At 70.7% G+C, this 57,671-nt stretch carries 47 protein-coding genes and 1 riboswitch (2 of these 48 only partly in view); of the genes, 18 read left to right on the forward strand and 29 right to left on the reverse strand.

The features are described from left to right. Both GKS42_RS17650 and GKS42_RS17655 read right to left on the reverse strand, forming a co-directional pair. Positions 1-1,111 carry the beginning of a sulfatase-like hydrolase/transferase gene (locus tag GKS42_RS17650; protein ID WP_435529675.1) on the reverse strand. The gene continues 1,250 nt to the left of window position 1, outside the view, so 1,111 of the gene's 2,361 nt are visible here — the first part of the coding sequence; its start codon is at positions 1,109-1,111; its stop codon lies beyond the left edge, outside the window. Positions 1,112-1,198: 87 nt separating this feature from the next. Further along, positions 1,199-1,696 carry a DUF1269 domain-containing protein gene (locus GKS42_RS17655; protein WP_154795019.1) on the reverse strand — a complete coding sequence of 166 codons (498 nt, stop codon included), beginning with the start codon at positions 1,694-1,696 and terminating at the stop codon, positions 1,199-1,201. Positions 1,697-1,920: 224 nt separating this feature from the next. Between GKS42_RS17655 and GKS42_RS17660 the strand changes: the two genes are divergently transcribed. Continuing rightward, positions 1,921-2,124, forward strand: coding sequence for a hypothetical protein (locus GKS42_RS17660; protein WP_154795020.1), 204 nt, complete (start codon positions 1,921-1,923; stop codon positions 2,122-2,124). Positions 2,125-2,161: 37 nt separating this feature from the next. On the opposite strand, the gene GKS42_RS17665 is transcribed toward GKS42_RS17660, so the two are convergent. Then, entirely contained in the window at positions 2,162-3,457 is a 1,296-nt protein-coding gene (locus GKS42_RS17665; RefSeq protein ID WP_154795021.1) for a cation:proton antiporter, read from the reverse strand. Between the two features lie 235 nt (positions 3,458-3,692). On the opposite strand from GKS42_RS17665, the gene GKS42_RS17670 reads away from it, so the two are divergent. Further along, on the forward strand, positions 3,693-4,469 hold the full coding sequence (locus GKS42_RS17670; protein ID WP_154795022.1) for a CYTH domain-containing protein: 777 nt from the start codon (positions 3,693-3,695) through the stop codon (positions 4,467-4,469). Positions 4,470-4,528: 59 nt separating this feature from the next. Here GKS42_RS17670 and GKS42_RS26590 read toward each other — a convergent pair whose 3' ends face one another. After that, a complete protein-coding gene (locus GKS42_RS26590; protein WP_154795023.1) occupies positions 4,529-4,729 on the reverse strand; it encodes a hypothetical protein in 201 nt (66 codons plus the stop codon). 11 nt (positions 4,730-4,740) lie between these two features. Between GKS42_RS26590 and cas5 the strand changes: the two genes are divergently transcribed. Beyond that, positions 4,741-4,878, forward strand: a complete 138-nt coding sequence (gene cas5, locus GKS42_RS26955; RefSeq protein ID WP_354002720.1) for a CRISPR-associated protein Cas5 — start codon at positions 4,741-4,743, stop codon at positions 4,876-4,878. Positions 4,879-4,912: 34 nt separating this feature from the next. Then, positions 4,913-7,519, forward strand: coding sequence for a winged helix-turn-helix domain-containing protein (locus tag GKS42_RS26595; protein ID WP_154795024.1), 2,607 nt, complete (start codon positions 4,913-4,915; stop codon positions 7,517-7,519). Between the two features lie 92 nt (positions 7,520-7,611). Here the strand turns inward: GKS42_RS26595 and GKS42_RS17690 are convergent, their stop codons facing one another. The 3 genes from GKS42_RS17690 to GKS42_RS17700 form a co-directional block, all read right to left on the reverse strand. After that, the gene (locus GKS42_RS17690; RefSeq protein WP_154795025.1) at positions 7,612-15,069 is read right to left on the reverse strand and encodes a DUF5979 domain-containing protein; all 7,458 of its coding nucleotides are present in this window, start codon (positions 15,067-15,069) and stop codon (positions 7,612-7,614) included. Then, complete coding sequence (locus GKS42_RS17695; RefSeq protein WP_154795026.1) at positions 15,066-16,106, reverse strand: TIGR00341 family protein; 1,041 nt, start codon at positions 16,104-16,106, stop codon at positions 15,066-15,068. The genes GKS42_RS17690 and GKS42_RS17695 overlap by 4 nt, the downstream gene beginning before the upstream one ends. A gap of 117 nt (positions 16,107-16,223) precedes the next feature. Then, on the reverse strand, positions 16,224-18,548 hold the full coding sequence (locus GKS42_RS17700) for an arylsulfatase (protein WP_154795027.1): 2,325 nt from the start codon (positions 18,546-18,548) through the stop codon (positions 16,224-16,226). A 251-nt stretch (positions 18,549-18,799) separates the two neighbouring features. Between GKS42_RS17700 and GKS42_RS17705 the strand changes: the two genes are divergently transcribed. After that, on the forward strand, positions 18,800-21,517 hold the full coding sequence (locus GKS42_RS17705) for a winged helix-turn-helix domain-containing protein (protein WP_154795028.1): 2,718 nt from the start codon (positions 18,800-18,802) through the stop codon (positions 21,515-21,517). A 41-nt stretch (positions 21,518-21,558) separates the two neighbouring features. Here the strand turns inward: GKS42_RS17705 and GKS42_RS26060 are convergent, their stop codons facing one another. Then, the gene (locus GKS42_RS26060; RefSeq protein WP_168217883.1) at positions 21,559-22,110 is read right to left on the reverse strand and encodes a M15 family metallopeptidase; all 552 of its coding nucleotides are present in this window, start codon (positions 22,108-22,110) and stop codon (positions 21,559-21,561) included. 499 nt (positions 22,111-22,609) lie between these two features. On the opposite strand from GKS42_RS26060, the gene GKS42_RS17715 reads away from it, so the two are divergent. Next, a complete protein-coding gene (locus GKS42_RS17715) occupies positions 22,610-23,551 on the forward strand; it encodes a helix-turn-helix domain-containing protein (protein WP_154795030.1) in 942 nt (313 codons plus the stop codon). A 36-nt stretch (positions 23,552-23,587) separates the two neighbouring features. On the opposite strand, the gene GKS42_RS17720 is transcribed toward GKS42_RS17715, so the two are convergent. From GKS42_RS17720 to GKS42_RS17740, 5 genes are all read right to left on the reverse strand, one after another. Continuing rightward, on the reverse strand, positions 23,588-24,781 hold the full coding sequence (locus tag GKS42_RS17720) for an MFS transporter (RefSeq protein WP_154795031.1): 1,194 nt from the start codon (positions 24,779-24,781) through the stop codon (positions 23,588-23,590). 179 nt (positions 24,782-24,960) lie between these two features. After that, positions 24,961-25,809, reverse strand: coding sequence for an ECF transporter S component (locus GKS42_RS17725; RefSeq protein WP_154795032.1), 849 nt, complete (start codon positions 25,807-25,809; stop codon positions 24,961-24,963). After that, positions 25,806-27,464: an ABC transporter ATP-binding protein gene (locus GKS42_RS17730; protein ID WP_154795033.1), complete on the reverse strand. Its 1,659-nt coding sequence runs from the start codon at positions 27,462-27,464 to the stop codon at positions 25,806-25,808. Before GKS42_RS17730 ends, GKS42_RS17725 begins: the two co-directional genes overlap by 4 nt. Next, positions 27,461-28,582, reverse strand: coding sequence for a CbiQ family ECF transporter T component (locus GKS42_RS17735; RefSeq protein ID WP_154795034.1), 1,122 nt, complete (start codon positions 28,580-28,582; stop codon positions 27,461-27,463). The genes GKS42_RS17730 and GKS42_RS17735 overlap by 4 nt, the downstream gene beginning before the upstream one ends. Positions 28,583-28,595: 13 nt before the next feature. Beyond that, entirely contained in the window at positions 28,596-29,264 is a 669-nt protein-coding gene (locus GKS42_RS17740; RefSeq protein ID WP_154795035.1) for a hypothetical protein, read from the reverse strand. Positions 29,265-29,370: 106 nt separating this feature from the next. After that, positions 29,371-29,495, reverse strand: a riboswitch (cobalamin riboswitch). Between the two features lie 68 nt (positions 29,496-29,563). Between GKS42_RS17740 and GKS42_RS17745 the strand changes: the two genes are divergently transcribed. Next, the gene (locus GKS42_RS17745; RefSeq protein ID WP_154795036.1) at positions 29,564-30,112 is read left to right on the forward strand and encodes a cob(I)yrinic acid a,c-diamide adenosyltransferase; all 549 of its coding nucleotides are present in this window, start codon (positions 29,564-29,566) and stop codon (positions 30,110-30,112) included. Between the two features lie 75 nt (positions 30,113-30,187). Here the strand turns inward: GKS42_RS17745 and GKS42_RS17750 are convergent, their stop codons facing one another. From GKS42_RS17750 to GKS42_RS26260, 5 genes are all read right to left on the reverse strand, one after another. Beyond that, a complete protein-coding gene (locus GKS42_RS17750) occupies positions 30,188-31,192 on the reverse strand; it encodes a sugar phosphate isomerase/epimerase family protein (protein ID WP_154795037.1) in 1,005 nt (334 codons plus the stop codon). Between the two features lie 74 nt (positions 31,193-31,266). Then, positions 31,267-32,448: a Gfo/Idh/MocA family protein gene (locus tag GKS42_RS17755; protein WP_154795038.1), complete on the reverse strand. Its 1,182-nt coding sequence runs from the start codon at positions 32,446-32,448 to the stop codon at positions 31,267-31,269. A 106-nt stretch (positions 32,449-32,554) separates the two neighbouring features. Then, on the reverse strand, positions 32,555-33,619 hold the full coding sequence (locus GKS42_RS17760; protein WP_154795039.1) for a substrate-binding domain-containing protein: 1,065 nt from the start codon (positions 33,617-33,619) through the stop codon (positions 32,555-32,557). Positions 33,620-33,661: 42 nt separating this feature from the next. Further along, complete coding sequence (locus GKS42_RS17765) at positions 33,662-34,687, reverse strand: ABC transporter permease (RefSeq protein WP_154795040.1); 1,026 nt, start codon at positions 34,685-34,687, stop codon at positions 33,662-33,664. After that, entirely contained in the window at positions 34,684-36,195 is a 1,512-nt protein-coding gene (locus tag GKS42_RS26260) for a sugar ABC transporter ATP-binding protein (RefSeq protein ID WP_154795041.1), read from the reverse strand. Before GKS42_RS26260 ends, GKS42_RS17765 begins: the two co-directional genes overlap by 4 nt. A gap of 110 nt (positions 36,196-36,305) precedes the next feature. On the opposite strand from GKS42_RS26260, the gene GKS42_RS17775 reads away from it, so the two are divergent. Continuing rightward, the gene (locus tag GKS42_RS17775) at positions 36,306-37,487 is read left to right on the forward strand and encodes an ROK family protein (RefSeq protein ID WP_232847720.1); all 1,182 of its coding nucleotides are present in this window, start codon (positions 36,306-36,308) and stop codon (positions 37,485-37,487) included. Here the strand turns inward: GKS42_RS17775 and GKS42_RS17780 are convergent. Together GKS42_RS17780 and GKS42_RS17785 are read right to left on the reverse strand one after the other, a co-directional pair. Further along, positions 37,445-39,724 carry an ATP-binding protein gene (locus GKS42_RS17780; protein ID WP_154795042.1) on the reverse strand — a complete coding sequence of 760 codons (2,280 nt, stop codon included), beginning with the start codon at positions 39,722-39,724 and terminating at the stop codon, positions 37,445-37,447. The genes GKS42_RS17775 and GKS42_RS17780 overlap by 43 nt on opposite strands. Positions 39,725-39,783: 59 nt before the next feature. After that, positions 39,784-40,458, reverse strand: a complete 675-nt coding sequence (locus GKS42_RS17785) for a response regulator transcription factor (RefSeq protein ID WP_154795043.1) — start codon at positions 40,456-40,458, stop codon at positions 39,784-39,786. A gap of 349 nt (positions 40,459-40,807) precedes the next feature. On the opposite strand from GKS42_RS17785, the gene GKS42_RS17790 reads away from it, so the two are divergent. The 4 genes from GKS42_RS17790 (at position 40,808) to GKS42_RS17805 (ending at position 46,519) form a co-directional block, all read left to right on the forward strand. Next, complete coding sequence (locus tag GKS42_RS17790) at positions 40,808-42,469, forward strand: AbgT family transporter (RefSeq protein WP_232847721.1); 1,662 nt, start codon at positions 40,808-40,810, stop codon at positions 42,467-42,469. Positions 42,470-42,530: 61 nt separating this feature from the next. Continuing rightward, complete coding sequence (locus tag GKS42_RS17795) at positions 42,531-44,051, forward strand: leucyl aminopeptidase family protein (RefSeq protein WP_154795044.1); 1,521 nt, start codon at positions 42,531-42,533, stop codon at positions 44,049-44,051. Between the two features lie 127 nt (positions 44,052-44,178). Continuing rightward, the gene (locus tag GKS42_RS17800) at positions 44,179-44,664 is read left to right on the forward strand and encodes a DUF1269 domain-containing protein (RefSeq protein WP_154795045.1); all 486 of its coding nucleotides are present in this window, start codon (positions 44,179-44,181) and stop codon (positions 44,662-44,664) included. A 46-nt stretch (positions 44,665-44,710) separates the two neighbouring features. Further along, positions 44,711-46,519, forward strand: coding sequence for an SLC13 family permease (locus GKS42_RS17805; RefSeq protein ID WP_154795046.1), 1,809 nt, complete (start codon positions 44,711-44,713; stop codon positions 46,517-46,519). Between the two features lie 16 nt (positions 46,520-46,535). Here the strand turns inward: GKS42_RS17805 and GKS42_RS17810 are convergent, their stop codons facing one another. From GKS42_RS17810 to ligA, 4 genes are all read right to left on the reverse strand, one after another. Further along, a complete protein-coding gene (locus GKS42_RS17810) occupies positions 46,536-47,300 on the reverse strand; it encodes a metallophosphoesterase family protein (protein WP_154795047.1) in 765 nt (254 codons plus the stop codon). A 35-nt stretch (positions 47,301-47,335) separates the two neighbouring features. Continuing rightward, the gene (locus GKS42_RS17815; RefSeq protein WP_154795048.1) at positions 47,336-47,746 is read right to left on the reverse strand and encodes a pilus assembly protein CpaE; all 411 of its coding nucleotides are present in this window, start codon (positions 47,744-47,746) and stop codon (positions 47,336-47,338) included. Positions 47,747-47,860: 114 nt separating this feature from the next. Then, a complete protein-coding gene (locus GKS42_RS17820) occupies positions 47,861-48,394 on the reverse strand; it encodes a hypothetical protein (RefSeq protein WP_154795049.1) in 534 nt (177 codons plus the stop codon). Between the two features lie 181 nt (positions 48,395-48,575). Further along, a complete protein-coding gene (gene ligA, locus GKS42_RS17825) occupies positions 48,576-50,840 on the reverse strand; it encodes an NAD-dependent DNA ligase LigA (protein ID WP_154796804.1) in 2,265 nt (754 codons plus the stop codon). Between the two features lie 75 nt (positions 50,841-50,915). Between ligA and GKS42_RS17830 the strand changes: the two genes are divergently transcribed. From GKS42_RS17830 to GKS42_RS17840, 3 genes are read left to right on the forward strand one after another with little or no spacing between them, the layout of a single operon-like run. Further along, positions 50,916-51,233: a hypothetical protein gene (locus GKS42_RS17830; protein ID WP_154795050.1), complete on the forward strand. Its 318-nt coding sequence runs from the start codon at positions 50,916-50,918 to the stop codon at positions 51,231-51,233. A 48-nt stretch (positions 51,234-51,281) separates the two neighbouring features. Beyond that, on the forward strand, positions 51,282-52,007 hold the full coding sequence (locus GKS42_RS17835) for a hypothetical protein (protein ID WP_154795051.1): 726 nt from the start codon (positions 51,282-51,284) through the stop codon (positions 52,005-52,007). Continuing rightward, positions 52,004-52,462 carry a hypothetical protein gene (locus GKS42_RS17840; protein ID WP_154795052.1) on the forward strand — a complete coding sequence of 153 codons (459 nt, stop codon included), beginning with the start codon at positions 52,004-52,006 and terminating at the stop codon, positions 52,460-52,462. The genes GKS42_RS17835 and GKS42_RS17840 overlap by 4 nt, the downstream gene beginning before the upstream one ends. A gap of 312 nt (positions 52,463-52,774) precedes the next feature. Here GKS42_RS17840 and GKS42_RS17845 read toward each other — a convergent pair whose 3' ends face one another. Further along, positions 52,775-53,185, reverse strand: a complete 411-nt coding sequence (locus GKS42_RS17845) for an FHA domain-containing protein (protein WP_232847722.1) — start codon at positions 53,183-53,185, stop codon at positions 52,775-52,777. A 653-nt stretch (positions 53,186-53,838) separates the two neighbouring features. On the opposite strand from GKS42_RS17845, the gene GKS42_RS17850 reads away from it, so the two are divergent. From GKS42_RS17850 to GKS42_RS17860, 3 genes are all read left to right on the forward strand, one after another. Further along, the gene (locus tag GKS42_RS17850; protein WP_154795054.1) at positions 53,839-54,471 is read left to right on the forward strand and encodes a DUF2238 domain-containing protein; all 633 of its coding nucleotides are present in this window, start codon (positions 53,839-53,841) and stop codon (positions 54,469-54,471) included. Further along, positions 54,468-55,244 carry a glycosyltransferase family 2 protein gene (locus tag GKS42_RS17855; RefSeq protein WP_154795055.1) on the forward strand — a complete coding sequence of 259 codons (777 nt, stop codon included), beginning with the start codon at positions 54,468-54,470 and terminating at the stop codon, positions 55,242-55,244. Before GKS42_RS17850 ends, GKS42_RS17855 begins: the two co-directional genes overlap by 4 nt. Before the next feature lie 91 nt (positions 55,245-55,335). Then, complete coding sequence (locus GKS42_RS17860) at positions 55,336-55,779, forward strand: pyrimidine dimer DNA glycosylase/endonuclease V (RefSeq protein WP_154795056.1); 444 nt, start codon at positions 55,336-55,338, stop codon at positions 55,777-55,779. Positions 55,780-55,782: 3 nt separating this feature from the next. Here the strand turns inward: GKS42_RS17860 and GKS42_RS17865 are convergent, their stop codons facing one another. The 4 genes in view from GKS42_RS17865 to crtI are tightly spaced (at most 14 nt apart) and all read right to left on the reverse strand, a layout consistent with a single transcriptional unit that may run on beyond the window. Beyond that, complete coding sequence (locus GKS42_RS17865; protein ID WP_174791163.1) at positions 55,783-56,676, reverse strand: prenyltransferase; 894 nt, start codon at positions 56,674-56,676, stop codon at positions 55,783-55,785. 14 nt (positions 56,677-56,690) lie between these two features. After that, positions 56,691-57,029 (reverse strand): lycopene cyclase domain-containing protein, encoded by a 339-nt coding sequence (locus GKS42_RS17870; protein ID WP_154795057.1) that lies wholly within the window; start codon positions 57,027-57,029, stop codon positions 56,691-56,693. Continuing rightward, positions 57,026-57,352, reverse strand: coding sequence for a lycopene cyclase domain-containing protein (locus GKS42_RS17875; protein WP_154795058.1), 327 nt, complete (start codon positions 57,350-57,352; stop codon positions 57,026-57,028). Before GKS42_RS17875 ends, GKS42_RS17870 begins: the two co-directional genes overlap by 4 nt. After that, positions 57,349-57,671, reverse strand: the final stretch of a protein-coding gene (gene crtI / locus GKS42_RS17880; RefSeq protein WP_154795059.1) for a phytoene desaturase family protein. 1,291 nt of this gene lie beyond the right edge of the window; only the last 323 of its 1,614 coding nucleotides appear in the window; its start codon lies beyond the right edge, outside the window; it ends in the stop codon at positions 57,349-57,351. The genes GKS42_RS17875 and crtI overlap by 4 nt, the downstream gene beginning before the upstream one ends.

The following is a 57,671-nucleotide window of genomic DNA, read 5'->3' on the forward strand; positions in this document are numbered from 1 at the left end:
AGCCCTCGTTGGTGGTGCCATGCATCGAGCCCTCGGCCGAGGCGCCGTTGTCACCGATGATCACGTAGATGAGCGTGTCGTCGAGGATGCCGAGCTCGTCGTAGGCGTCGAGGAGTTTGCCCACGTAGTGGTCGGTGTAGGCGAGGAATCCCGCGTACACCTCCATCTGGCGCGCGAGGGCCGGCTTGATGACGTCGCTCATCTCATCCCACGAGGGGATACCGGGGCTGCGTTCGGTGAGGACCGCATCTGCCGGGATGACACCGAGTTCGATCTGGCGGGCGAACGTCTCCTTGCGGACCTCGTCCCAGCCCTGATCGAACTCGCCCTTGTACTGGTCGGCCCACTCAGTCGGAACGTGGTGCGGTGCGTGCGTGGCGCCGGGCGCGAAGTAGGTGAAGAAGGGCTTGTCCGGGGCGAGCGACTTCTGCTGGCGCGTCCAGTCGATGGCCTTGTCGGTCATGTCGGCCATGAAGTGGTATCCCTGGTCCGGCGTGCCCCACGCTTCGACGGGCGAGGTGTTCTCGTATATCGCGGGGTACCACTGGTTGGTCTCTCCGCCGAGGAATCCGTAGAAGTACTCGAAGCCACCACCCGGGTTGGGCCAGTGGTCGAACGGGCCGACTGCACTGGCCTCCCAGACGGGCACCTCGTGGCACTTGCCGAATTGCGCTGTGTTGTAGCCGTTGAGCTTGAGGGTCTCGGCCAGCGGCGCACAGTTGTTGGGGCGCACGCTGCTGTAGCCGGGTGCGCTGGTGGCGATCTCGGTGATCCCTCCCATGCCGACCGTGTGGTGGTTCCGGCCGGAGAGCAGCGCGGCACGCGTGGGCGAGCACAGCGCTGTCGTGTGGAACCGGGTGTATTTGAGCCCTTGGTCGGCGACACGTTCGAAGTTGGGCGTCCGGACCGGGCCGCCGAACGCGCTCGACGCCCCGAATCCGGTGTCGTCGATGAGCACGACGAGCACGTTCGGCGCACCCGCCGGCGGTCGGAGCGGCGTGATCGGCGGGAAGGACGTGTCCGGGTCGGTCGCGTCGTAGGTGACCGTGCCCGTGTAGGCGAGATCGGGGATCGGCAATGCCGTGCGCTGCACCTGTTGAGAGTCCACCATCATGTGCTCCTGGTCCGCCCCGACCCATTTCCGAGCCGCGGCACCGACGGATCCGGATCCGGATCCGGTCATCGTCGAGGCTGGGCCTCAGGCGTCCTCGCCGAATGCCTCGCGCAGTTGCGCCTCCTGCTCGTTCGAGAGGTTCGTCTGCACGAGCGTCCCGTGCAGGCCCTGGGCCTGCAGGCTCTCGTGGACCTTGTCCACGACGGCGTTCGCGGACATCAGGAACAGCGCGGACGTGCCCGGGCCCACCTGCTCCCGCACGGAGTTGATGAAGTCGTCATCGATGCCGACGTCCGTCAGCCACCCGGACAGCGCACCGATCCCGGCACCCACGGCCGCACCCAGGAACGGCACGAAGAAGATCAGTCCGAACAGCATGCCCCAGAACGCCCCGCCCATCGCGCCGATGCCGGTGGTGCTGGTGCCTTGCCTCGTCTTCGGCCTCTTCTTGCCTGCCTCCCAGGAGACAGTCGCCGTGTCAGCGATCGTGATCAGGCCCTGCTTGGACAATGCCTCGAGCGCGACAGCAGTGCGCTGGGCACCGTCGGCCGTGTCGAACTTCCACACACTCAGGGTCGCCATGGCGCCTCTCCTCGACTGCCGGTCCGCCGTCGGCACCGATCCGAGGCGGTACATCGAGCCCATCCTCGGTGGCACCTCGGGGACCGGCATCACCCACCGGGGATGAGTGGCCACCTCGCGTGCGGATGACGCAGCCGTTCCATTCGTCCGATTCGTATGAGGCGATCGTGTTTCGGACGGCGGATGCTGGCACCGGCAGCATCTTTCAGCGCCGAGGAGGAGGCATGCGCTACGACATCCGGGTGCGCGGGAGCGTCCAGGCCGACGTCGTGGCCGGATTGGGTGACGTGACCGCGGTCGAGTCGGGCCGGGACACGATCCTGCTGTGCCGTGTCCCCGACGTTGCCGCCCTTGCTGGGCTCCTTCGTACTCTGGCCCAGGCCGGTCTGGTGATCCGAGAACTGCGCAAGGCCGATCCCGGCTCGTGAGTCCTGTCGCCACACGCCGGCGTTCGGGACGGGCGCATCAGGTGTGCAGGTCCAGCCGCCGCTGCGGAGCCGGGGCCACCTCGACGAGTTCGGGCGAAGTGGCCGGCCGTCCCGAGGCCCAGCGTCCGTAGCGGACGGCGAGGGGTGCCGCACTGAACCCGTGCGCGAGGATCGACGCCAGTACGGTGACGGCTGCGATGTCGAGCAGGTGGTCCGAGAGCGCCGAGGCACCCAGCGACTCCAGGGCGATGAGGGCGAAGATGACGGTCGCGAGCCCGCGCGGACCGAACCAGCCGACGAACGCGATGGTCGGGAGCGACCATCCGCGGCCCACCATCGCGATCGCGACCGGGAGCATCCGGACCACGGTCAACGCCCCCACCGCGATGAGCACAGTGCCGATCGTCGCCCGGAACAGGGCAGGACCGACCAGGGCGGCACCGAACGCGAGCCAGACCAGGTAGGAGGCAAGCAGACCGGACGTCTCCGTGTACTCCAGGTCCGCCCCGGCCGCGTCCGTACCGAACACCGCGGCCAGCACCATCCCACCGACGAAGGCGGCGACGAAGCCGTTCGCGGCCACCGCCGTCGCCCCCAGATAGCTCAGTAGAGCCAGCGCGAGGGCCGCCACCCGCTCGGACAGTGGCGACGTCCACCCGCGGCGCCGGGACGAGCGCAGCACCACCCCTCCTCCGCCTCCGACCACCACGCCGACCAGCACGCCGATCGTCAGCGACCACAGCGCGCGCACCTCCCAGTTCTCGTCCCCGAGCAGTCCGGCCTGGGCGGCAACCATCGCGATCAGCACCGTGACGAGCGGCGTCGCCAGGCCGTCGTTGAGTCCGCTCTCGACGTTCAGCAGGCGCCGCACCCGGGCCGGCACCCGGGCGTCACTGACGACGGCGGCACCCAGTGCGGCATCGGTGGGCGCGAGCAGCGCCGCGATCAGCGCCGCGACGGCCCAGCCCTGTGACGGGAACACCGCGACCACCAGCAGCGTCCCGGTGACGATGGTGAGCGGCAGCCCGATGAACAGGAGCCGGCCCACCGGTCGCGGATCACCGCCGACCTCCCGAAGTCGCAGGCGGGCCGCATCCGAGAAGAGCAGCAGCGCCAGAGTGATCTCGGCGACGGAGAGCAGCCACGGTGCGTGCGGGTCCACGGGGACGATCCCGGTGCCGGACTCGCCGAGCGCCACACCGATCGCGACGAACACCATCGCCGCAGTCACGCCGAGACGCTCGAGCCGGCGCGCCAGGATCGCATAGACGAGCACCGACCCAACCAGCAGGAGCGGGATCGCGATGTCCGCGACGTCCTGGCTCCAGCCCATCGCTCCTCCATGCGCCAGACCCGGTGCCGGCCCTGGATCCTCGCACCGTAGGCCCGCTGCCGCCACAGGTCGTCACCCAGTCCGCGTGAGGCCGGCGCACCCGGAGCCGGATCACGCACCTTGGGTGACGCCCGGGTGCCACCGTGGGGCGTTGGATGGCCCTGTCACGTCACCCGCGCCTTGACGTGATGGGGCCAGGCCCGTCCGTCGGCGCGCCGAAGGTCAGGGCAGCAACATGGAAACCGAGAGCCCACGGCTCGTGAGCGAGGATCTGGTCAAGGTCCTCGACCTGGTGAAGGACGCGGACAGCATCGAGCTGAAGCTGACCGTGCCGGGATCGTCCTACCGGCAGTCGGCGGCCGCCCTCGGTGTGGATCCGCTCGACGCGCAGATCCGCCAGGTCTTCTTCTTCGACACGCCCGACCTCAGGCTCAACCAGGCGGGGGTGGTCGCACGAGCCCGACGGATCCAGGGGCGTGGCGACGACTCCGTGATCAAGCTCCGTCCGGTGGTGCCCTCGGAACTGCCCGACGACGTGCGGGCGTCCGAGAACCTCGGCGTCGAGGTCGACGTGATGCCCGGCGGCTACGTCTGCTCCGCGTCGATGAAGCAAGCACTCACTGCCCCGCGGGTACGGCTGGCCGTGGCGGGCGAGATGCCCCTGCACAAGCTGTTCTCGAAGGAGCAACGTGCCTTCCTCGCCGCGCATGCCCCGGATGGCCTGACGATCGACGACCTGTCCGTCCTCGGCCCGATCTTCGTGCTCAAGATCAAGGTGCGTCCGGATGCGTTCTCGCGCCGCCTGGTCGTCGAGGTCTGGCTGTATCCGGACGGCGCACGCGTCATCGAGCTCTCGACGAAGTGCCTGCCCGGCGAAGGTGTGATGGTCGGTCTGGAGGTCCGGCAGTTCCTGGAGGGCAAAGGGATCCCGCTCAGCGGCGCCCAGCAGACGAAGACGAAGACGGCGCTGGAGTTCTTCTCCGCGGAACTGCTCGGCGGCGACCCCGAATGAGTCCGCTCGCCCCTCCGGGCCCGACGATCCCATCGCGCATCCGAATGCGCCGCATGGACTCAGTCCGGTAGCCGCCGCATCTCCACCACGGGGATGCCGAGGTCGTCGAAACGCTCCAGCAACTCGCGGATGCGGGCGTCGTCGTCGACCGGGCCGTACAGCGAGGTGCCTCCTGCCGGCGACTTCGTCACCGTCAGCTCCGGGAAGGCGGCCTCGACCGTCTCGGAGACGCTGCCAGCGACCAGGAACTCGTACCTCACGTGCCACCTCCATCAGTGCCCGATTCCGTGACCCGTCCACCTCCCACGGTGCCGCGCCCACGCGTCCGTTCCCTCACCCCTCGGGGGTGAAAGACCGCCGGCGCCGCCGCGAACGCTGGCGACCCCGCCCCGCGCACCGTTTGATGTGAGGTGGGAAGGCAACGTCGCACGGAGGGGAACGCTGTGACCACGATCAACACGACATCGACGACCACCACTGCGATCACGGCGCCGGCTCGGGTCGAACGGACCCAGTTGCTCGCGAGGATCGCCACCGGCCTCGCGTGCGGATCGAACATCGTCGCGATCATCGCACCCGCGGGGTCGGGCAAGACGACGGTGCTCGACCAGTTGCTCGATGCCCGCCGCGCGCGGGGCGACATCGTGCTCAGCCTGCCCGCGCCCCACACGTGCGCGACCGGCGGCCTCTGGCCGACCCTCCTCGCCGCGATCCATGCGGCATCGCTCCCGCCCGGGATGTCGAGCGGACTGATGAGCGTGCTGCGAGACGCGGTGCAAGGGCCGGGCGGCCCCGGTCCGACCCGGCCGCTGGACCCGCCCGCGCCGGTCTGGGTGTGCGTCGACGACGCCCACGCGTGGTCCGGCGTGGGGGCCTGCCGCCACCTCGCCGGGCTGCTCTCGCTCGCCCAGCCGTTGCTGCGCGTCGCCATCGGCGCCCGACACACCCCCCACGGGCTCATCTCGACCTCGTTGCTGAACGGTTCTGCCCACGAATACCGATCCGCCGACCTCGCCTTCGATCGCGACGAGGCGCGCGCCCTCCTTGCTATCGAGAACATCGACCTTGTCGAGGCCGACCTCGGGACGCTGCTGGCGCGAACCGATGGCTGGGCCGCGGGCCTGCGGCTGGCGGCGCTCGCCATGGGCCACCGGAGCGATCGGTCGACCTTTGTGCGGAACTTCGCGGGGACGGACCGGACCGTGGCCGACTACCTGGTCACCGAGGTGCTCTCCAGCCTCCCCCAGGACGACATCGAACTCCTGCTCGACGTATCCTCGGCCGAGCGGATCAACCTCGACCTCGCCAGGGCCCTGACCGGCCGCAGCGACGTCGGCGAGAGACTCGAGGGACTGGTTGCGAGCAACGCGCTGGTCCGTCCGGTCCGCGACGAGCCGGCCTGGTACGAACTCCATCCGCTGCTGCGCAGTTATCTCCGAGCCGAGTCCCAGCGCCGCGACGAGAATCGGCACCGCCGTCATCAGGTGAACACGATCGACTGGTTCGAGACGATGGGTGACCTCCGCGGCGCCATCCGCCACGCTGTCGCGGCCGCCGACTGGTCCCGGGCCGAGTCACTGACAGCGGCGTCCTGCCTCCGTATCGCAGCAACCGACGGCCCGGAGGCCATGCGAGACCTCCTCCGCTCCCTGCCCGCCTGGCTGCAGGCGCGCCCGGCCATCGCCGGGGCGGCGGCCCTGACGGCCGTGCTCGACGAGAATCTCGCGGCAGCGGAACTGGACCTGGCCATCCTGGACGCGGCCACTGACGATCCCACCCGGCGAGCGGCCTACCAGGCCGTCGCCCTGCTCGCCTCAGCACGCACCCGACCGCTCGGACCGGACGAGGTGGCCGGCGCGCTCGCAGCCCTTGAGACGGAAGCCGGCCGGGACCCGGACCTGGTCCTGCTGGGCCGATCTCTGGCCAGCATGGCGCTGGCGATGCTCGGCGACCTGGACGCCGCGGCGACGACGGCGAGGTCGATCGCCCGGATCAGTCGCGCCCGTGGACTGGACTTCCTGCTGTTTCGAACGCTCGGCGCGAAGTGCGCCGTCGCCACGTTCCGCTCCGACGTGGGCGCCGTCCGGGCCCACGCGTCCGAAGCGATCGACCTCGCGGAACGTCGTGGTTGGTACCGCTCCTCTCGACTGGCGCAGTTCCACGGTGAACTGGCCCTCGCGGAATGGCAGAGCGGTGACGACGCGACCGCGGCGCACCACGCACGCGTCGCGCTCGAGATGGCCGACCCGGACGCGGACCCGCTCAGCGCGGCGGCGGCCAGGTGCATCTTCGACCTGACCGTCGGTGCGGCAGAGGGCGGCCTTGATCTGGGCACCGTGGCCGACGTCCAGGCGTTCAACGATCTCTGGCCCTCGCTCCCGCCCGCCGCCGTCGCGGCGTTCGCATGCTTCGAGCTGATGGTGACGTTGCGCTGCCACGAGGTGGATCTGGCCGGCTCGGTGGTGCGCCGCGCCGAAGAGGTGATCCCGGGCGCTCCGGACGTCGACGTGTTCAAGGCGATGCGGCACGTCTACCAGGGCCACGGAGCTGCGGCACAGGAGGACCTCGACCGGGTCCGGGGTGGGGCGTTCCTGACGTCCCGGTCGGCGGTCGTCGCCTCGGCGATCTCGGCACAGCTCGCCGACGAGACCGACCGGCCGGCGCGCAGCCACGAGACGCTCCTGGAGGCGGTCCGGCTCGCTGAACAGGACCACCTGATGCGGTGCCTGCTGGACGCCGCCCCGTCGGTCCGAAACCTCCTCCTGCGCGGTCGCGGACGGTTCGGACGCCACGAGGGCTTCGTCGCCGAGATCCTGACTTTCGCGAGCACTCGGCCCTACCCCGACGGTGGTACCGGACTGGTCCTGACGAGCAAGGAACTCGCCGTGCTGCGTGACCTGCCCTCGATGCTGTCACTGCGGGAGATCGCCGACGCGCACGTGGTGAGCGTCAACACGGTGAAGACCCACGTGCGGTCCGTGTACCGAAAGCTAGGCGTCGCGACCCGGCGCGAAGCCGTCGTCATGGCCCGTCAGACCGGCCTGCTCTGAACCGGAACTGCAGGCTGGTCGTGGGACGCACGGGACTTCGTTCGGTGATGTCCGGGTAGACCAGGGTCGGGCCGGGTACGGGGCCGCGTCCGTCAGACCGTCCTGCGGCGACGCCGCACCATCACCAGGAACACGCCCGCGCCGATCAGCAGGAGCGCTGCACCGGCCAGCCAGCCGGCGTCCGAGCCCGTTGCCGGGATCTGCGGGTCCGGAGGGCCGGGCACGGGCGGCGGGACCGGGTCGAACGCATTCGTCACCGTCACCTGGGCCTGCCCCGGCGCTGTCGTGTCGAACAACGGGACCAACACGGTGGCGCCGGTCGTGGTGACCGGCTCGGTCCCGTCGATCTCGACCGTGATCGACGTGTCGTCCGCGTCGCCCGTCACGGTCTCGGTGAGTTCACAGTCCGCACCAACCGGCAGATCCGCGTACGTCGCGACCAGGTCATCGGGGGCTTGCAGCACCCGTACGGGGCCGCCGGGAAGGTCGACGTCGGTGGCCACCCCGTCGACCATCCACGTGCATGCCAGGCTCACTTCGAACCGGCCGTCGGAGCCGCTCGCGGCCCAGTCTCCGTCGATCTCCTTGATGACCTCGAGCGAGGTGAGGTCGAAGACGTTGGTGACGGTGACGGTCACGACCGCAGGCGCCTCGTCGCCCTCCGCCGGTGCTGGGACCGTGACCGCGCCGTCCTCGGGTGCGATCACCGTGCTCGTCGCCCCCGCGGTTGCGGTCTCGGTGACGGCGCACTCGGCACCGACCGGGAGTTCCTCGTAGAGCACCGGCGTGCCCGGCGTGATCTCCCGCTCCGCGCCGCCCGGGATCTCGACGGGCTCGCCGTCGAAGATGCACTCGAGTGTGACCCCGAACGGACCCGCGCCATAGAGTTCGGCACCGTCCCCCTCGGTGAGCTTGTCGACCTGGATCGAACCCAGCTGGAACGTGTTCGTCGCGACGATGCCCACGGAAGTTGGCGCGCCACCGGATTCGGCCGCCGGCACGATGATCTCGGCCGTCGTGCCGTCGGTCTCAACCGGCTCCTCGCCGTCCACGATGACGGTCATCGAGGTGTCCGTAGCGTCGCCGTCGTCGGTCTCGGTGACCGTGCACTCGGCACCGACGGGCAGCCCGGCGACCGTGGTCGGCACGCCGGGGGTGATCTCGCGCTCCGCGCCGCCCGGGATCGCGACGGGCTCGGCCTCATAGGTGCACTCGAGCGTGACCGTGAACGGTCCGTCGCCGTAGACCTCGGCGCCGTCACCATCGACCACCTTGTCGAGCACGATCGACCCGACGTCGAACGTGTTCGTGACCGTCACGGTGACCGCATCGCCCGACCCGATGGTGACGCTCGCGGGCTCGACCGTGCTCGAGGTCGCCCCGCCGTCATCGGTCTCGGTCACCACGCACACGGCCCCGGTGGGCAGGTTCGCGATCTCCGCCTCGAGAGGCCCGGCCGCGCCCAGCACGACGACGTCGTCGTAGACCACCCGCGGCTCGCCCGGGCCGTCACCGTCGTCATCGAACGTGCACTGCACCTCGAGAGTGAACGGGCCGGCGCCATAGGCCTCGGCACCCTCGCCATCGACGACCTTGAGCAGGTCGAGCTGCCCGACGTCGTAGGTGTTGGTCAGCGTCACCGTGTTCCCGGCCGCACCGTCGTCCGCATCGGCCACGAGCGTCATGGCGGTCTCAGGTCCCGGAGTCGTCACCGGGTCGCCGTCGCCCTGCTGCACGGTGATGGTGACCGACGACGCGGTGCCCGTCCCGGTCTCGGACACCGTGCACTCCGACCCGACGGGCAGGCCATCGAACTCGACGGTCTCGTCGTCCTCGATGGTCACCACCATCGGATCGTCCGGGCCGTAGCCTTCCGCGTACACCGGCTCGCCGAGGAACGTGCACTCGACCGTGACCTCGAACGGCCCGAAGGGCACGGGCTGCCCGTCCTCGTCGACGGCGTCGCTGACGACGTCCTTCGAGATGTCGATGCCCGCGACGTCGTATCGGTTGACCGCGACGATCGTCGTCGGGTCCGCGGGGTCTTCGCTGTCGATCGTCACGGTGCCGACAATGAGCTCGGTCTCGCCGTTGCTGCCGTCCTCGGTGATCGTGCACTCGGCACCGTACGGGAGATCGGGCACGACCGTCGGGGTCCCCGGCACGACCGTGACCGGGATCGGATCGAGGACCGTCTCCACCGGGGTGCCGATCGCGGAGGTGCACTGGACGAACAGCAGGAACTCCTCGGGTGCGTTCTCCGCGCCCGCGCCGGTGACCAGCTTGTTCACCGAGAGCGGCCCGGCCGCGGTCGCGACGCCGACCTTCGTGCCCTCGGTGGGCAGGAGCGGGAACTCGCTGCCACCTGCGGTCACCACGGCGGAAGCGGCAGTGGAGTTCCAGGCGATCGAACGGTCGCCGGCCTCGGGGATCTCGGGTGGTGTCGTGGTCGCGAAGTCCAGCGCGATGAAGTCGCCAGGGCTGAACAGCTCGTCCGCGGGGAAGTCGATGACGATCTGCACGGCGGTGATCGAGTCCAGGAGGGCCTGGTCGAGTTCGTCGGGCACTGGCGCCCAGCCCGTCGTCGGGTCCGCCGGGCAGGGCCGGTTGATGGGGTCGTTGATGTCGTCCATGCAGTAGTCATCGACCGTCGTGTAGTACAACGTCAACTCTGCTCCCGCCGGCCCGACGGCGATCGCCGGCACCGACGCCTCGGACAGCAGTGGCTCCCACTGCGAGCCACGCGGCGAGTCCGCGAACGAGCCCGTGTCACCCGGCGTGGCGATCCGGTCGTAGAGAACCACCCTGTTCATCGGCAGGTTGCCGACGTTGTCGACCTCGATCCGCCAGGTCTCGTCGTGCCCGGGGATGATCACCGGGGTGCACGGATAGGCATAGAACCCATCTGCATCCGGCACGCACTCCACATCCGGGTCCGGTGCGGCCGGGTCCACCATGACGTCGAGTTCGTCACCGGCGGTGGCCCGGACGTACTTCGACTGGGCGAGGACCGCCGCCGGCAGGGTCAGGACGTCGGAGTCGGCCTCACAGGCGCCGGTCTCCGGGTTCAGCCGGCCCACGCACGCATCCCACGGACGGTCCCCGGTGACGCCGGCCGTGTTCTGGACCAGGGTGTTGGGCGGCACGTCGATGCGGAACTCCACCTGGACCGTGATGGTGTAGACCTGTCCAACCTCGAGCACGGTGCCCTCGGGGAAACTGAACGTGAGGGACTCGATGTCACCGACCTGTTCGACGGTCACCTCCGCGGGGTCGGTCGGCAGCGGGTCCCCGTTCGCCGGATCCGGTGCCGCACCGGTGAGCGTGTACGAGAACGGCTCGTCCACGTCCGCGAGCACCAGCTGCGCGCCTTCGGCATCCGTCGGCATCGGGTCGGTGACCACCAACTCCGAGATCGGCCGGTTGCCTGAGTTCGTCACGGTGATGTTCATCGGGAACGCGGTCGCAGGCGGCTGCGTGCTGCCGGTGACGACTCCGCCGAAGTCCTTGACGATCGTGACACCGTTGGTCGCGTGCACGTAGACGATCTGCGCCGCGGCGTCGGCGGAGTTCGAGACCGGGACCAGATCGCCCGTCTCGGGGTCGACGACCAGATCGGCGCCGGTGATCTCGCCCTGAACGGTGTTGCTGGCCACGCCGGGCGCGGTCTCACCCGGCGCGGGCGGATTGTCCGCGAGGTCAGGCAGCACCGGGCCGCCGGTGCGCATCTCCTCACGACGCTCCACCGAGATCGGGACCTCCTGGAGCGGGTTCGCCGGGTTCTCCCAGATCGAACCGTCCGTGCGGGTGAACGTGAACCGCAGACCTTGGACCTCCGGCGGGTCGACGCCGTCCGGCAGCGCGAAGGTCGCGGACGGCTCGCCGTCCGCACCCACCCATTCACCCCCGTCGACCTCGACGCCGTCCGCGCCCTCGCTGAAGGTCCCTCCGACATAGGCCTCCACCAGGACCTGCTGGATCGGCGCCGTCAGCGTCGCGCCGTCGAACCCGACGAAGTCGTACTGGTTCCAGAACTGCGGGTCGTCATCGGTGAGCACCATCTCGACGGCGCGCGAAGGGCCCACCGGCTGGCCCGTCAACGTCATGGTCACCGGCCCGGTGCTCGGCTCAACGATCTCGGCCGGATCGAATGACTTCCCGACGACGATGTCGATCCCGGCCACCTGCAGCGGCATCTCCGCGTCGTCGTAGGCGAAGCGGACGTCGGTGTCGGTGCCGCCCGGGTCGTCGATCGTTGCGACGGCCCCGTTCGGCACCGGGTTCTCGTCCACGACGATCGTTCCGCCGTCCCCGTAGATCGGCACGTCGGTGTACCGGTCCGCCACCCGGAGCTGGAGGGTCAGGTCCATGGCCCCGGTCGCGCCCGGCATCACGAGTCCGTCGTAGGCGACCTCGACGCCGACCACGTCGACCAGGTCGGCCGCGGTGAGCGCCTCGGCCTCCGCCTCGTCGAACTGTTCGGTCGAGCCGTCGACGGAGGTGAGGGTCACGGTCGTGGACGTGGCCCCCTCCGGGGGCGCCAGGCTGATCCCCGTCAGCGTGAACACGTCGAAGGGCGACGTGCCGTCGCCGGTCTGGACGTCACCGGAGTCTGGTGCCCCCGGCTCGACGAGGCGCAACTGGTCGACCTTGGCCGCAGACGCGTTCGTCCCGGCGATGGTCACGGTGGTCGACGGGTAGGCGTCCGCCGGCGTGTCCGGTGGCGGCACGGAGATGGGACCGCCCGTCCAGTCCTTGACGACCGTCACGTTCAGCGGCTGGTCCAGGATCAGCACGTCGTCATCGTCGACATCGGTGTAGTCGGTGCCGTCGAAGGTGCCGGTGCCGCGGGCGGTGTCGTTCACGAGTCCGGGGTCGGCGGTGTTGTAGATCGTGCCGTTCGTCGACCCGAGCACCGGGGCGGTCGGATCACCGCGCCGGTAGTCACGAACCTCGAACGTGAGGTTCAGGTGCCGTCCGTCGGCCTGCGTGGACCGGGCGACGCCGTCGCCGGGCTGTGGGGCCAGCGGGTCGGACGTACCGCGGTTGTCCGACTCCGTGTACGTGAGCCGCACAGACGTGGCGTTCGCTTGCTCGTCGGCGGTGAGGGTGTAGCCGGGGAAGGACCCATCGCACGGGCAGGGGTCACCCGACGCCGCGATCCAGGCGCCGTCGATGAACAACTCGACGCCCAGGACCTGGTCGTACTGCATGAGCGGATCGACCGAGCCGTCGATCGGCTCGACCCGGACGAGGTCGAACGCGTCGTAGAACGAGTCCGCGATCGCCGTCGACTCAGGGTCTGCGATGTCCGAGATGACCATCGGGTCCACCCCGGAGAATCCATTCGTGGACCACGTGATCTGCGCCGTCACCTGATCGTCGGAACGGGCCAGCACGGTGGCCGGGTCAGCGCCGAGGAACGTCTTCTCGATGAAGTCGAGGTCGCCCGTCCCATCGACCGGGAACGGATCGACGGTGGCGCAGCCCTCGGCCGGCGGGGTCGGATCGACCGTGTCCGAGGAGGCGCTGGACGCTCCACAGTTCGTGAGCAGATCGTCCTGCGTGGTCGGCCCGGTGAACTCGGCCACGAAGTTCGGCTGGAACTGGGTGCCGGGTGGGAAGCCGTCGCCTGTCGAGTCGTAGACGAACTGCACCCCCTGCGCATCGGCGGGCAGGTCACAACTGACGGTGGCCGGTCCCGTGAAGGGGCCGCACCCGGGGGCCGGGACCCACTCGGTACCGTTCCAGTAGTTGACGGTCAGCGTGGAGTCCGCCGGCACGTCGGTGCTGCGCACGGCGGTCGGGACGAAGTGGTCCCAGAAGTCGGTCGGGTTGTTCGGGTCGGTCGGGTCGGAGATGACGATCTGGTCGGCGTTGGTGGTCGATCCGTCCGGTCCGAACGGCAGCAGTTGCGTCGGCAGTTGCACGATGACGCTCTGGCCGGGTATGGCCGGAATGGTTGACGGCGAGATCGCCTTGGTGGTGTCGGTCGCCAGCCGGTCGACGAGGGTGACGAGGTCGGCGGACGCCGTGGCGTCGGCGTTCGGGACCTCGACCGCGATGGTGTTGGGGTGGGTGACGTCGTCGGGCACCTGGTCGGGGTCGGTGTCGGCGGTGAACGGGATCGTCGCGGACGCGCCATTGACGAGATCCCCGGTGAACTCGACCGAGAAGCCCACGACGACGCAGTCGGGCGGCGGGTTCGGCAGCGTGTTGATGGTGGTGGTCTGCTCGCTGGGCGTCGTTCCGTCCGCGCAGGTGAAGGTCACGGTCGCCGCCGTCGCGCCCGTCGGCCAGGTGACACCGGTGCCGTCCCCATCCGGCCCGAAGCCGGTGAACGTCAGCGGGTCGTCACCTTCGAACGGGCTCGCGGTGTCCGGTGCGGGCTCGGTGATCGTCATCGATGTGACTGCGGTGCCCGTGTTGGTCCCGCCGAGCGTCACCGTCGTCGGATCGCCGGCGCTCACCGTGGCCGGGTCGAAGCTCTTGCTCGCCTCGACCGAGTTGTTCGGTGGGGTGATGACGTAGGTGTCGGACGCCGTCGTCGGCGTGGACTCCTCGTCGCCGTGGGTCACCTGCGACGACGTGTCGTTCGTCACGGTCGTGGCCTCGGTGAGTTCGGTGACGGCGTCGCTCTGCTGGACCTGAACAGGGATCGTCGCGGTCGCGCCGGGCTGGATGTCACCGCTGAACGTGTACCGAACACCCTGGACGTCGCCCGGGTCGACGGTGTCGTCGAGCGGCAGCCACTGGGTTCCGTCCCAGTACTCCTGCGTGACGGTGTCCGCGTTCGGCGGAAGAACGATGTCACCGGTGCCGGTGTACTCGAGGTAGGTGAACGGGTTGGGCGTTGCCGTCGGGTCGACCGGGTCCTGGATGACGAGCGTGTCCACGGGGTCGTTGGAGGTGTTCGTGGCACCGAGAGTCATCGTCGCGGGCGTGCCGGGTTCGGCGAGGGCACCCTCGGGGTCGATTGACTTGGTCGTCTCGGAGTCGAGGACGAGCGGCACCACCGGCACGATCTCATCGGACGCCGAGGTCTCTGCCGCGTTGTCGGCGACGACCGTCGCGGTGTTCGTGATCGGCACGCCGTTCTCGCTGAACGGCAGGTTCGGGTCCACCTGTGCGGTGACGAGGATCTGGACCTGGCCGCCATTGTTGACGCTGTCCGCTGTGTAGGTGACCGTGTCCGAGTCCGTGTCGGCGATGAGCTCGCCACCCGTGGCGCCGGTCTGGCTCTGGATCGACGCGCTGACGAGTTCCAGCCCGTCGGGCAGCGGGTCGGTGAGCGTGGTCGGGACACAGGGGTCGGCGTTCGGGTCGGAACAGGAGACGGTCACGAACCATTGGACGTTCTCACCGGGCTGATAGGGGCCGGTACTGACCTCGGTCTTCTGGATGCCCCACGTGGCCGCGAACGCGGGCAATGCCGGAACGAGCGTGAACGGCACCACGAGCAGGGCCGCGACCAGCCCTGCCCAGGTGAGCCGGCGCCGGCTTCGGCGCCGGTCCGTCCTCGGTCGCAAGGCATGTGTCCGGTCGGTCATGGCTCGACCCTCTCCCCCACGGTATGGACGACGATGACCCGTGGCTCCCAAGGAACGAGACTATCCACCTGGTCAACCAACGGCGCGACGTCGGGCAACGCGCCGGGACTGCGTACCTCGACCACGAGGTCCTGTCCGAGCCAGGAGACGTCCTCGACGACGGCGTCGTCGATCCCCTCCACCCACTCCTGCGCGGCCGCACCGGCCTGCCGCAGCCAGAGGTCGGCGAGCAGCGCCTGCACCGAGTTCGCCACCATCGGGATCGCGACGACGAGGACCGCGACGAGAGCCACCAGTGTCGTCGAGCGACGCCGTCGGGCCCCTGCCGCGCCACGCGCGGCACGCGCCTGCGCACCGTACCCGACGGCGGAGAAGACCACCGTGGCGGCAACCACGAGCGCGACGGCGTTGGATCCGAAGAGCAGGAGCGCACCGGCGGCGAGCGCCGGCTGGCCGACCCCGAGGCAGACGCCCACCACACCGAGCGGCGGGACGAGCGAGATCGCGATCGCGATGCCCGGGAGGATGTCCCCGAGGTCGCGCCTGGTCAACGCGATGGCCCCCGCGAACCCGGTCGCGAACGCCGCGACGAGGTCACCGACGCCGGGCGCTGTCCGCCCGGTGACCTGCGAGTTGCCGGCAACCCCCGTCGTTGCGGGGAGAACCAGTGTCACCAGTAGGCCGAGCGCGACCACGACGACCATGCCGCCCAGGACGTAGCCCACCGACCGCAGGATCGCCGACCGGTCACCCACGACGATCCCGAACCCGATCCCGAGGATCGGCGTGGACAGCGGTGCGATGATCATCGCGCCGATCACCGTCGCGGTGGAGTCGGTCACCACGCCGCAGACCGCGATCACGCCGGCCAGGACCAGCATCACCCAGAATGCCGAGCGTTTCGCCCGGGTGTCACCGTTGTCCAGGTCGAGCCTGTCGCCAACCGTCGCCGGGTCGCGGCGTTGCGAGTGCGGCACCAGCGCGTCGACGAGTCGACGCGGGCGACGCTCACCCGTGTCGACGGCCGGTGCACTCATCGTCCATCCCTTCCAGAGTCGGTCCGCGCGTGGGCGCGCGGATTCTGTCGGCGAGTTTTCAACGTATGAGCCATGTCCTGGACCGACATCACCCGCCGCGGGTGAGCACGGGACGAGTCAGTCGCGAGCGAGCGCCGCCATGGCCTCGGTCTCGAGGTCGAGGTAGCTCTCGTCACTGACGTCGATCGCGACACCGAGGAGCTTGCCGCCCGTGAAGGCGAACGGGGCCTGGTACGAACGGCTGACCGAGTCCGCACTGTCGAACCCGACGCACAGGCCGTCGCCGCAGAGCGTGAACTTGCCGACCTGGGCCCGCATCGGTCCCTCGGAAACGACCCGGTCATCGACGTAGAGCCGCGTGGTCCCGACCGACTCCTTGTTCGGCCCTGCCCCCTCGCGGACGAACTCCATCCCGAGCGCGTGTGGGCCGGGTGTGAGCACGTCGGAGACGAAGGTCTGCTCCGGTGGGATCCCGAGGAAGTTGTAGACGTAGTGCAGCTTGTGATCGGAGATGAACAGAGCGTGCCCTCCGAATCGCGAGCCGTGGGCGAACAGCACGCCCGCGGCGTCGGCGCTCAGGTCGACGTCCGCGATGATCTTGAACGACCGTCCCCTGACATTCACGGCGACGCCCTCCGGTACTGCGCTGCTACCGGGGTAGTAGATGTAGCGGTTCCGGGGCGGCTCCGCCTGTGGTCGTTCGACCGTCAGCATCTCCATGACGGACCGGTCGTCCATCGGCAGGGCGTTGTACCTGTCCGCCTCGGTGAACCACGCTTGGATCAGCTCCTGCACCTTCTCGGGGTGCTGGTCCGCGACGTTGCGCGCCTCGGCTCGATCGGTGTCGACGTGGTAGAGCTCCCACGCGTCCTGGTCGAAGTGGCCCTTCCCGTTGAGGGGGGCGTGGGTCGCGGCCGCCTTCCAGCCGTCCTTCCAGACCCCTCGCGATCCACCGATCGTGTAGAACTGCACCTGCTTCGTGGTCGGGGCCTGAGCGTCGTCGAAGCTGTAGCGCATCGACTTGCCCGGCAACGGCTCCTGTGCGAAACCGCGGTAGACCTCGGGCATCTCCTGTCCGGTCACATCCAGGATCGTCGGCACGATGTCGGTGACGTGGTGGTACTGGTGCCGGATCTCACCCTTGGCCCTGATGCCCTTGGGCCAGTGGATGACCAACGGGTCGCACGTACCGCCCGCGTACTGGGCGTACCGCTTGAACATCTGGAACGGCGTGCTGAACGCCGCGGCCCAGCCGGTCGGGTAGTGGTTGTAGGTCTCCGCGCTGCCCAGGTCGTCCAGGCGGGACATGTTCTCGGTGATGTCGTCGGGGTAGTTGTTGAAGTACTTGTTCTCGTTGACCGAACCGGCCGCCGAGCCCTCACCCGAGGCGCCGTTGTCGGCGCAGTAGAAGACGATCGTGTTGTCCAGTTGGCCGGTCTCCTCCAGGTAGTCGATGACGCGGCCGACCTGGGCATCGGTGTACTCGCTGAAGCCGGCGAACACTTCCGCCATCCGTGAGAAGAGCTTCTTCTCGTCGTCGCTGAGCTCGTCCCACGGGCGGACGTAATCGGCCGCGTTGCGCTGTTCCTCGGGGATCGGGTTGAACTCCGTGAGCTCGGTGCCCTCGGGCAGGATGCCCTTCTCGATCATCTGACCCAGCACCCACCCGCGGTAGGCGTCGTAGCCGTCGTCGAACATGCCCTTGTACTTGTCTGCGTACTCCTTGGGACTGTGGTGCGGGGCGTGGTTGGCGCCCGGGCAGAACCACATGTACCAAGGCTTCGAGGGATTGGACGCCTGCTGATCGCGCAGCATCTTGATCGCCTGATCGGCGAGGTCCTTCGACAGGTGGTAGCCCTCCTCGGGCGTGTACGGCTGCTCGATGTAGTGGTTGTCCTCGCACAGGTCGGGGTACCAATTGTTCGTCTCCCCACCGAGGAAGCCGTAGAACCGGTCGAAGCCCATCTGGAGGGGCCACCGGGAGCGGTTGCCGCCCGCGGCGTTGTCCTCCTCGGGGACGTTGTGGTCCTTGCCGAGCCAGAAGGTGCTGTAGCCGTTGTCCTGCAGGATGTGCCCGACGGTCGCACACTCGTCCGGGATTCTGCCGGCGTTCCCAGGGAAGCCGTTGGTGGTCTCCATGATCGAGGCGACCCGGTTCGTGGTGTGATTCCGGCCCGTCAGCATGCACGAACGGGTCGGCGAACACAGCGCGGTGGTGTGCCACTGCGTGTACGTCAGCCCGTTGTCCGCCAACCGCTGCAGGGTGGGCATCGAGACCCGCCCGCCGTACGGCGACCACGACGCGAGCCCGGTGTCGTCATAGAGCACCACGAGCACATTCGGCGCCCCCTCGGGCGCCCGCGCCAGTTCGTACGGTGCCCAGTCCGGGACCGAGTCCCTGACGTCGAGGTTGATGACTCCGTTGAACTCCTTGGCTGCCATGTCCGATGACCTTCCTCTCCGCGACGAGCGTTTCGCCGAACCCTGGGCCGCCCAACTGCCGGTCTGCGCATCGATCGGACCGATCGGAGCCGAGCGACCGGACGGCGGCTGCCCTTCCCATCGTGCGCGGCGACGCGAATCGGATCGTCACCCGATCCGGATGAGCCGGTGCCAGCGGCCGCGATGACACGCGCGGCTCGGCAGCGCCAGCGATCGGCCCGTGAGTCGACCGCTGGCGCTAGGCTCCCAGCATGCAGGCTGGGCCCACCGACGCGCGCCGCCTGAGACGCGCGCGTGACCGGCGACGCGCCGCGACGCCTCCTCACGTGGCGCAGGTGGCGGCTGGTGCCAGGGCGTACGTGTCCAGGACCCGGGTCCGAGTACCGCGGGTCTCCGACGCGTTCGTGCCCCGGGAGCGTCTGGCAGCCATGGACCTCGGCCGACGCGCGGTCACCGTGATCTGCGCCCCCGCCGGATCTGGGAAGACCATGCTCGTGGTCGACTGGGCGCACCGTGCCATGGCCCGCGGCGAGGCGGTCGCCTGGCTCTCCCTCGACGAGAGCGACGACCGGCCCTACGAGTTCTGGTCGGCGCTCATCGATGCCCTGATCGGGGCCTCACCTCCCGACGCGGCCGAACAGCTGGACCGGCTCAGCCCGCCGCGCGAGCGCGTGGAGCCGCGCTTCGTCACGGCGCTGACCGAACTGCTCGACGCGACCCAGCCGGTGCGCTGGCTCGTCCTCGACGACGTGCACCGGATCCGGTCGGCAGACGTGCTCGCCGGGTTGGCGACATTCCTCGCCGGCGTGCCACCCGGCCTGGGCGTCGTCCTGATCAGCCGCCATGAGCCGGAGCTGGACCTCCATCGACTCCGGCTCTCCGACCTGACGCATGACGTCCGTGCGGAGGACCTCACCTTCACGGTGTCCGAGGCATCGGATCTGTTCGAACGCGTCGGCAGCCCGTTGTCCACCCTGGACGTCGCCCGTGTGGTCGCCCGCACCGAGGGCTGGGCCGCCGGCCTCCGTCTCGCCGCGGTCTCGATCGCCGGGGTCGCGGATCCGAGCGAGTTCCTCGCCCAGTTCGAGGGCGATCAGCGGGAGGTGGCCGACTATCTGTTCACGGAGGTCGTGCAGCACCTGCCCGCGGAGACCTACGCGTTCCTGCTCAAGACGTGCGCGCCGGAGCAGCTCCCGGTCGAGCTTGCCGCCGAGCTCTCCGGTCGTGCCGACGCCGGGCGGATGCTCGATCGGCTCTGCCGGCTGAACGCGTTGGTGGTCCAGTCGGGCGACTCGTCCTGGTACCGGTACCACAGCCTCATGCGCAGTTTCCTGGCCGCGGCCCTGGCCCGCGAAGATGTCGATGCGCCGCGACGCCAGCACGCCATCGCTGCACGATGGTTCGATCATCACGACCAACCTGTCGTCGCCCTCGAGCACGCGCTCCGCGCCCGGGACGCGGACTACCTCTCCGGCCTGATCCGCAGCCGTGGGGTGCGACTGATCCTCGCCGGACGCGCCCCCACGCTCAGGGACACGATCGCGCAGGCGGCGGCGGTCGTCCGACGCGATCCCGGGGTGGTCACCATCGCGGCCCTGGCCGCGCTCGAGATGTCCGACGCAGCGGCCGCAGACGAGCAACTGGCCGCGCTCACCGGACTCGGCCCACCGGACGACGCACGGCAGGCGGCGCTGCGAGCGGCCGCCGTCGTCAATCGTGCACTGCTGGGCGGCGACGTCCCTGGTGCGCTTCGCGCCACGGGCATCCTCGATCTCGCACTCTCCGGCGACGCCGACATCGACCTCACCGTCCTGGTGCAGCGCGGCCCAGCACTGATGCGCACCGGCGACTACACCGGCGCGATAGCCGACCTCGAACGTGCCCTTGAGCTCGCCCGCGCCGGTGGCTACGACCAGGTCGTCCTCACCACCCTCTCCCAGCTCGCCGGGATCACCGGGGCCGCGTGCGACTTCCCCGCCACGCAGTCGTGGACCGGCAAGGCGATCGAGTATGCCGCCCCTCGCGGCTGGGCCGACTCCCCCAGGCTCGCCTACGCCTACCTGCTCGCCGGATGGACGGCGTTCCAGGTCGGCGACGAGCGCGCCGGAGCGTACGCGGACAAGGCGATCCAGGCCCTCGAGGAGCACGGCAACGTGGAGGTGGAGGTCGGCGTCCGGAGCATGCATGCACTGGCCACGTTCGAGGCGACGACCGGCACCGAGCGCCACGACACCGTAGCGACGTTCCGGGAGATCTGGGAGAGCCCGCGCGCGGACCAGGTCTCCCCCGGTCTGATCGGCTACGCGACGCCGCAGGAGATTCGGCTCGCGCTCGCGGTGGGCGAACACGAGTGGGCGAACGACGCCGTGGAGCGGGTCGACCGGATCCTGCCGGACAGCCTGGAGGCGCTCACCATGAGGGCGCAGCTCTGGCACGCGCGCGGCCGGTCGACCGAGGCCCGGCGTCTGCTCGGCGCGGCGCTGCGGGGCGATCGCGTGGTCCACCAGGAGGCGACGAGGGTCTCGGTCAATGTGCTGGCCGCCGCAGTGGAGGCCGGGCAGGGGAACGAGACTCTCGCGTTCGAGGCACTGGGACGGGCCGTGACCCTCGCGGCACCGCGGAATTTCCGGCGCCCGTTCCTCGACCTCTGGGACGAGATGGAGCCGTTGCTGCGCAAGCATCGGGGCCGCTTCGCCCACAACGACGCCTTCATCTCCGCCCTGCTCGACGGCGCGCCGCGACCGCACGGCGCCGGTGCGGACGGCGCCAGGACGAGCAGCACCCTCAGCCCTCGGGAGCTCGAACTCCTACGCGATCTCCCCTCGCCGTTGTCGATCAAGGAGATCGCCACGGCCCGCGGAGTCAGCGTGAACACCACCAAGACCCAACTCAGCGCCGTGTACCGCAAGCTGGGAGTCTCGGGGCGGTTCGCCGCGATCCGGGAAGGGCGCGAACGCGGCCTGCTGTGACGCGACGCCCGTGGACCATATGACCGAGACCGGTGGCAGCCTCAGCCCGTGTAGGTCCAGTGCCACGGCTCCGCGGCCACCGTCTCGGCGAAGCCGAACCCCCCGGCGTTCGCGCGCATCCAGCCCAACTCCTCGAAGTCGAGGGTCAGGTCCACGCTGATGCCCCAACCGTGCTCGCTCAGCCCGGGTTCGGCTGCGGTGCCGCCCTCGTCCAGGGTGCCGAGCCGTTCGGCGAGCGCCACCTGCTCGTCGTAGGTGCGGTAGGCGGAGTTGATCTCGAACCCGACCCCGGCGGCGAGCGCGGCGGCCCGAAGCTGCTCGAACGCGGCAGCCGCCTCGGCCACCAGCAGGTGGGTGCCCTGGCCACCGTCGATCGGGACGAGGGTGTCCGGGTCCAGCCGGCCGTTCTCCGCTTCCGCGCCCGACGGCGGAGCCCCGCCCTGGGTCGTCGGCTGTCCGTTCTGCTCCTGGGTCGGTTCGCCGTGCACGAGGTGCTGCTCCTGGGCGGCGCCGTCCGCCCGGTCGCTCGGTGCCGGCGCGGGGCGCCCGACCAGGAGCGGGTACGCACCGGCCAGCAGCGCCGCGAGCACCACGAGTCCGCCCAGCAGTGCCAGGACGCGGCGACGCAGGCGCCGGCCCGAGCGTGACGACGTACGCCCCGAGGAGGTTCGGTGGCCGGATCGTGGTGCCGTGACCGGCCGTTGCTCCCGAGCGGCGCCCGGGCGGCTCGGCCGCGCACCGGGCCCGATGGCCGCTGCGCGTGAGGATGCCGCGGGCCGGGCCGGGGACTGGGTCCTGGCCGTGCTCGTGCGGCGGGCCGCGACCTGTTCGACCGTGCGGCTCGCGCGTGTGGACCCGCCCGTGCCGGCCCGTGGCAACGGCACCACGTGCGCCGAGTCGGAGCGAGATCGAGCCCTCGGGCGAACCGGCCGCGGCCCGGTCTGCGGGCCTGCGCCGTCCACCATGGCCACAGGCTACGCACGGCGAGGTCGGGCCGGCATCCGACCACGGGTTGATCGAGCAGTGACCCCGGGGTTTGACTCCGCGTGACCTCCTGGGAATGATCCGGCCGCCGACCGTCTTGTCAGATACATGCGCCTACCTGCGGCAGCTGCCGCGATCTCCACCGACGAGGCGGCCGCGATCGACGAGCTGCTCGGCCGGATGCGGTGGTCCGCCGGCGGGATCGAACGGCTGCAGCTGATGCCCGGGCACGCGCGCCGGGTCCGCGACGCCGGCGTCCGGTTCGTGTACGTGGTCACCGGCACCGCCGTGCTGCCCGGGCTGCCCGTCGAGGTCGCCGCCGGGTCCTCGACCACGACCACCGGGGAAGTCCGGGTGCAACCGGGTGACTTCGTGCTGCTGCCCCGGGGCGGCGCCTACGAGGTGCGCACCGACCCGGCCGCCTCCGGGGCGAGCCTGGTGACCGGAACACTGGCACTGGACGCGGCACCGTTCGAACGCATCACCGACCTGATGCCGGCGGTGCTGTTCAGCTGCGGGTTCCGGCTGGCCGAACCTGCCTACGGCGGCCTGCTGGGCATGATCGACGCCGAGCTCGCCCGGGCCCGCCCCGGTGGCCCGGCCGTGCTCGACCGGCTGATCGACCTGGTGGTGTCCGCGGCGCTCCGGGCCTGGCTGGAGCGTGGGTGTGCGAGCGCGCAGACCTGGCTCACCCAGTTGCGCGACCCGCAGTTGCGCCGCGCCCTCGAGGCCATCCACGCCGAGCCGGGCTCGCCCTGGACGGTGACCGCGCTCGCCAGGGTCGCGAACGCGTCCCGCTCCCAGTTCGCCGAACGCTTCCGGATCAGTGTGGGTGAGTCCCCGGCCCGGTACGTCACCGGTGTCCGGATGCGCCGGGCCGAGGAGTTGCTGCTGGCCGACCGGCCCGTCAGCGAGATCGCGTTCGGGCTCGGTTACGACTCGGACGAGGGCTTCAGTCGGGCGTTCCGCCGGCACAGCGGCAGCGCCCCCAGCGACTGGCGCCGCTCCCGACGGCGCGCCGCGACGGACGCGGTGCTCACCTCGGCCTGACCGCTCGAGGCACCCGCCGCCGTCGGGCGTTCGTGCTCAGCTGGTGCGCACCCGGGAGAAGATGATGGCGCCGAGGGCCGCCGCGATGGCCGCGGCCAGGAACACCGCGCGCACGTCGAGGGTGTCGAACAGCAGGCCACCGAACGCGGCACCGAGTGCGATCGAGGTCTGGAACGTGGTGACGGTGAGCGCTCCGCCGCTCTCCAGCCGGTCCGGCGCCACGTGGCCGAGCCAGGTCTGCACCATCGTGGGGACCGCACCGAAACCGATCCCCCAGGCCGCGATCGCGACGATCGTGACCGGCAGGCTGGTACCCGCGACGGCGAGCGCCGCGGTGCCGGCGGCCACCATGATCGGCACGACCACCAGCAGCGGTCGCAGGTGCCGGTCGGCGAGCAGCCCGGCGAGCAGGTTGCCGACGAAGCTTGCCACCCCGTAGCTCGCGAGCAGCACCGCGAGCAGGCCGGTGGTGATCCCGCCGACCTCGTCAAGCATCGGACGCACGTAGGTGAACGCCGCGAAGTGCCCGGTCACCAGCAGCGCGAGCGCGGCGAACCCGACGGCGATGATCGGGGTGGACAGCGTGGTGAGCAGCGGCCGGAGCCCGGAACGCTCGCCGGCCTCGATCCGCGGGAGCGCGGTGAGCTGCAGGACCAACGTCAGCACCCCGGCGAGCGCGGCACCGAGGAACACCGCCTGCCAGCCGAGCTGCGCGCCGAGGTAGGCACCGATCGGCACGGCCGCGACCGTGGCCAGCGAGACGCCGGTGTTCACGATCATCATCGCCCGGCCCAACCGCTGCGGCGGCACCAGCTGCGAGACGACGGCCAACGACAGCGCCCAGAACCCGGACAGGGAGATACCCAGCAGGGCACGCCCGAGGAGCATCAGGGCAAGGTTCGGCACCAGCGCGACGAGCACGTTCGAGGCGATCGACAGGCCGGTCAGGGCGATCATCACCCAGCGCCGGTCGATCGGGGGCAGGAGCGCCACGATCGCCGGTCCGGCGAGGATCCCGGCGACCGCGGTGGCGGTCACCAGCTGCCCCGCGACACCCTCGCTGACGCCGAGATCGGCGGCGATCGGGGTGAGCAGGCTGGCCGGGAGGAACTCGCTCGCGACGAGCGTGAAGATGCCGAGGCCGAGGGTGACGACGGCCCACCACGAGGCGGGACGGGTGCTGCTCGGTGTGGTGGCCGCGGCGGTGCCGAGGGTGGTGCCGGTGGACATGGGACTCCTTGGTGTCTGGGAGACCCCAGCCTCGCCGGTGGCCGCGGCGCGCACCCGACCGTTCCTCGCCGGCAGCCGACCGTTCGTCCGCCGGTTGTACACAGGCGGCGGCCAAGCGGTGTGGAGCGTGCCCCACGCAGACCGGCACCGCACGTCCCGCCGAGCGTGACCTCGGGACGTCAGCTACCGGCTTTCGCCGCAGGTCGAGGCCCCGGCCCCGACCGCGCCGCCGGACCGAACGCGGCCCGCCGGGCCGCCCGGCGCAGCGTGGCCAGCACCGGGTACCCGGCCACGGCGATCCCCACGGCCGTCGTGATCGCCCGCCCCAGGTCCCAGGGCAGCGAGGTGGCCACGCTGTACAGCAGGAACCGGCGCAGGTTCTCGCCCACCGGGGCGCCCGCCACGAAGGAGATCTCGGTGCCGCTGCCGATCAGGAACGGCCAGAACGAGAGGTTCAGCGCCGTCCCGAACAGCACGGCGGCCAGGGCTCCGTACCCGGCCAGGACCGCGATCTCCCACCAGCCCCGCAGCCGGCGGGGCAGCATCCCGGCACCCAGGCCCACCCACGAGGCCGCCAGCATCTGGAACGGCAGCCACGGTCCCACACCCCCGGTCAGCAGTGCCGAGGCGAAGATCGTCGTGGAGCCGAGCAGGAACCCGAAGCCGGGGCCGAAGACCCGCCCGCCGAGCACGACCAGGATGAACACGGTCTCCACCCCGCCGGTGCCCGCCGCGAGCGGACGCAGGATGGCCCCGACGGCGCTGAGCAGCCCGAGCACCGCGATCGCCTTCACGTCCAGACCGCCGTCGTTGACCCCCACCAACAGCACCGCGAGCCCGGCGGCCACCACCAGGGCGAGCACCACCGGGGCGGAGGTGGTGTCGTCGAGCGCGGCGCCGGCATCGACCAGCAGCGGCCACCCGAACGCCAGCACCCCGAGCGCGGAGGCGAGCACCAGGGTCAGGCCCAACCGGCGCCCGATCGGAACCGCGGTCACGTCGCTGCCGATGCCTGCGTCCCACCTCATGGCGGTCCCTCGGCGGCTGCGCCCGCGGCCAGCGCCTCGCGCACGTCCGCGACCGTGAGCACGCCGACCGGAGCGAGGATCTTCGCCACCTGCGGCGCGAACGTGGGCGAGTCCCGCAGGACCTCCTCGGCCGGGGCGTCGGCGACCACCTCCCCCTCGGCGAGCAGCACCACCCGACCGGCCACCCGCGCCACGAACTCGACGTCATGGCTGGCCACGAGGATCGTGTGCCCGCCGTCGCGCAGCTCTCCGAGCGCCGCGACCAGGTGTGCCTTCGCGGTGTAGTCCAGCCCACGGGTCGGTTCGTCCAGCAACAGCACCCGCGGCGTCGCCGCCAGCTGGACGGCCACCGCGAGGGCGAGCCGCTGCCCCTCGGAGAGGTCACGCGGGTGCCGTGCGGCGTCGATGCCGGGCGTCAGCGAGTCGAGGATCGCGGCGGTGGTCCCGGCCCCGGCCGCGGCCTGTTCATCGGCGGCTGCGCACTCGGCCGCCACGGTTGGCAGATAGAGCAGGTCCGACGGTGCTTGCGGCACCAGGGCGACCTCGCGCCGCGCCACCGCTGGGGTGAGCTCCGCCGGGTCGGTGCCGTCGGCCAGGGTCACGGTGCCCCCCGACCGGCGGCCGCGCCCGGAAAGCGCCCAGAGCAGGGAGGACTTCCCGGACCCGTTGCGCCCCATCAGGGCCACCACCTCGCCCGCGGGCAGGTCCAGGTCCACGCCCCGCACGGCGTGGGTCGCGCCGTACCGCACGTGCAGTCCGTCCGCCGCCAGCTTGGCCGCATCGCCCGACGGCGGCTGGTCGGCCCGGTCCTTCGGCGCGCCCGTGCGCGCGGTTCCCGCGGCCAGGCCCGTCCGGACCCGCTCCCGCAGCGGTCCGGCCACCCGACGTGCATCACGCACCGACAGCGGCAACGGATCCCAGGCCGCCAACCGGCCGAGCTCCACCACCGGTGGCGCCACCGACGAGTGCGCGAGAACCGCCGCCGGCGCCCCCGCCGTCGCCACGCCGTCGGGCGTCAACGAGATGACCGAGTCGGCGAACTGGACCACGCGTTCGAGCCGGTGCTCGGCGAGCAGCACGGTGATGCCGGAGTCGTGCACGAGCCGGGTGAGCGCGGCGAGCACGTCCTCCGCGGCGCCCGGATCGAGCGCGGACGTGGGTTCGTCCAGGACCAGGATCCGTGGCTGGGCGGTGAGCACCGCCCCGATCGCGACGCGTTGCTGCTCCCCGCCGGAGAGGTCCGCGAGGGCGCGGCCGCGCAGCGGCGCCAGGCCGAGCAGGTCGAGCACCTCCTCCACGCGCTTGCGCATCAGCGCCGGGGCCACCCCGAGCTGCTCCATCGCGAACGCGAGCTCCTCCTCGACCGAGTCGGTGACGAACGAGGCGAGCGGGTCCTGCCCCACCACCCCGACCACGTCCGCGAGGTCGCGGGGCAGATGGTCGCGGGTGTCCCTGCCGGCCACCAGCACGGTGCCGGAGAGCAGACCGCCGCTGAAGTGGGGCACACGGGCGCAGGCCGCCCCGAGCAGCGTCGACTTGCCCGATCCCGTGGGCCCCACGACCAAGCACAGCTCGCCCTCGCCGACGGTGAAGCTGGCCTCGCGCAACGCCGGCGTGCCGGTGTAGCTGACGGTGACGTCCTGGAACTCGATCATCGGGTGCTCCGCCCGGGCAGCACGGCGGGGAGCGCGGCGGCGCCGGCCGCGATCACGCCGCTCAGGGGCAGCGTTGGCCAGGTCAGCGGGCTCAGCGACGCCGAGACCGAGGCGGGTTCGAGCGCCGCTCCGAGACCGATCGCCACGGCCGCCACCACGCCACACACCGCAACGAGGCTCTCCGGCAGCCCCCACGGGTCGGGCCGGTAGCGCGTCCGGCGTACCTGTCGCCCGGCCAGCACCGAGGCCACCACGGCGATGGCCGCGCCGGCCGCCAGCAGCGGCGGGCCGAGCCACTCCGGCGCGGTGCCGTCCAGCAGGCCGTACGTGCCGATCAGGCCGGCCAGCAGGGCCACGACCAGCAGCGCGCCCACCCGGCGGTCACCGCCGGGCCGATGGCCGCGGGCATACCCACGGGAATCCATCGAGGCGGCGAGGGCGAGCGCCTGATCGAGGGCGTCCTGCAGCACCGGGATGAGCCGGCCGGCGAACGCCCGCGGCCCGCGCCCGTCCAGGCCGCGCAGCAGCTGCGCCCGGCGCACCCGAGCGACGGCGGAGAACAGCTGCGGGGTCACGCTCACCGCGATCACGACGGCGGTGCCGATGTGATGCAGGGAGGCTGGCAGGCTCCGCAGCGCCCGCTTCGGGTTCGCCAGCGCGTTCGCGGCGCCGAACGTGATGATCAGGGCGGCCAGGCGCAGGCCGGCGTAGATCGCACCGAGCAGCCCGGCGGCGTGCACCGGACCGAGCAGCTCGATGCTGTCCACCCAGCCGGGCAGCGGTATTCGGGGCAGGTCCACCAGCACACGGCTGCCGTCGGGCAGCCCGACGAGCAGGTAGAAGGCAACCCGCACGGCGATCACCGCCAGGCCGAGCCACAGGTAGGCGCCGAATGCGCGCGCCCACGGTGAGTCGTCCCGCCGGGTCACCACCACCAGGATCACGGCGGCGAGCAACAGCGCGATCACCAGCGGATTCAGGGTGCGGCTCAGCGCCACCGCGATACCCGCACCCCAGGCCCACCAGGCCAGTGGGTGCAGGGATACCGCGGTGTGCCGCTCGGTCGACGCCGGACCCGGGACCGGCGGCGGCCCGGCGCTGCGCTGCAGGGTGGTCATGGCCGGACGGTGCTCAGTCCCCCCGCTGGGCGGTGCGGCGGCGCGTCACCAGGACGGCCACCAGGCCGAGGACGATGACCGCGGCGATCCCGGCGACCACCCCGACCGGCACGCCGGAGCCCGCCTCCTCGGCCTCGGCATCCGTCGTGGACTCGGTCGGCTCGCCCGATCCGTCCGTGGTCTCGGCAGCAGCCTCGGCCGCGGCCGCAACGTCGGCGGAGGTCACGGTGGGACCGGCGCTGCCGTCGAAGTAGCGCCAGCCCTCGTAGCCGCCCACCGCGGGGTCGGCCTCGTCCGCACCCACGGTCGCGCTCACCCAGTCGGCGCCCGGTTCGGCGGTCCAGTAGGACCAGAAGTTCCCGTCGAACTCGGTGGGGCAGGGATCGGGCAGGCTGTCGATCGTGCAGATCAGACCCGGGGTGGAGTCCGCGGGCGTGAAGCCTGCGAGCTCCAGCGCCTCTCGGCCCGACGTCGGGTCACCCTCGGCGCAGCCCGCCTCCACCTCACCGCCGACGTCGGTGAAGTCGACCACGACGGTGACGCCCTGGTCCGCCGTCAGGCAGGCGCCCGCGGGGGCCGGTCCGGCCTCCGCGCCGGCGGCGGTCGGCAGGACGGTGAGCAGGCCGAGTCCGATCGCGGCCGCGGCCGCGATACGGGTCACGGGGCGCTTGGGGTGTTTCATGGTGGAGCCTTCCGGGAGGGGGTCCGCGGGGTGGGCCCGCTCCCCCGGATCCCGGGCATGAGCGCACGGGACGAGGACTCGGGCTCCTCCCGCAGTCCACGACGGGTCGAGCCTTCGATCCCGAGCAGGTGATCCGGCTCGTCGCCCGCACCGGTGCTGCGGGCGACCCACGGTTGCGGGACAGCGCCGGTTTCGGACCGGCTTCCCCTGACCTCGAGTCGACTGATTGTGTTGGCTGGAGTCTACGGCCGTGCGGCGGAGACCGTGCGCAGGTGTGGCGGCGGTGGCATGCTCCAGGGATGGCCAGCATCTCGACCGGCACCGGGGACGACGGCACCACCGGCCTGTTCCTCGGTGGCCGGGTCTCCAAACGGGACGCCCAGGTCGAGGCCGGCGGCGACCTCGACGAGACCGTCGCGGTGCTCGGGGTCGCGCGGGCCGCCTGCCAGGACAGCGAACTGGCCGCCCTCGTGCTGCGGCTGCAGCGCGAGCTCTTCGTCTGTGGCGCCGACCTGTCCACGAATCCGTTCCACCGGGACCGGCTCGAACCGGGGATCTCGCTGGTGACGTCGGAGATGGTGACGGCACTGGAGACCCTCATGGACGAGCTCCTGGAGCAGCGCCCGCTCCGGCCCGTGTTCATCGTGCCGGGCTCGAACCAGGTCAGCGCGGCCCTCGACCACGCCCGCACCGTGGTTCGCCGGGCGGAGCGCCACGTGGTCGCCGCGCGCGCCTCGGGCGTCGAGGTGAACCCGCAGCTGTCCACGTACGTGAACCGGTTCTCGGACCTGCTCTTCGTCCTGGCCAGGCACGCCGGCGGCGAGGACGAGCCGGCCAGCCACGACTGACCCGAGCGGCGCAGGTATCGGTCGGGACGACGAGGGGCGCCTCCGGCGGTGACCGGAAGGCGCCCCTGCTGGGTGTCAGCGGGTGCTGAACGCGGCGTCGAACGCGGCCTCGGGCGCGTCGAACGCGAACTTCTTGACGAACTCGAGGGCCTCCGGCGCGCCCACCAGGCGGTCCATCCCGGCGTCCTCCCACTCCACCGAGATCGGTCCGTCGTAACCGATGTGGTTGAGGGCGCGGAAGGCGTCCTCCCACGGCACGTCCCCGTGCCCGGTCGAGACGAAGTCCCAACCGCGGCGCGGGTCCGACCAGGGCAGGTGCGAGGACAGCCGTCCGTTTCGCCCGTTCGTCATGCGCAGCTTCGTGTCCTTGCAGTCCACATGGTAGATCCGGTCCGCGAAGTCGACGAGGAACGAGACCGGGTCGATCTGCTGCCAGACCATGTGGCTCGGGTCCCAGTTCAGGCCGAACGCCTCCCGGTGGCCGATCGCCTCGAGGGTGCGCACCGTGGACCAGTAGTCGTACGCGATCTCGCTGGGGTGCACCTCGTGGGCGAACCGGACGCCGACCTCGTCGAACACGTCAAGGATCGGGTTCCACCGGTCCGCGAAGTCCTGGTAGCCGGCCTCGATGATCTCGTCGCGCACGGGCGGGAACATCGCCACGTACTTCCAGATCGCCGAGCCGGTGAAGCCGACCACGGTCTTGACACCGAGCCGGGCGGCGGCGCGCGCGGTGTTCTTCATCTCCTCGGCGGCCCGTTGCCGGACGCCCTCGGCGTCGCCGTCGCCCCAGATGGAGTCGGGGAGCATCTCACGGTGCCGGATGTCGATGGGATCGTCGCAGACTGCCTGGCCCTTGAGGTGGTTGGAGATGGCCCACACCTTCAGGTCGTACCGGGCCAGCAGATCCAGCTTCTCCTGGACGTACTCGTCGTCGGTAGCGGCGCGGTTCGGGTCCAGGTGATCGCCCCAACAGGCGATCTCCAGTCCGTCGTAGCCCCACTCGCTGGCGAGCCGGGCCACCTCCTCGAAGGGGAGGTCCGCCCACTGTCCGGTGAACAGGGTGATCGGTCGTGCCATGGGAATACTGCTCCTCGTTGCGGGTTGTCTTCGGTCGGTTCGTGCTGGTCGGTGGTGTCGCTGGTCGGGCGTGGTCACCCGGCGGTCGGGATGTCCAGCCAGGTGCTCCCACCCTGGGCGCTCTCCTCGACGGCGGCAAGGACCCGCTGCACGGCGAGCCCGTCGGCGAAGGAGGGCTCGGGCTGCTCGCCGGCGGCGACCGCGGTGACCAGGTCGACGACCTGGTGCGTGAAGGCGTGCTCGTAGCCCAGCCCGTGCCCGGCGGGCCACCAGGCGGAGATGAACGGGTGCTCCGGTTCGGTGACGAGGATCCGGCGGTAGCCGGCGGTGCGCGCGTCCTCGCCGGCGTCGAAGTACTCGAGGACGTTCAGATCCTCGAGGTCGAACGCCAGGGATCCCGCCGACCCGTTGATCTCGAACCGCAGCCCGTTCTTGCGTCCCCAGGCGAACCGCGTGGCCTCGAACGTACCGATCGCGCCGCCGGCGAGCCGGGCCAGCCAGATGGACGCGTCATCGACCGTCACCGGTCCGAGCTCGGCTCCCCCGGTGCCGGACAGGCCGGCGAACTCGGTGGCGACCGGCCGCTCCTTCACGAACGTCTCGGTGAGGCCCACCACGCCGGTGATCGCCTGGCCGGTCACGAACTGGATCAGATCGGTGATGTGTGCGCCGATGTCCCCGAGCGCGCCCGACCCGGCCCTGGTCTTGTCCAGGCGCCAGGACAGCGGCGCACTGGCGTCCGCGATCCAGTCCTGGAGGTACTGGGCCCGTACCTGCCGGATGGTGCCGAGGCGACCTTCGGCGATGAGCTGGCGGGCGAACTGGACGGCGGGCACCCGGCGGTAGGTGAAGCCCACCATGGCGAGGACGCCGTTGGCCCGGGCAGCCTCCGCGGCGGCGGCCATCTGTTCGGCCTCGGCGACGGTGTTCGCCAGCGGCTTCTCGCAGAGCACGTGCTTGCCGGCCTCGAGGGCCGCGATCGCGATCTCGGCGTGGGTGTCACCCGGGGTGCACACGTCCACCAGGTCCACGTCGTCGCGGGTGATCGCGGCCTGCCAGTCCGTCTCGGTGTGCCGCCAGTCCAGCTTCGCCGCCGCCGCGGCCAACGCCTCCGGGTTCCGACCGCAGATCACCTGCTGGACCGGGGTGAGCGGCAGATCGAAGAAGCGGGGCGCATTGCGCCACGCCTGCGAGTGCGCGGCGCCCATGAAGGCGTACCCGATCATTGCGACGTTCAAGGGTGGACTGGCGGTCATCGAATTCTCTCTCCTCAGTGTTGTTCTCATGCGGGGGGCCGTGGCGACCGTTCTGGTCACCACGGCCCCGTTCCGGACGGCCGATCACGGCCGCCGGACGAACAGGTCAGGACTGGAAGGCCGTGGGTAGATACTGCTCCACGTTCTCCGAGGTCACGACCGGGGCGTACAACTGGACCAGTCGCGGCACCTCGACCTCGACGAGGTCGGCGAGGGCGCGCTGCTGCACGACGAGGCGGGCCAGGGCGATGCCGTCCGCCGCCTGGGTGGCCGGGTAGATGACGGTGGCCTGCACGACGGAGTCGCCCGAGGCGATCAGCTCCATCATGTTCGCCGAGCCGGCGCCGCCGACCATGACGAACTCGTCCCTTCCGGCGGCCTCGATGGCCGCGAGCACACCGACGCCCTGGTCGTCATCGTGGTTCCAGAGGGCGTCGATCTGCGGCGCCGCCTGGAGCAGGTTCGATGCCGCCGCCTCGCCGCCCTGGATCGTGAAGTCGGCGGCGACCCGGTTGTCGACGGTCTGGCCGCACTCCGCCAGCGCGTCGGAGAAGCCCTGGCTGCGATCCTGGGTGAGCGGCAGCGAGTCGATCCCGGCGATCTCGGCGACCACGGCGTCGGGGTTGTCGCCGACCTGCTCGCAGATGTACTGCCCGGCGCTGACCCCCATTCCGTAGTTGTCACCGAGCACCGTCACCCGGGCCGCGTTCGGGTCGGAGAACTCGCGGTCGACGTTCACCACGACGATGCCCGCCTCCATGGCGCGCAGCGCCACCTCGGTGAGCGCGGCGCCATCGAACGGCAGCAGCACGATCGCGTCGACGCCGTCGTTGATGAACGTCTCGACCTGGCTGATCTGCAGGTTCACGTCGTTGGTGCCCTCGGCGACGCGGAGCTCGACGTCCGAGTACTCGGCCGCGTGTTCCTCGGCGGCGCTCGTGATGGCCCCCATCCAGCCGTGGTCGGCGGCCGGTGCGGAGAACCCGATCACCACCGTCTCACCGGCCTCGGCGTTCGGGTTGCCGCCACCACCGCCGCCGGTGTCCTCGCTGGTCCCACCCTCCTCGGGTGGTGGTTCGTTGCTGGTGCAGCCGGCCGTGAACGTAGCCACGGCGGCCAGACCCGCGACTCCGACGAGCAGGCGTCGGCGCAACGTCATCGGTGCAGACATGTGTTCCTCCTTGTGGGTGGGGTTGAGGCGGGGTGGGTCCGACTACGGGGATGAGGAGCCGGGACGGTTCGCGAAGCGCTGCTGGAGCAGCACGGCGATGACGATGATCGCTCCCTTGACGATGGCCTGAGCCGAGATCGAGAGGTTGTTCAGCGTGAAGATGTTGTTCAGCGTCGAGAAGATCAGGACGCCGAGCACGGTGCCCACGATCGTGCCCCGACCGCCGATGAGCAGGGTGCCCCCGACCACGACCGCGGCGATCGCGTCGAGTTCGTACAGCGAGCCGTGCGTGGAACTGCCGACCGTGGTGCGGGCGATCATCATGGCTCCGGCCAGGCCGGAGCAGAACCCACACAGCACATACAGGGCGACCGTGTGCGTACGCACCCGGATCCCGGCCAGGCGGGCGGCCTCGACGTTCCCGCCGACGGCGATCGTGCGGCGCCCGAACGTGGTCCGGTTCAGCAGCACCCAGCCCGCGGCGGCCACGATCAGGAAGACCCAGACCAGCGTGGGCAGGCCGAGCGGCCGGGCCTGGAAGAAGTCCGTGAACGGCGGCACGTCGAGGATCTGCGAGCGCTTCTTGGAGATGATCTCCGCCAGTCCGCGCGCGGCGACCATCATGGCCAGGGTCGCGATGAACGCGACCACCTTGCCGTACGCGACCAGGATCCCGCTGACCAGGCCGCAGGCCGCCCCGACGGCGCAGGCGGTGAAGACGACGACGAGCCAGTGCACGTCACCGGCGATCGTCTGGGTGGCGATCGTCGATGCCCAGACCGAGGCGAGACCGAGTACGGATCCGACCGACAGGTCGATGCCGCCGCCGGTGATGACGAACGTCATGCCGACGCTGACCACGCCGATGACCGAGGCGAACCGCAGGATCGTGACGAAGTTGTCGCCGTCGAGGAAGCGGACGTCGGCGGTGAACCACCCGACCGCGCACAGGACGAGCAGCGCGATGACGAGCCCGAGGTTGCGGGCCAGCGAGCCCGGGAGGGTGAATCTGCCGGGGCGTTCATGGATCGTCTCGGCCGGCGGTGCCGGGTCTGTGAAGGCGCTCACGCGGCTTCTCCTTCCATGACGAGGTCGAGGACGCGGTGTTCGTCGATCTCGTGGGCCGGTCCGGTGTGGACCACCCGCCCGTCGGCGATGACGTGGATGGTGTCGCTCATGCCGAGCACCTCGGGCAGTTCGCTGGAGACCACGAGGATGGCGGTGCCCGCGGCGGCGAGCGCGGCGATCAGCTGGTAGATCTCGGCCCGGGCGCCGACGTCCACGCCGCGGGTGGGCTCGTCCAGGACCAGTACCCGGCATCCGTGCTCGAGCCAGCGGCCGAGCAGGATCTTCTGCTGATTGCCCCCGGAGAGTGTCCTGGTCACCCTGTTCGGGTCCGCCGGGTGGAGCTGGAGCCCGGCGATCTGCCGGTCGGCGGCCCGGCGCTCGCGCAGTTCGTCCAGGAATCCACCCCGGGCGAACCGGGCGAACGAGGACAGGGTGATATTCCGGTAGACAGGTTCGTCCAGGAGCAGGCCCTGGCTCTTGCGCTCCTCCGGGCACAGCCCCACGCCGGCGGCCACGGCGGCCGTGACCGAGCCCGGCCGCAGCGGGGCGCCGTCCACCCAGACCCGGCCGGTGCTGGCGCGTCGTGCGCCGCAGATGGTCTCCAGGATCTCCGAACGACCCGAACCGACCAGGCCGGCGAGCCCGACGATCTCGCCGGCCCGGATCCGCAGAGACACGTCCTCGAAGATCCCCGCCGCGGACAGGCCCTCCGCGACCAGGACATCCGGGGCGTCCGGGGCGACCGCCGGACGCGGTGGGAACACGTACTCCTCGGTGCGGCCCGTCATCAGGGTGATCAGTTCCCTGGTCGATGTCTGCTCGACCGGGATCCCGGTCGCGACGGTCTGCCCGTTCTTCAGCACCGTGATGCGGTCCCCGATCTGGCGGATCTCCTCGAGGCGGTGCGAGATGTAGATGATCGCCACCCCCGAGGAGGTGACCTCACGCACGACCCGGAACAGGGTGGCGACCTCCTCGGAGTCGAGCACCGCCGAGGGTTCGTCCATCACGATCAGGCGCGCCTGGCGCGACAGTGCGCGGGCCATCGAGACGATCTGCTTGCCGGCTGCGGACAGGTTCCCCACCTCGGTCCGCGGCGAGATATCCGGGTGCCCCAGCTGCCCGAGCAGGTCGCGCGTGCGACGCACCATGGCCCCGGAATTGCTCACGCCCGCGGTGGAGAGCTCGTGGCCGAGGAACACGTTCTCGGCGACCGTGAGGCCGTCGACGACATCCAGTTCCTGGTACATCGTGGCGATCCCCAGCCGCAGGGCGGCCACGGGGCTCGTGATCGCGACCGGTTGCCCGTCGATCTCGATCTGGCCGGCGTTGGGCTGGTGTGCCCCCGCGAGGACCTTGATGAGGGTCGACTTCCCGGCCCCGTTCTGGCCGAGGACGCAGTGCACCTCGCCGGTGCGCACCTCGAGGTCCACCCCGTCCAGGGCCCTGGCCCCCGGGAAGTGCTTGACGATGCCACGCATTGTCAGGAACGCGTCGTCGCTGACCATGCCGCCGAACCTAGGGCGCCCTTCTGCCTGCCGTCAAGCAAAAGTCGGCGGCTCGGCCTTCTGTGACCGATCCGTGACCCTATAGTTGTCGTTCGCCGCTAGGAGGACCCGTGGGTGAGACCCGCCGACCGACTGCCGCGCCCGCCGGGTTGAGCGCGGTGCTGGCGCTGCTTCGCGACGGCGTGCCGCGTTCACGTGCCGAGCTGGTGGCACAGACGGGTCACGCCCGCTCGACGATCGCCCAGCGCATCGACCTGCTCCTCGAGAGCGGACTGTTGGCCCACGGCGGTGCCGCCACCTCCACGGGTGGACGCCCCCCGGAGATCTTCGCGTTCGCCCCCGCCTCACGGATCATCCTCGCGGCGGACATCGGCGCGGCACACCTGCAGGTGGCCGTGACCGACCTCGGCGGGACGATCCTGGCCCAGCGGCGTGAGGTCGCCGCGATCGCCGACGGACCCGAGGCGATCCTCGCGCACGTGGGTGCTCTCGGCTTCGAGCTGCTCGAGGAGGTCGGGCGGCCGCGGCGCGACCTCGTGGGGGTCGGTGTCGGCGTGCCGGGGCCGGTCGAACATGAGACCGGACGCCCGCGCAACCCTCCGATCATGCCGGGCTGGGACGGCGCCGACATCCCCGGCGTGCTGGCTGAGTCGTTCCGGACCCCGGTGCTGGTCGACAACGATGTGAACCTGATGGCCGCCGGTGAGCACTGGCGCCTGTATGCCGACGTCGACGACCTCGTCTTCGTCAAGGTCGCCACCGGCATCGGCGCCGGCATCATCACCGACGGCCGGGTCCATCGTGGCGCCCAGGGCGCTGCAGGGGACCTCGGGCACATCGCCGTGCCCGGCGGCGAGCCGGTGCCCTGCACCTGCGGCAACACCGGCTGCCTGGAGGCCCTTGCGAGCCGTAGCGCGCTTCGCGCGGCCTGGCTCGCCGCGGGCCGCAGCAACGAGGAGGCCGACGACGTGTCCACCCTGATCGCCACCGGGGACACGCTGGCGCTTGAGCTCTCCCGGCGGGCCGGTCGGGACATCGGGTCCGTGCTGGCCGGCACCGTGAGCCTGCTCAACCCCTCGGTGGTGGTCATCGGCGGATCGATGGCGATGGACAACCCGGTCCTCATCGAGGCGATCAGCGACGTCATCCTGAGCCGTTCGCTGGCATTGGCGACGCGGGACCTCCGTATCGTGCGCACCGGGACCGGCGCCCGGGCGGCGGTGCTCGGCGCGAGTCGGATGGTGGCCGATCACGTGCTCTCGGACGAGGCCATCGAGTCCCTGCTGGTGTGAACCTCCCGGCCGAGACGGTCCAGTTCGGTCCGCTCGTCGCCACCGGGCCCGCTGCACAACACCGTCGCGAACACGGAGCGCCCTCGCGGCAGCAGCCGCACCGTCACCGAACCCGCTCCGTGTGCGCCCACGAGCTCGGCCAGCGCGGCGGTGAAGCCGTCCTCCAACGGCTCCACCCGATCTGAGCGACCCGCCTGACCGGCGCGCTCCCCACGGCCGGCCGGCTCGAGCCGATCAGCACGGTCGTCGAGCAGCAGGACCTCCACGCCCCGGCGGCGGGCGGCGTCCACGGCCACTGCGACATCCGCCTCTGCCAGCGCCGGCGCCCGCAACCGGTCCCGGATGTGCGCCTCGGCGATGCGGCACTCCATCCGGTCTGCGGGGCTCAGCGGCTCGGGCGGGTCTACTGCCGCCAGCTCCACGACGCGCCGCAGGGGTGGCCCGGCCACCCGGGCGATGGCCTGCAGTTCCGTCGCGGTCCGAGCCAGTGCCACCCGCTCGGCGGCGAGCGCCCGTGCGGAGGCGGCATCGGCTCGGCGGTGGGCGGTGAGCCGGGCCGACATCCGTCGAAGCAGGGCCGACCAGGCGAGCCCCACAGCGGCTGCGGCAACCGGCAGCGAGAGGACAGCGACCACCGTCGCGGAGGGAGCGTCCACCCGTGCGCCCCAGGCGATCACCGCGGCCGCCATCGCGCCGACCGAAGCCAGGCCCGGCCAGCGCCGCCCCCGGACCATGAGCAGCGCCGCGAGGTAGGCGCCGGTCTGCAACAACCAGGCCCGCTCCCCCGGTGCCCCACCCAGCTGGGGCAGGAGCAGGAGCGCGTTCAGTGGGGCCACGGCGGCCACCATCAGCGTCGCCCACCGGGGCAGCGGATCATCCGCGGGTGCGCTGAGGGCGAGCGCCCCGGCGAGGCTCACGAGCAGCGCGATACCGATCGCCGCGGGCTGCGGGTACGTGTGCCAGAGCAGCGCGGACTGGACCGCTCCGGTCGCCCAGACCAGGACGAGCACCACCCGTGCGGCCGGGGTCGCGAGTCCCGAGATGCCACTACCGGCGTGGGGATCCGCGCTAGCGCCGCCGGTGGCACCACCGGTCCCCGAGCCCGTGCCGCCCATGACCGGCCCGACCCAGCTGAGCTCGACCACCGTGCCGCGGCCCCGCCCGGAACGCACCCGCGCACCGCCACCCGGCACGCCGCGCATCCGGGCGAGCACGCTGCCACGAAGGCCCAGCCGGTCCGGCGCGACATCGTCGGGGTCGAACCCGGAGCCGTCGTCCTCGACGGTCACGACCACCCGTCCCGGCTCGGCGGTGAGCCGCAGGCTGCGGCGCACGGTGCTCGCGCCGGCAACCGGCTGGGCGTGACGCAGACTGTTGTCGATCGCCTGTGCACAGGCTGCGACGAGTGCCCTCGCGGCCTGGTCGGGTGGCGCGATCCGCGTCGCCTCCGGTGGCGCGACGAACAGGAGCCCGTTCTCGCGTGCGAGCGCCACCAGGTCGGCATGAAGGTGCCCCGGCCGGCCCTCGGTGGGCGCGGCCGCGCCACGCAGGACCGCCAGTGCTCGCCCGGCCTGGGTGGCGACGGACTCGGGGATGTCCGTGGTGCGCATCCCGAGGGTCAACGCGGTCAGCACGTCGTCGTGGATGAGCGCGGTCAGCCGGGCGCGTGCCCCGGCACGAGCGCGAGCGGCGGCGGCGAGCGCCGCATGGCGCTCGACCTCCCGTTCGGAGCTTCGCAGGGCCCGCAACTGGGCGTCGATGGCGAACACGATGACCACGAACGCCACATTGCCCAGATGGATGATCGCCCGGAGCAGGATCTGCCCGTCGACGCTCCCGTCGACCAGGAACAGGCTCAACGGCAGGATCGCGGCCGCGATCAGCGCGTATCCGATCGCCGTCCGCCACGCCCAGGACACGGCCGCGAAGCCGACGGCCGCGGGTTCGAGCACCCACACGGACGGTTCGTCGTCGCCGCTCGACCGGGCCAGGACCCACGTCGAGACGAGCACCAGGTAGAGGATCGGGAAGCACGCCCAGCCCCGGCGCAGCAGCCGCTGCGGCAGGTGGAACGCGCCGACTGCGAGGACCACGCCGAGGCCGATCAGGGCGAGGACGCCGAGGCGCCAGCCGACCTGGGCGTGCGACCACCCGATCAGAGCGTCTCCGAGATGGACCGCGACCAGGATCAGGGCGCCGATGGACACCATGGCACCCATCCGGCGACGCACACTCATGGCTCGCGCGGTCGCCGGATGAGTGCTCGACCCCTGCCGCCGGTCGTCGGGAGACTCGTTCACCCCGGTCCTGGCAGCACGCCGTCCTCCACGGCGCGCATGTACAACTCCACCTTCGTGTGCGCCGGGCGCTCCACGGCGGCGTACTTCACGCGGATGCGGCGGATGTGGTCGAGCACCGTCTCCCGGGACACGCCCAACAGCCGGGCCACCCGGTCGGCCTTCTCCCCGGATGCGTACAGCTCCAGCACCTGCCGCTCGCGGGGGGACAGCCCAGGGGCGTGCGGGTCACTGTCCACGGCCGCGGCCCACTCCGTGGAGGCGACCACCTCGCCGCGGCAGACGTGTCGCAGGGCCTCGAGCAGTTGCTCCGAGTCCTCGGACTTGCGGACCATGCCGGCGATCCCGGCGCGTGCCGCCGCGCGCACCAGGTCCACGTCGTCGCCCGAGGTGAAGGCAAGGACCTCGGCGCCCGTCTGCCGCAGCCGGCTGATGTTCTGCCAGACGGAGGAGCCGTCCGCCAGGCGCAGGTCCAGCAGCACCACGTCCAGATCCGCGCTACCAGCGAGCAGGTCCGCCACCGTGGGCTCGGCGGCCACGAACTCCAGGTCCGGATGGTCGGCAAGGAGGGCACGCACGCCGAGGCCGACCACGGCATGATCGTCCACGAGGCCGATCCGGGAGACCGTGCGCGGGTCCGCCGCGGCTTCGACCCGCCTTGAGTCAACCGTCATCGAGTCGTCCCTCTTGTCATCTTGCGTTCGAGCCACCGGCTGGGCGCCCCGCCCGCCCCCGGTCCCGTGCGCCCACCCTAGCCATATCTGGGCGCTCGCAGTCGGCGGGTCGATCGACGCGACCCCTAGTTCTGGGGAGCCCCCAGGACTAGGGGAAGTCTGTTGCCGATGTGGGGCCGCTCACTAGGGTCGTCAGTGACCGACTCCGTGCGCCGCACGCCGGTCGGCCTGCAGCGCAGTCTCGGGAGAGGAATTCGGATGAGCACTCGGACCAAGATCTTCCAGACGACGATGACGTCCAGGTCGGTGCGTGTCATCACGACCGGCGCGACTGCGATGGGGGCCGACCGTGGCCGCTGAGTCGGTGGAACTGTCGCCGCCGGACGACAAGAAGGGCTTCCTGAACTGGATCGAGCGGGTCGGCAACAAGGTGCCGAATCCGACGATCATGTTCGTGTATCTGATCGGCATCATCGCTGTGCTCTCCGCAATCCTGTCCTGGGTCGGAGTATCGGTCACCGACGAGGTGGTCACCCCGGTCCCCCGTGACGAGTTCTCACAGATCAACGAACACCTCGGCGGCACCTGGTCGGTCTACGACTCCGTCACGGGCGAGCCGGCCGAGATCCCGGACTACATCGTCGAGGAGCAGACCTTCGAGGTCCGCAGCCTCATCTCGATCGACGGTATCCGCTTCTTCTTCTCGTCCTTCGTCGACAACTTCGCGGGCTTCGGCGTCGTCGCCGTGGTGCTCATCGCGATGGCAGGCGTCGGCGTGGCCGAGCACGCCGGCCTCATGGGCGCCCTGATCCGCCGCACGGTGAAGGTCGCCCCCAAGCGGTGGCTCGCCTTCATCCTGATCTTCGTCGGTGTGTTGTCCTCGGTGGCGACGGACGCCGGCTACCTCATCCTGGTCCCGCTCGCCGCGGCCGCGTTCCTCACCGTCGGACGGCATCCACTCGCCGGCCTCGCGGCTGCGTTCGCGGGAGTGGGGGCCGTGTTCGGGGTGAACCTGCTGATCACCCCGTCGGACAGCATGTTGACCGAGATCACGAACGAGGTGCTCGCGACGGCGGGCATGGAGACGCTCGAGGTCACCCAGAACTTCTACTTCGCGGTGGTCTCGTCGATCCTGATGGCGGTGGTCGTGCTGCTGGTCACGCTCTTCGTGACCGAGAAGCGGCTGGGGAGCTACAACCGCAACGACCTGGTGGTCGGCATCGAGGGCGACGAGGACGTCGACCACGCTGCCGAGGCACGTGGCCTGAGGTTCTCGTTCTGGGCGCTGATCGGTTTCGTGGTGTTCATCGCGCTGCTGACGGCTCCTCCGGGAGCCCCGCTGCGCGACCCGGAGACCGGGGCGGTCATCGGCACCACCCCGTTCATGGCGAGCCTCGTCTTCATCATCTCGCTCGCGTTCCTCGTCTGCGGCATGGCGTACGGCGCCGGCGCGAAGACGCTGGTCGGAGGGAATGCAGCCGTCGGCGCGATCACCAAGACCTTCGCGAGCCTGGGCGGCCTGCTGCTGATGTTCCTGATGATCGCCCAGTTCATCGCACTGTTCAACTGGTCGAACCTGCCCACGGTGGCCGCCGTCTCGGCTGCCGAACTGCTGGAGACGGCGGACGTCCCGGCGCTCGTGCTGCTGCTGGCGTTCATCCTGGTGATCGTCATCCTCGACTTCATCCTCCCGGGCCTGGTGCCCAAGTGGGTGATCTTCGCGCCGGTGTTCATCCCGATCTTCGCCTCGCTCGACGTCGCCCCGCAGACGCTGCTGGCCGCCTACCGCGTCGGCGACTCCCCCGTGAACGTGCTCACGCCGCTCATGGTGTACCTGCCGTTCATGGTCACCGTGGCGCAGCGTTACAAGAAGGACGCCGGCATCGGCACGATCATCGCCCTGATGATCCCCTACGCCGTGGCGGTACTCGTCACCTGGACCGTGCTGTTCGCGGTCTGGTTCCTGCTGGGCATCCCGTGGGGCCCCGGCGCGCCGGTGGACATGGGCTGAGCACCGCATGACCTCCACCGACCCGACCACGAAGCCGGCTGAACGCAAGGGAGCAGCGACCATGACCACACGCAGCCCGAACAAGGTGATCCCGGCGGACTTCGCCACCCTCCCGGGCCTCGATGCTCTCGACGCGGCCCGAGTCGTGCTCGGCACGGACGCCGGTGACGCCGAGACCGTCGGGATCGGGGTGTTCTCCGACGGCGACGTGCCGGCCGCGCTCGGCTTCAACCGTGATGCGCTCGCAGACGCGGGATTCGAGGCCGCCGCGGGCTCGACGCTGGTGCTGCCGCAGGCGGACGGGCCCGATCTCGTGGCCGTCGGCCTCGGCGCGCGGACGGAGGCCACGGTCGCCACGCTGCGCGATGCGGCCGCCGCCCTCACCCGCGCCGCGTCCCGCCGCTCCAGGCTGGCGCTGCGCCTGGACGATCTCGCCGGCGTTGAGGTCTCCGACGCCGTCCGCGGACTCACCGAAGGTGCGCTGCTCGCGCGCTACCGGTACACGGTCCTCGTGCGCGAGTCGAAGCACGTCGCGCTCGCCTCCCTCGTCCTGGATGTGCCCGCCGGCGGGGAGGCCGAGGGGGCCGTGGCCGAGGCGTTCATCGGAGCTCGCGCCGCCATCGTCGCGCGTGATCTCGCAAACACTCCCCCCGGTCACCTCACCGCGACGAACATGGGCGATATCGCCGTCGACCTCGGTGCCCGCTTCGGGTTCGAGGTCGAGGTGTTCGACAAGCAGGCGCTGATCGACCTCGGCTGCGGCGGGCTCCTCGGCGTCAACCAGGGCTCCACCGAGGAGCCGCGCATGCTCAAGCTCACCTACGTGCCCGAGGGGCCGTCGACGGGTCACCTCGGCCTGGTCGGCAAGGGCATCATGTTCGACTCGGGCGGCATCAGCCTCAAGCCCAGCGACCCGATGCACCTGCTGATGAAGATGGACATGGGCGGCGCGGCGGCCGTGCTCGGCGCCTTCACCGCCCTGCGCGACGCCGGCGTGGCCGCCACGGTCACCGGCTGGTTGATGTGCACGGACAACATGCCGTCCGGGACCGCCATGAAGCTCGGCGACGTGCTCACCACTCGCCGTGGCACCACGATCGAGGTGAAGAACACCGATGCGGAGGGACGCCTCGTGATGAGTGACGCCCTCGACCTCGCGAACGAGGCCGGCGTCGATGCGATCATCGACATCGCCACCCTCACGGGCGCGGCGCTCGTCTCGCTCGGGCCGTCCACGGCACCGGTGCTGGGCAACGACCAGACCATGATCGACCTGGTCCGTGCGGCGTCCGCAGTCGTCGACGAGCCGGTCTGGCAGCTGCCGCTCGAGCAGAAGTACCGCAAGCAGCTCGACTCCGAGATCGCCGACATCGCCAACCTCGGCGGTCCGTTCGCGGGCGCGACCACCGCGGCGCTGTTCCTCCAGCACTTCGTCGGGGAGACGCCGTGGGCGCACCTCGACATCGCGGGGACGATGCAGTCCGACAAGGACGACTCCTGGCGCACCAGCGGGGCCACCGGATTCGGTGCCCGCATCCTGCTCGAGGCGTCCCGCACCTTCGCCCCGGACGTGTCCGCCTGAGACGCCCCTGGCACGACAACCCATCGATCGAGGAGGAGTCGTACCTTGAGACATCTCACGCGACGCGCGTGAGGAGCAGCACCCTCGACCCAGGTGGGTCGGGTCCGATCCATTCGAAGGAGACGGCATGTCGGAATTGATCATCATCGGCTACGACGACCACGAGAAGGCCAAGGGCGCCTACGAGCAGGTCCTGGTGGCCCAGCGGGACTTCATCGTGACCCTCAACGGCCTCGCCCTGGTCACCGTCGAGGCCGACGGCAAGCAGCACGTGGAGACTCCCGCGAAGATCGTGGGTGTCTCGGCCGCCTCCGGCGCCCTGTGGGGCACCCTGATCGGACTGCTGTTCCTGGTGCCCGGCTTCGGTCTGCTGTTCGGCGGCGCACTCGGTGCCATCACCGGCAAACTCGGCAAGGTCGGCATCAACAACTCGTTCAAGGAACGCGTCCAGGGCTTGCTGACCCCGGGCAAGGCGGCCGTGGTGGTGCTGGCCTCGAAGATCACCGAGGACAAGTTCGCGGACGCGATCAAGCCGTTCGGGGGCACCGTGCTGCAGACCTCGCTCTCCGACGAGGACGAGGCGGAGCTCGCCACAGAGCTGTCCGGCTCCTGACCGAACGCGACATGACGGCCGGTCCGAGGAGAGGAGTGCGACCATCGTGGATCCCGCGACGATCACACTGATCATCCTCGGGCTGGCCGTCGTCGCGTTCATCACGAACAAGCTCCCGGTCGGGGTGGTCGCCCTCCTCGTGGCCCTCGCCCTGTGGGCCACCGGCGTGATGGACCTGGGCGAGGCCGTCGGCGGCTTCGGCGATCCGGTGGTGGTCTTCCTGGCCGCCCTGTTCGTGGTGAGCGAGGGCCTCGACTCCTCCGGGGTGACGGCCTGGGCCGGGCAGGCGCTCGCGCGGCGCGCCGGCACGGCACCCCGGCGGATCCTGATCGCGGTGATGGTGCTCTGCGCCCTGCTGACCACGTTGCTCACCCCGAACGGTTCGGTGGCCGCGCTGCTGCCGATGGTGGTCATGCTCGCGGTGCGGGCGAAGGCATCCCCGTCGCAGTTCCTGATGCCACTGGCATTCGCCGCCCATGCGGGATCGCTGCTGGCGCTGACCGGCACCGTGGTGAACGTGATCGTGGCCGATGCCTCCACCGACGCCGGCGGCGGCGGGTTCGGCTTCTTCGAGTTCGCCCTGATCGGGCTTCCGTTGCTCGCCGCCACCATCGCGGCCTGCGTGATCCTCGGTCCCAGGACGCTCCCCACCTCCGTGCCGAAGAACGTCAGCCCCGATCTCAGCCGGCACGCGGAGACCCTTTCCCGCCAGTACGACCTCACCGGCGGCTTCTACCGGCTCCGCCTCCGGGACCAGTCCACCCTGGTGGGCACCGTGCTCCGGGACCTCGACCTCGGCGCGGAACATCCCGGGGTACGGCTGATGGGCGCGCAGCGGCCGGACCGCAGCCGCGCACCGGCGCTGCACGTGCTCGGCCCGGACGACGTCCTCGTCATCGCCGGACCGCCCGAGCAGGTGAGCACACTCGTCCTGGACTCCGGGCTCGCGGTGGCGATGCGTCCGCTCGGCACGCAAGCTGCCGGCGGCCTCGTGACCCGCGAGGCAGGTGTGGTGGAGGTCGTGGTGCCACCTCGATCACCGCTCCTCAGCGAGCGGGTGTTCGCGGGCATGCAGAGGGGCTCGGACCTGGTCATCCTCGCCGTCCGCCGGCGGGGCAAGGAGGTCGACGGCGAGACGGACGTGGTCGAGGGCGACGTCCTCCTGCTGCACGGCGCCTGGCCCGCCATCGACACCCTGATCGACGACCGGGACGTGCTGCTGGTGGACTCCCCGGACCTGCTCCGCCGGCAGGCCGTGCCGATGGGCAGCAAGGCCCCGCGGGCGCTTGCCGTCACGCTGGTGATGGTGCTGCTGCTCGCGTTCGGGCTCGTCCCGGCCGCCGTCGCCGGGCTGATCGGCGCGATCGGCATGGTGCTGCTACGGGTGGTGAGCGTGCCCCAGGCGTACCGGGCCGTGTCCTGGCAGGTCATCGTGCTGATCGGTGGTCTGATCCCGCTCTCGGTCGCCATCACCGATTCCGGGGCGGCCGATCTGATCGCCGACGGCATCGTGGCTCTGGTCGGCGACGCGCCGCCCTTCGTGCTGCTCGTGGCCCTGTTCGTGCTCACCGGCACGCTCGGGCAGGTCGTCTCCAACACCGCCACCGTGCTGATCGTGGTCCCGATCGCGCTGGCCGCGGCCGCGGAGACCGGCTACTCGGTCCAGCCGGTGCTGATGTTGGTGGCGGTGGCCGGCGCGGCCTCGTTCCTCACCCCGATCGCCACCGCGTCGAACATGATGGTGATGGGCCCCGGTGGGTACCGGTTCGGCAGCTACTGGCGGCTGGGTCTGCCCGTCATGGGAGTGTGGCTCGTGCTGGCGGTGTTGATCATCCCGCTGATCTGGCCGCTGTAGCCGCACCCGGCAGACCTCACCGCAGCCCGAGCTCGGCGTGCCGGCCACGGTAGACGGCGGTCCGCAGTTCGACGGCGTACGCCTCCAGGTCCGGCATGCCGAGCCGGCGGGCCACCTCGATCTCACCTTCGACGTCATAGGCGAGCCGGACGAACTGGACGCCGAACGGATCGGCCGCGACGCCGTCGGGCACGCCCTCGAGGATCACGTAGCAGGCGGTGGGTTCGTCCAGGGGGTTGCCCACGCTGCCGACGTTGAACAGCGTGCGCCCGCCGCGCGTCTCCAGGTAGCCGTCGTGGATGTCGCCGTAGCCCACCACGGTGGGCTCGGGGCCGGAACCGGTCAACTCGGTGCTCGCGAACATGCCGTCGAACTGCTCGGCCGTGTGGTGGAAGTGGACCCGGGTGTAGACGCTCTCGGCGGAGGCGTGGAAGAGCCGGATCCGGCGTCCGCTGAGGAACAGATCGTGGACCAGGGGCAGGGTGCGCAACCAGTCCCGGTCCCGGGCGGTGAGCTCGTGGTGCCACCACCGGAGCGCCTCGCTCCGTTCGGGTTCGTCCTCGCGGGGCAGGAAGTCGTCCCAGTTGCCACGCACGGTCACGGCGCACCGTTCGCGGCTGAGCCGCACCGCCTCCGAGCCCCGCGGACCCTTGCCCGCCACGTCCCCCAGGTTCACGATCGTGCTGATGCCACGGGCGTCGATGTCGGCCAGCACGGCCTCCAGGGCGGTGACGTTGCCGTGGATGTCGGAGATGATCGCCAGCCGCCGCGGGGTGCCCATCGGCTCAGGTTAGCGACGTGGACGCACGCCCGGGTTCAGGCGTCGATCGCGTGGTGCACCAGCGCGAGCAGCGCGCCCGCGTAGGCGTCCTCCACGACGGCGGCCCGGTAGGTCGCGGGCCCGTCGGGTCCCTTGGTGGTCACCGCGTAGACGTCGCCGTCGCGCTCGAGGGAGCGGAACGTGCCACCCAGGAGTGCGCGAAGCTGGTCCTCGCGGGGCAGCCAGAGCGTGTCGTCCTGGGCGATGCTGTCCAGCGCCCACTCGGTGGTGCCGTTGAAGTGCAGGACAGTGCCGGTGTCATAGGTGCGTGGCTCGATGACCATGTGCGAGAGCGTGAACACGTCCTCGCTGAGTGCCTCGGCGGAGATCCGGAACTGGTCCCCGGGCCTGGGTTCCCACCGCAGCCCCGCCAGGGCCAGTTGCTGGGCAAGTTCATCGCTGATCATCGCCCCAGTATCCCTCCACCCGCGGGGATGAGCCGCTCCCGCGCGGGGAGTCACCGGGCCGCGGGACTTCTCGAGGTCCCGCTGCCCGGCGACCGTGCCGCGATCAGGCGGCGATCAGAGCGTCGCGGCCGAGAGGATCCAGGACCCGGCGTCCTGCGGGAGCAGGGTCCAGGTCGCGTCGCCCAGCGTCCCGGTCACGATGCCGGAGATCTCGGCGACGTCGGTCATGCCCTGCTCGGTGAACCACGCCTGGTAGAACGCGCTCAGCGCCGTCGGGTCGGCCGGAGCCGGGAAGTCGAGCTGCAGCGAGTTCGCGGTGGTGGTGGTCACCTCGTACTCCACGCCGGACGGGACGCTCACCTCGGTCACGAACGTGCCCTCGAGGGGAACCACCTCGGCGTCGGCCGTGTCGCCCGCCCCGGCGTCATCGGCGGCGTCGTCATCGGCGGTGTCGGTCGCGTCGTCGTTCTCGGTCGCGTCGTCGGCACCCTCGTCGGAGTCGCCAGTGTCGGCTCCGGCGCCCTCCTCGCTCGAGGTGCCGGTGTCGGAGTCCCGGTCGTCGTCCCCGGCGGAGCATGCCCCGAGTCCGAGGGCGGTGGCGAGCACAAGGGCGGTGACGGGGGCGGCGTAGCGTCGAACAGGTCGCATGGGTATGTGTGTCCCTCAGGTCGGTATCGGATCGTGCACAGTGAACCTAAGCCGACCCGACCGCCGCTACCGCCCCGGGCGCGGGGCAGAACTACCCAGGCACCCGTGTCCGTGCCGGATCTGCGGGGATCCGGACAGAACTACCCAGGCTCGTCCGGGTGCGGGTCCGCCCGCCGGCCGCCTACTCCGTAGCTCCGGCGAGGTCGGCCACCGCGTCCGGACCGCCCGCGAGCAGCGCCTCGAAGCCGGCCTCGTCCAGGATCGGCCGTCCGAGTTCGCGGGCCTTGTCCTCCTTCGTGCCCGCGCCGGGCCCGACCACCACGAAGTCGGTCTTCTTCGAGACGGATCCGGATGACTTGCCGCCGCGGGCGATGATCGCCTCCTTGGCGCCGTCCCGGGAGAAGTTCTCGAGCGAGCCGGTGACCACCACGGTGAGCCCTTCGAGCGTGCGCTCCACCGACTCGTCTCGCTCGTCGGCCATGCGCACCCCGGCGGCGGCCCAGCGGTCCACGATCTCGACGTGCCAGTCCACGGTGAACCACTCCGTGACAGCCACCGCGATGGTCGGCCCGACGCCCTCGACGGCGCCCAACTCCTCGGTACTCGCGGCCCGGATGGCGTCCAGGGAGCCGAAGTGGGTGGCCAGCGCGCGGGCCGCCGTCGGACCCACGTGCCGGATCGAGAGGGCCACCAGCACCCGCCAGAGCGGTTGGGTCTTCGCCTTCTCCAGCTCTGCGAAGAGGACCTCGGTGGTGGCGGTCGGTTTCGACGGTTTCTTCGCGGCGTCGGCGCCGGCCCTGGTCCAGAAGTACGGCACCCGGTCCCATCGACCCGTGGGTTCGCCCTTCACCTTCCGCTGCCGCCAGACGCTGACGTCACGCAGGTCCTCGGGCGTGAGGTCGAACAGGCCTGCCTCCCCGGACAGCACCGGCTCGGCCTCCGGCCCTTCGGCTTCGGCGGGCCGGTTCGCCTCCGGATCCACGAGGGCGACGGCGGCCTCCCAGCCGAGTGCCTCGATGTCCAGTCCCCCGCGGGAGGCGAGCGCGAACACCCGCTCCTTCAGCTGCGAGGGGCAGGATCGGGCGTTGGGGCAGCGGATGTCCACGTCCCCCTCCTTGGCCGGCGCGAGGGGTGTGCCGCAGGAGGGGCACTCGGTCGGCATCAGGAACTCGCGCTCGGTTCCGTCCCTCAGGTCCACCACAGGGCCGAGGATCTCCGGGATCACGTCGCCCGCCTTACGCAGGACCACCGTGTCGCCGATCAGCACGCCCTTGCGCTTGACCTCGCTCGCGTTGTGCAGGGTGGCCTGCTCGACGGTGGAGCCGGCCACGAGCACCGGTTCCATCACGCCGTAGGGCGTGACCCGCCCGGTGCGGCCGACGTTCACCCGGATGTCGAGCAGCTTGGTGTTGACCTCCTCGGGCGGGTACTTGTACGCGATCGCCCAGCGCGGCGCACGCGAGGTGTTGCCCAGGCGCCGCTGCAGGGCGAACTCGTCCACCTTCGTGACCAGGCCGTCCAGCTCGTGCTCGATGTCGTGCCGGTGCTCGCCGTAGTAGGCGATCATCTCCCGGACCCCGTCCAGCCCGGTCACCACCCGGTTGTGCCCGGAGACCGGCACGCCCCAGCCGGCGAGCAGGTCGTAGATCTGCGACTGACGGGTCAGCTCCACGGGCGCCCCGCCCGGACCCCAGCGCAACGCCCCGATCCCGTGGGCGTACATGCCGAGGGCGCGGGTGGCCGTGACCCGTGGGTCCTTCTGCCGCAGCGAGCCGGCAGCGGCGTTGCGAGGGTTGGCGAACGGCGACTTGCCCGCCTCTACCTGCGCGGCGTTGAGCGCCTCGAACTGCTCGACCGGGAAGAACACCTCGCCACGGATCTCGATCAGTTCTGGCCAGGTCGCCGGGTCCCCCGCGAGGGTGTGCGGGACGGAGGTGATCGTCCGCACGTTCAGGGTGACGTCCTCTCCGGTGCGGCCGTCCCCCCTGGTGACGCCCCGGACCAGCCGGCCACGCTCGTAGACCAGAGCGATGGCGAGCCCGTCGATCTTGATCTCGCAGAGGTAGTGCACCTTCTCGGACCCGATCTCCCGGTGCACCCGGTCCGCCCAGGCGGAGACCTCCTCGAGGCTGAACGCGTTGTCGAGGGAGAGCATCCGCTCCACATGATCGACGGCGGTGAACGCCGTCGAGAAGGTTCCGCCGACCTGCTGGGTCGGCGAGTCCGGGGTGCGCAGTTCCGGGCTGGCCTCCTCGAGCGCCTCCAGCTCCCGCAGCAGGGTGTCGAACTCGGCGTCGGAGATGGTGGGGGCATCGCGGACGTAGTACGCGAACTGGGCGTCCCGGACCTGCTGCGCCAGCTCCTCCCACCGCGCTCGGGCGGCCGGGTCATCCGTCTCCACCGACTCGGGCAGCTTCTCGTTCGCGCGTGCGTTCACGACGCCCATTGTGGCGCGCCGCACCGACACCGCCAACGCCCGGATCCCTTGACCTGTGCAGCGTGCCCGCCGCAGGCTGTTCTGATGCCCTCGACAACGAGGATCCCTTCGTGCCTCGCGGGGGTGCTCGTCGCGAACAGCGTGCCCCACCCGGGCACCGCCGTGACCGGCCGGACGCACCTGACCCCGATCGCCGGATCCGAGTCCTCGCCGGCGGTGAATCTGGCTTGGGGAGCGGCGAACGCGGTCGGTGGCCTGGCACTGCTGCGCGCCGGGAGCCGCCCCGGTGGGGGTGCCTGGGACCGACGGCTGGTCGCCTTCGAGCTCGGCGCCGCCGTGTTCAGCGTCTGGATGGTCGCCTCGGAGGCCCTGCCGCATGTGAACACACCCGCAGGGCGCTGATCGCGGCTACCGGCCCCGCGCGCGCCCCCGATGTGATGGGATGGGGAGGTGAGTTGGTTCCCGGAGCAGTCCGCGCCGGTGCCGCAGCCCCCGGCGCCGGTCTCCGGCGCGACCGGAGGGGGCCCGATCGACCCGCTCGAGCGAGCCCGCCGGCAGCTCGCCGACCAGTTGGCCCAGCACAAGAGGCTCCTCGAGCAGAACGTGGCCGCGCAGCGCCAGACCCTCGGCGCGAACCTCGCCGAGCGCACCGAGGCCGTGACCCAGCCCTGGCAGCGGCCACCGCAGCAGGGTCAGAACGCGTACGCGGCGCCGAGGCAACCGGGCTCCCAGAGCGGGGCCAACCCGGCCGGCCGGACGCACGCCGGCCAGAACCAGGCAGCGTCGAACCAGGCCGCCCGGCCCGGCCAGAACGCGCCGTCCGCGCCGAACTCGGCGAGCGCCGCTCAGGCCGCTCCCGCGATGCCGGGCCTCGTCCTGACCAACGTGGTCCTCGTGCTGGCCACGCTCGCCTTCATCGTCTGGCATGTGGTGACCTGGACCGGCCCGCTCGTGGACGCCGTCGCGGCCTGCGGGGACGCGGGCGGCACCCTCGACTGCTTCACCGGTGACGCCGTGCGCACCTGGGTGTTCCTTCCACTGATCGCGGCGATCGGCGCGTTCGGGGCCAGCGCCGGTACCCGGATCGAGACCCGCCAGGGTCGCCAGCGCGGCTTCCTCATCGCCCTGGCCGGCTTCGCCCTGCTTGTTCTCAGCATCTCGACGAGCTACTCATGAGCATCTTCGACCCCTACAAGGTGGCGGCCACGGACCCGACGGCAGTGCACCTCGGCCGTGCCACGGTCTCACCCACGCTGGCCGGAGCCGACCTCGGACGCATCGACCAGGGCCGCCCGCAGGCCTCGGGTGCGCTCTACGCCGTCGGGTTCATGCTCGGCTGGGGGGCGATCCTGCTGCCGCTGATCCTCGCCTCCCTCGTGTACCTGACGCCGTTCGCCGTGGACGAGGGCTGGCAGACCCCGGAGCCGGTGGACGCGGGCGTGGTGGTGCTCGCCGGGACCATCGTGCCGATCGTCACCGCCGTCCTCGCCTCCATCTTCGCCGGGATCGGGCGGCGGCAGATCAGGGCCACCCACAACGGCGTCGGCGCCGGGTGGCTGGCCCTGGCCTTCGGGGTGCTGGCGTTGGCGACCGTGTGGATCGGTGAGACGACCGGGATCCCGTTTCCCTAGGGCGTGTCTAACAGGTGTTCGGTGAGGTCTACCAGGTCGCGGTTTCAGGCACTCACGGATGAGCAGTGGGAACGTGTCGAGCCCTTGCTGCGTTCGAACCTTGGATGGGGGTGCGCGCTCGTTGAGTGATTGCCGGTAGATCGTGGACGGCGTCGCGTAACGGCTCCGAACCGGGATCGCCTGGCACGACCTGCCTCAGCAACTAGTTCGGACGGTCGGTGCGGCGCGAGAATCGCCAGAGCCATCTGTCGACACGCGACAACACGACGCGACCGCGTCACCGGGCAGGTTCGAGTGCCACCAGAGTCCGCCTCAGTCGTTCTGCTGAGACTGGACCCCGAGGTCGGGTCGGTCGCCCCGGTCGGCCGGTCGCGGCGGCTGTGTGAGGTTGTCGGAGAGTTCGCCGCCCTGCCTGCCCCCGAACGGCCGACCGTGGTCGGCGTACTCAGCCCGTTGGAAGGTCATCTCCCACGGTCCGGCTACGAGCCTGGTGCCGGTTCGAAGGACGCGATGTGCCTCTTCGGCGACGGACCCTCCCCCGATGGGGCCGTTGGGCAGGACGCGGTACTCGTCGCGCTCGTCGTGGTAGATCGTGAAGTGGTGGGGCTCCAGCCCTTCGAGGCGCACATCCTGATCGGCTCCGGAGCCGACCGTGACCTCTTCCTTCTCCAGCGGGTAGGTCAGACGTTCCGCGCCTGTCCCACCAGCGTCGGTCCGTGACATCACCAACTCGGGGTGCCCGGAACCGGGAGCGGCGTGGGTCGTACCCGGTCGCGGCTGCGGTTCCGGAACGTCGGATGGGACGTCGGTAGCCATGTGCGCCTCCTGATCGGGAGCATCCCCCGCTCGTCGCAGCCTACGCCGCGAGTCTGAAGTCGCAACGGGACAATCGAGCCGTTCTCAATTCTTCGATGGCTCGCCGGCCGTCCCCATCGGCCCGTACGAGTCCGATTGCGCCTGCCGATGGCAGCCAGCTCCGTCCGCGCGGATGCGCGCGGACGCTCGGCGAGCGATAGTGGTCGGATCCGACGAGGAGAAGTGATGGTCGAGGTGGGACGACGTACAGGTCGCCGTGGTGAGGCAAGCGGCAACGCGGGAACCGCGGTGTTGCGCCTCCAAGGCTCAAGGTGAACGAAGGTGTCCGGTGTACGTCGCCACTGACGCCGCTCCAGGAGATCGAGTTGACTCGCGGGGCGGTGACCGGCAAGGAAGGGGCTTGGCAATCACTGGGGACATCGCCCCTGAGTTCGGACTGCGACCAGCGGCCCTCGCCGACCTGGCTGAGGACGCGCTACCGCACGTGGCGACCTTGGACTGGCTACAGGCACCCGAGGCCGGGCCGCCCACCTGCGCGCTCCTCACATGCCCTGACCGACGTGGGTGACCCAACGCGGAGCGCACCGCAGACCGGGCGGCGTGCCGGATTGCGGACTCGTGCCCCGCTGCGGGGCGTGGGCGTCGCCTATGTACTCGTGATCACCATCGCCACGGTCAGCGTGGCTGTCGCAACGCTGTTCGGTCCGATTTCGGTGGCCGTCACGGCACTCGTACTCCTCGCCCTCGTCCTCGCACGGTTGGTCGGGACACCGATCGGGCTGGTCTCCGTCTCGGGCGCGGTGCTGCTCGGGGCCGCCTGGGCGAGCGTTTTCGACCTGTACGCCCGGATCGACTGGCTCGACGTCGTGGTCCATGCCGTCGCCACCGGATCGCTTGCTGCCATGTGCACCGGCGCACTCCTGCGCGCTGGCATTGTCACGGTGGGCGTCGGCCCCCGCAAGCCAGCGCTCGTGTGCGTGGCCACCGCCCTGGCGGTGGGACTGGCGCTCGGAGTGCTCTGGGAACTGGGCGAGTGGTTCGGGCACACATACCTCGATGACCGAATCGCCGTCGGCTACGACGACACGATCGGCGATCTGGTCGCCGGAGGGTTCGGCGCGGCAATCGCGGGTGCCCTGTTATCGCGCGGACATCGCAGCGCTCCCACGTCGACTCTCAGAAGTCGCGGATGAGCCCGCCGATCCAGTCGTGGCAGACGGGCTCCCGTGGTGGTGAGCACGGTGGCCTCAGTGTCGTGATCCCGGCGCTGGACGATGCGTCGGCCCTCGACCGATGTCTGAACGCCCTCGAGCGCCAGACACTCGCGCCGCTGGAGATCATCGTTGTGGACAACGGGTCCCGCGACGCGACCGCTGCCGTCGCCCGGCGGCATGGCGCGCGACTGCTGACCGAACCCCGTCGCGGCATCGGGCCGGCCGCCGCTCTGGGGTATGACAATGCCCGGGGCCAGCTCATCGGTCGGTTGGACGCGGACTCCGTGCCCGCGCCGGATTGGGTGGCGCGCGTGAGCACCGCAGCGCAACAACCGGGTGTGGACGCCGTGACCGGCACGGGCTGGTTCTACGACGGCGGTCTGTGGGCCCGCCCTGTTGCGCACCTGTACCTCGGGACCTACTACGTGCTCTGCGGAGCGGCACTGGGACACCCACCGTTGTGGGGTTCGAACATGGTGCTGCGGCGTTCGGCCTGGAACGCCGTGCGTGCGCGTGTGCACGTCGAGGACCCGGAGGTGCACGATGACCTCGATCTCGCGTTCGCCCTCGGACCGCGGGCGCGCATCCTTGTCGCCAGGGACGTGCGTGTCGGTGTGTCGGCGCGTTCGGTGAGGGGATCCGCGCAGTGGCGACGTCGGCTGCGCCGCGCCTGGCACACGCTGGACGTGAACTGGCGCGTGCAGGCACCGTGGGAGCGATGGCAGGCACGGCTGCAACCTGCGGAGAGCTGACGGCGAGGGCTCGCCGATGGCGATGCCGCTTCGGTGGGCGAAGGACCGCTTGGCGTCCCGGGCGCCACTCCCGGCGTGACATGATCGTCGGATGCGGATCTGGTCGTTGCGGTCGAGCTACCTCGATCGGCAGGGTCTGACGGCCTGCTGGCGTGAGGCGCTGCTCGCTCAGGCCGTCCTCGCCGGGCGTACCCGTGGGTATACCAACCACAGCCAGCTCATCCGGTTCCGGGACAGCCCGGAACCGCTCAAGGCCATTGGTGGTTACCTGTGGGCGGTGGCCGACGAGGCCTCTGCGCGAAGCTATTCCTTCGACCGCACCCGCATCGTCGAGGCACCCAGCACGCACGGGGCGGATCTGCCGCCGATCCCGGTGACCGAGGGCCAAGTCGCGCACGAGTGGTCCCACCTCATGGCGAAGTTGCGCCTGCGTAGTCCGGACCAGGCGACGAGGTGGGAGTCCGTCACCTCGCCGGCGGTGCATCCGAGTTTCCTCGTGGTTCCTGGACCGGTTGCACCGTGGGAGCGGGTCTGAGCCTCAGAGCCAGCCGAGCGCGATCACGATCAAGAGTTGGGTGATCAGGAAGCCGCTGATCAGGTTGAGCCAGAGGAATCTGCGCCAGCCGGATCGGGCCCTCTCGCAGTCCTCGTCGACGAGGTGCCGGAAGGGTGCGACGCTCGCCAGGTACAGGACTGGAACCACGGCGGCGAGGGCGCCCGGCCAGCCGGCCGTGAGCATCACCGCACCGGACAAGGCGTACCCGACCATCGCCGCGCGGACCGTCGCCCGTGCGCCGAGCCAGGTGCCCACCGAGGCGATCCCGGCCTGCCGGTCGGCGTCGATGTCTTGCACAGCGCCGAATGCTTGTGACGCCATCCCCCAGAGGAAGAAGGCCACGATCGCGGCCACCACCGGCCAGGAGGGCTGCGCGCCGGCCAGTGCGAGCCCGAACACGGCTGGACTGACGAAGTGGGTGCTGGAGGTGATCGAGTCGAGGACGGGGCGTTCCTTGAAGCGAAGCCACGGCGCGGAGTACGCCACCACCGCGAACACGCTCACGCCGAGCACGGCCGTCGATGTCGGCGTACCGACCATCGCCAGGTAGGCGAGGAACGGGACATTCGTCAGCGCCGCGGCCCACAGCACCAGCCGGTGCCACCGGCGGTCGAGGACGACACCCTCGATGCCGCCCTTGCGCGGATTGCGCAGGTCGGACTCGTAGTCGAAGACGTCGTTGATGCCGTACATCAGCAGGTTGTACGGGATGAGGAAGTACAGGGTGCCGATGACGAGCACGACGTCGACGCTCCCGGCTGTGAGTAGGTAGGCGGCAGCGAACGGGTAGGCAGTGTTGATCCAGCTGATTGGACGGGATGCGCCGACGAGCTGGCGTATCGGTCCGCCCGGCTGGGATTGCGACCGCGCTGGCAGTGCAGCCGGCCCGCTCACGGTGATCCTCCTGTACCCGGGTCCGCCTGCGGTGGTCTGCGTGAGCCGAGCAACTCCCACGTGGCGGGTAGCAACAACGCTGCGGCGAGCGGCCAGGCGAAGTCCTCCACGGGGGCGACCCCGATCCGGAGTCCGCTGAGGGCCGCCTCCTCGTACCGGTACAGGTCGGCGGCGATCATCACGGAGTCGAACACCGCCGTCAGGACGATGAGGATGAGCGCCACGAGTGCGACACCTGTCCACCATCGCCACGATGGTCGGACGCGCACGGCGCATGCCACCGCCACGACCGCGGCTACGGCCACCACGACCAGGGCGAGCGCACCGTAGGTCATGACCGGCCCTCCCGACCGAGGCTGAACCTACGGAGAAGTCCGCACAGCACCATCGTGAGGTAACACAGGAACGTCACGAACACGATTTCCTCGATGGGCAGGTGAGGGAGTACCTCGAGGCCGCTGAGCGCGGCGCTCTGCCCGCGTCCGTAGAACCCGAGCAGGATCGCGGCCACGTCGGCGAGCAGGAAGAACAGGACCCCAACCAGCAGGGTGAGTGCACCACGTCGGGCGTCGGCGAACAGGAACAACCGCCACCGATGATCCATCAGCACCATGCAGGCCAGCGACACGAGCAGGCAGATCAGGTAGAGCCATCTCATGCGGGCTCCGGGAGAGGCTCGGTGGACCGGTCGCCGCGCAGTCGCTTGAGCAAGATCTCGGCGCTGATCAGGCACATCGGCAATCCGATCCCGGGGATCGTGCTCGAACCGGCGTAGTACAGTCCGTCCACCTTACGGGAGGCGTTCCGTCCGCGCAGGAACGCGCTCTGGCGCCAGGTATGGGCCGGGCCGAGGGCTCCCCCCGACCAGGCGTTCAGATCCGCGACGAAGTCCGCGGGCCCGACGGTACGGCGGAGCACGATCCGCTCCTGCAGATCAGTGATGCCGGACCACGTGGCGACCTGGTCGATCGCGGCGT

Source organism: Occultella kanbiaonis (genome assembly GCF_009708215.1).
GTDB lineage: Bacteria > Actinomycetota > Actinomycetes > Actinomycetales > Beutenbergiaceae > Occultella > Occultella kanbiaonis.

Excerpts from the sequence above, each read along its gene's own strand:
- GKS42_RS17655 (WP_154795019.1), bottom strand. The coding sequence starts at position 1,696 with ATGGCGACCCTGAGTGTGTGGAAGTTCGACACGGCCGACGGTGCCCAG.
- GKS42_RS17660 (WP_154795020.1), top strand. The coding sequence starts at position 1,921 with ATGCGCTACGACATCCGGGTGCGCGGGAGCGTCCAGGCCGACGTCGTG.
- GKS42_RS17665 (WP_154795021.1), bottom strand. The coding sequence starts at position 3,457 with ATGGGCTGGAGCCAGGACGTCGCGGACATCGCGATCCCGCTCCTGCTG.
- GKS42_RS17670 (WP_154795022.1), top strand. The coding sequence starts at position 3,693 with ATGGAAACCGAGAGCCCACGGCTCGTGAGCGAGGATCTGGTCAAGGTC.
- GKS42_RS17690 (WP_154795025.1), bottom strand. The coding sequence starts at position 15,069 with ATGACCGACCGGACACATGCCTTGCGACCGAGGACGGACCGGCGCCGA.
- GKS42_RS17695 (WP_154795026.1), bottom strand. The coding sequence starts at position 16,106 with ATGAGTGCACCGGCCGTCGACACGGGTGAGCGTCGCCCGCGTCGACTC.
- GKS42_RS17700 (WP_154795027.1), bottom strand. The coding sequence starts at position 18,548 with ATGGCAGCCAAGGAGTTCAACGGAGTCATCAACCTCGACGTCAGGGAC.
- GKS42_RS17705 (WP_154795028.1), top strand. The coding sequence starts at position 18,800 with ATGCAGGCTGGGCCCACCGACGCGCGCCGCCTGAGACGCGCGCGTGAC.
- GKS42_RS17715 (WP_154795030.1), top strand. The coding sequence starts at position 22,610 with ATGCGCCTACCTGCGGCAGCTGCCGCGATCTCCACCGACGAGGCGGCC.
- GKS42_RS17720 (WP_154795031.1), bottom strand. The coding sequence starts at position 24,781 with ATGTCCACCGGCACCACCCTCGGCACCGCCGCGGCCACCACACCGAGC.
- GKS42_RS17725 (WP_154795032.1), bottom strand. The coding sequence starts at position 25,809 with ATGAGGTGGGACGCAGGCATCGGCAGCGACGTGACCGCGGTTCCGATC.
- GKS42_RS17730 (WP_154795033.1), bottom strand. The coding sequence starts at position 27,464 with ATGATCGAGTTCCAGGACGTCACCGTCAGCTACACCGGCACGCCGGCG.
- GKS42_RS17735 (WP_154795034.1), bottom strand. The coding sequence starts at position 28,582 with ATGACCACCCTGCAGCGCAGCGCCGGGCCGCCGCCGGTCCCGGGTCCG.
- GKS42_RS17740 (WP_154795035.1), bottom strand. The coding sequence starts at position 29,264 with ATGAAACACCCCAAGCGCCCCGTGACCCGTATCGCGGCCGCGGCCGCG.
- GKS42_RS17745 (WP_154795036.1), top strand. The coding sequence starts at position 29,564 with ATGGCCAGCATCTCGACCGGCACCGGGGACGACGGCACCACCGGCCTG.
- GKS42_RS17750 (WP_154795037.1), bottom strand. The coding sequence starts at position 31,192 with ATGGCACGACCGATCACCCTGTTCACCGGACAGTGGGCGGACCTCCCC.
- GKS42_RS17755 (WP_154795038.1), bottom strand. The coding sequence starts at position 32,448 with ATGACCGCCAGTCCACCCTTGAACGTCGCAATGATCGGGTACGCCTTC.
- GKS42_RS17760 (WP_154795039.1), bottom strand. The coding sequence starts at position 33,619 with ATGTCTGCACCGATGACGTTGCGCCGACGCCTGCTCGTCGGAGTCGCG.
- GKS42_RS26260 (WP_154795041.1), bottom strand. The coding sequence starts at position 36,195 with ATGGTCAGCGACGACGCGTTCCTGACAATGCGTGGCATCGTCAAGCAC.
- GKS42_RS17780 (WP_154795042.1), bottom strand. The coding sequence starts at position 39,724 with ATGAGTGTGCGTCGCCGGATGGGTGCCATGGTGTCCATCGGCGCCCTG.
- GKS42_RS17785 (WP_154795043.1), bottom strand. The coding sequence starts at position 40,458 with ATGACGGTTGACTCAAGGCGGGTCGAAGCCGCGGCGGACCCGCGCACG.
- GKS42_RS17795 (WP_154795044.1), top strand. The coding sequence starts at position 42,531 with ATGACCACACGCAGCCCGAACAAGGTGATCCCGGCGGACTTCGCCACC.
- GKS42_RS17800 (WP_154795045.1), top strand. The coding sequence starts at position 44,179 with ATGTCGGAATTGATCATCATCGGCTACGACGACCACGAGAAGGCCAAG.
- GKS42_RS17810 (WP_154795047.1), bottom strand. The coding sequence starts at position 47,300 with ATGGGCACCCCGCGGCGGCTGGCGATCATCTCCGACATCCACGGCAAC.
- GKS42_RS17815 (WP_154795048.1), bottom strand. The coding sequence starts at position 47,746 with ATGATCAGCGATGAACTTGCCCAGCAACTGGCCCTGGCGGGGCTGCGG.
- GKS42_RS17820 (WP_154795049.1), bottom strand. The coding sequence starts at position 48,394 with ATGCGACCTGTTCGACGCTACGCCGCCCCCGTCACCGCCCTTGTGCTC.
- ligA (WP_154796804.1), bottom strand. The coding sequence starts at position 50,840 with ATGGGCGTCGTGAACGCACGCGCGAACGAGAAGCTGCCCGAGTCGGTG.
- GKS42_RS17830 (WP_154795050.1), top strand. The coding sequence starts at position 50,916 with ATGCCCTCGACAACGAGGATCCCTTCGTGCCTCGCGGGGGTGCTCGTC.
- GKS42_RS17840 (WP_154795052.1), top strand. The coding sequence starts at position 52,004 with ATGAGCATCTTCGACCCCTACAAGGTGGCGGCCACGGACCCGACGGCA.
- GKS42_RS17845 (WP_232847722.1), bottom strand. The coding sequence starts at position 53,185 with ATGTCACGGACCGACGCTGGTGGGACAGGCGCGGAACGTCTGACCTAC.
- GKS42_RS17855 (WP_154795055.1), top strand. The coding sequence starts at position 54,468 with ATGAGCCCGCCGATCCAGTCGTGGCAGACGGGCTCCCGTGGTGGTGAG.
- GKS42_RS17860 (WP_154795056.1), top strand. The coding sequence starts at position 55,336 with ATGCGGATCTGGTCGTTGCGGTCGAGCTACCTCGATCGGCAGGGTCTG.
- GKS42_RS17870 (WP_154795057.1), bottom strand. The coding sequence starts at position 57,029 with ATGACCTACGGTGCGCTCGCCCTGGTCGTGGTGGCCGTAGCCGCGGTC.
- GKS42_RS17875 (WP_154795058.1), bottom strand. The coding sequence starts at position 57,352 with ATGAGATGGCTCTACCTGATCTGCCTGCTCGTGTCGCTGGCCTGCATG.